Source organism: Paenibacillus sp. FSL R5-192, assembly GCF_000517845.1.
Classification (GTDB): domain Bacteria; phylum Bacillota; class Bacilli; order Paenibacillales; family Paenibacillaceae; genus Paenibacillus; species Paenibacillus amylolyticus.
Genome location: NZ_ASPR01000003.1, coordinates 1 through 57,671 on the forward strand (window position 1 = coordinate 1; position 57,671 = coordinate 57,671).

Genomic DNA, 57,671 nt, shown 5'->3' on the forward strand with positions numbered 1-57,671 from the left:
CAAACTTTCGCGTTCATTCTGCAAGCAGAATGTTTACTCACTCGTTGTTCAGTTTTCAAAGATCAAACTTATTTTGTTTTACTTTTTTTCGTCTCAACCAAGTTTCGGCGGCGACTTAAATAATGTAACACATTTCGTTTGTTTTCGTCAAGAACTTTTTTTAATTTCTTTTTTGAAGCTTTAGTTCTTCACTTTTCCTCTGAAGAATTTATCGTTTGTTGGCGATAATCTCGTTTGAGGAACGAAATATAATGTATCATATATCGTGAATGAGAGTCAACATCTTTTTATAAATTATTAAACAAACAAAAAAGGAAGGTTTCCCCTCCCTTATGTTATCAATATAATGTCAGGCCTCTGGAGAAGGTTATGCCTCAATCCAATACCGAATTTCCCGGCCCTCTCCTCCGATTGATGGCCATCCTGCCGATTCTTTTACAATAGAACGAAAGACCAGCTTACGTATTACCAAAGGCAGATCTTCTCGAACAAATCTTAACTGTGGATGATGAACAAGTTCATTCATGCTCCACGGCTCCTTGCGACTTCTTAACACACGCAGCAACAGTTCTGAGCACTCACTCATTTTGGACATTACGGAAAACTCACAGGCAAGCAGGACAAGCTCTACTCGTTGCTCCAGCGTCTCCGAGCTTACGGTAAGCTCTTGATAAAGTTTCCATAAAGCGCGATCCAGATTCTGCACATGTGTCCAGACGGCATGATCCGGGTATATCCCCTGTTCAATCAATACAATTCTTGCCCAGTTCCCCAGAGCCTCTAATACATTGTAGTAGGCGTCTACAACATGACCTTCCTGAATATGACGTTTGGCCTCCACATACATTCTCAAGAAACTGGTGAATTCATGAAGCAGCTTCTGCTCACGCAATTCTGCCCCAAAGGTAGACAGTTCTTCTCGCAAATCACTTAAGGCGCTGTCCGCTTCCCAGATAATCTCACCTTCAATCAGACACTGGGTGAGATTATTATGATTCCCGGTTACTACACTACTCTTTAATTCATGACGGCTCGCATAGATCATCTGATAACGAAGATCACCATATCTGTAATGTCCGACCGTCGACTTCAATTGATCATCATTATGAACAACAAGTACTAATAATTCGAAATCTTGAATTAGGGAGCCGTGGAATCGCTCTCCCGGGTGGGAATAAGCGATAGCCCCAACTGCCCCTGTCTCTTCCGACTGTTCGGACAAAAAAGCAAGGTTCTTTAATTCCACGATTCCCTCCATACATTTCATGGCAGATAAGCGCCAAGTCAGTTATAATGTAATTCTACATCCAGACTGAAGTTTCCTTCTTTTCCAGGTCCAATACTACTCATACGATAGGAGCATTTTTCATGATTTTTAAATCAGCAAAAATTAATGCTTTTCGCACTTGGGGATTACTACTGACCATGCTAGGTATGGGCCTAATGATACTGGGAACAGCCGGGATTGTTTTCTGGGGACATGCAGGCAAGGTATTCGCAGCTGTAGGACTCGTCATCGGACTGATTGCCATGATGGCCAGTCTAGCCATTTATTTCTGGGCGGGTATGCTCTCCACCAGTGCAGTACAAGTCGACTGTCCGGAATGCGGGAAGTTAACCAAAATGCTTGGCAAAACGGATCGTTGTATGTTCTGTCATACCATCCTCACCCTGGACCCTAATAAAGCCAACATGACCAGTCAACAACTGAAAGCGCCTTCTACACAAGCTCCCCCCACCGATGGTTAGCACAAAATGGTCTCCAACCGTTAAATGTCTTTTACCTTAATTTCATTGAAGAACAAAAAAAAGGCCCGGTATGTTTACCGGACCTTTTTGGACTTGGCTTATAAGTGAGCCCTGATTGCGGTTATCAATAGCTAAAATATGAAGTTAAGTTATAAGTTCTACGACCAATAAAACGGTATACTGTACGTATGATGGTATCCAATGAGAAACTTTGAACTTAGTGAAAATAAATTGGAGCAAGCAGACACTCTGAGTTCGAGTAAATTATTTCTGGTACCCAGCCTGCTTCAATACCTCCCATGCAGAAGCATTAGCAAAACTTCGATTCCATGCTGCTACTCCGCCCAGCTTCAGCGAAGCAATCAAATCCACACGCGCCTGAAGGGACACGGCATCTTCGATCCATATTTTCTTGGTAGCTCCGTCTTCCTTATATTCTACATAGTTCTGTCCACTTGCCTGATCCAGTTCAGGTTTGAGTTTCTTCTCTTGGATCAGCTCCACAATGGCATTCATGCCCACCGCTTTGGAAGACACTTTAACCTCACCCTGATCATTCGTCTCTTCCGTCCATATCCGGGTATAGAGCGGAACCGCCATGATCAACTTGTTAGAAGGGACTTCATCCTCCTCAAGTATGCGTCTCATGGAAGCCTCGGTCCAAGGCAGAGATGCTACCGAACCTGCCTTGGGACTGGCCGCCCAATGTTCATCATAAGCCATCACAATAACATAGTCTGCAAAAGAACCTAATGCACGGCGATCCAGAAAGGCAGACCACATCTCACTGTTTGATTTTGGTGTTACATCGATTGATAACATCAATCCATGTATACGAGCCATCGCCTTGATCTCGCGCACAAACTGCGTAATATTCGGCCCGTCATCGGTATACACGTTCTCAAAATCGATGTTGATACCATCCAGTTGATACGTCTGTGCATACTCTAACATCTGCTCAATAATATGAGTGCGTGTCTCGTAAGAAGCTACCGCTTCTTTGGTAACGTCCGGATCAAAGCTGTTATCCATGAGTCCCCATACTTCCATACCCGAACGGTGAGCCCAGTTCACATAAGCTTGGTTTCCCTTGCTTTTCACAGTGCCCTGTCCATCCGTAATATGAAACCATGTGGGGCTGACCACATTCACACCTGGCATTTTACCGATAGAGCCCACATCAGGCTGACGATTGTACACGGCTTCCCAAACCAAATTTACCGGTTTATTCTGCCACTTCTTCTCTGCTGCAGTCAGCGTATACTTGGGCAAGTCCACCTTCTTTTTCTCGGTGAGGACAATATAATCATTATCTACATATCCGGCATATCCATTATCGAGTTGAACAAAACTCTGTTTATCACCCGTCTGCCATACACGTACCCGTGCATCCTTTTCCATGTCGGCAATGATTGGTGAGGATTCTCCACCACGTTTATATAACGGCACCGTTTTGTCGGCTTTGGATGATAACGTATCAATCTCTGCATACTGTATCATGTCTCCACCACGCATCAGCAGCACAGCACCTGTTACTGAATCTTCCTGTACGGTTATGCCATATACTTCTTTCAAAGGTTTGAGCGGAATATAGGCTTCTCCGTCCTTAACCTCAGGCTTAACTGTCATAGGATAATCTTTGTGATTAAGTTCTGCTTGTGTGCTTCCATCTTTCATATGAAGGACTCGCTGAGGAGAGGCAATAATGATATCTCCCGATTCTGATTCATAACGTATGCCTGCATCAATCGCTTCTTGCAGCACATCTACAGGCAACTTGAGTTGATCTCCTGTACCCAGAGCGTCTCCATCCATCAGTTGCCCATCCACAAAAATAGGCTGGCTTCTTCCTACCCAGTCGGGGTCTTCATGGGTCTGGTTCAACCATACATTTGTTATAAGCCAGTAAGCCCCCCCGGCGATCAGACAAGCCCCGAGAAAACCGGGCCAAAATGAACGTCGCTTCTGACGTGTATATCTGCTTTTTCTACCCAAACGTCTACCTCCGTTAATTATGCTGATCATAAGGATGTGCGCATAAGTTGTTATAAAGATGAGCATTTTGCATAAATGCTAAAAAAAAACGTGAAGAATCCATACTGAATTCTGCACGTTAATATTGTAATTCAACTCTCTTAATCCCTGCAACTTTTGCAAACGCCATATACTTCCAATCGGTGACCGTGTACTTCGAATCCTGTACTAGACTCCGCCTGAAGCTCTACACTTTTGAGTGAAGGATAGCTGAAGTCTTCAATCTTGCCGCATTGATCACAGATAACATGATAATGATCCGTCACATTGGCATCGAAGCGACTTGAATTATCTCCGTATGTCAATTCCCGGACCATGCCAGCTTCCAGAAACATCTTCAAATTATTATATACCGTTGCCACGCTCATACTGGGAAATTGGGGTTCAAGGGCTCGGTAAATTTCATCGGCTGTCGGATGCCCCATGGATTCCATCAGATAGTTCAATATGGCATGACGCTGGGGTGTAATACGGACACCGGTCGTTTTCAGATGCTCCAACGCATGTTGGACACGTGTTGCCATAAAACCCACCGCCTTACCTTTCATTCTCTGGTGAAGAGTAAGTTACTGTCTCCTCGCTCAGAGTTGATTCCCGGCCATTAAGAACGACAATCCATCTTTCATGCCGTGTAATCTTGCCAGTGTACATTTATTGTACGGCGATTACAAGTTTATTGTCAACGCGGCAGTCAAGGAACCTCTGTAGAATCCTCCTGGGAATTTGGTCCGTCCTCGGTAGTCTGTTCCAGATTCTCAGCCGTATCTTCAGAATCAGGTGTAACTGTTTCAGGCGTAGATACAGCCGGGTTACTCTGAATGGTGAGATCACTGTTGCCTTCAATTTTCACCCTGTACTCGCCCTCACCGAGCTGGCCTTCTATGGTTTTATTCTGTACTTTGAACGGCAGATCCGTACTTAGATCTCCATAACTGCTGGAACCCGCAAGACTGTAGTCTCCACGATCAGGAAGTAATACGTTAATGGCTCCCACCGCACTGTACACATCCCAGTCCCCTCCGACTTTGGTAGATACGATGTTAATACTGCCATTAAGTGATTGGGCTTTGATTCCCAGATTGGCTCCATCCAGCGTAATATTGCCGTTGCGTGTCTCTGCGATGAATTCACCAACGGAGTCCGCAATACTGATACTTCCCACTTGTGTAGCAAGATCTACATCGCCGGAAATACCGCGAGCCTTCATATCTCCACGGTTACTGTCCAGATCGACATTACCAATGGCGTTGGCTACAATGACATCCCCGTTCAACGTTTTCCCGGAGATATCTCCAACAGCATTGGTAATCCGGATACGTCCGTTACCCGTTTCAGCCAGTATGGTACTAATGGCTTCCGGACGGTTTAATAATATGGCTCCATTGGAAGTTCGAATATCCAGATTAAAACGACGATCATCCGGGATCGTAATGGTAAGATTCATCCGTGGCTGCGTTTTTTCATTGTCTCCATACGTCTTGCCTGTAGCTTTGATATAAATCACTTTTGTACCATCGGCCTCTACAAAAGAGGCTGCTGCAACGGCCTTTGCCTGTACTTCCGTCGTCTGATCTACCCAGATCACCGTCCGTACTTCAATCTCATCCGTATCTCCGCGTTGTACCGAGATATCTCCGTTAACACCTTCGACCACCAGATCTGACGTATCCATGCGAACAGGTACACGAATCGTGCCCTTATCCTCCATATATCCTGCCGCTTGACTATAGTCCATGGATGCCGCTCCGAGATTTAGACTCACTCTATTCCATAAGTGCATGTAGTGATCCTGCTCGGTGACGATAAATACGGAAGCTGCCAAAATCAGTGAGGTTAGAATGCCTTTGGCATCGGGTCTGAAGCGTACTTTGATTTGCTCATCAGGATTGCTCGGGTTATCCGATTGCACCTTGTTTCTTCTGCGTGTCCACAGGAACAGCACAATATATTCAACACCCAAAACAACGAGCAAAAATGGCCACCAGTCCACCATCTCATATACGTAGTCAGTTCCCCACCGTTTATCCAAAATCAACAGCACACCGACCGCTATGATTAAGGCGGCAGCCGTATAGCGGCCAACCCGGACTTTACGGTTCATCACGTTCCCTCCTTGTATCGTTTCCACTACATTTTTTTCTTGTTCAACATCACCCAGAACTCACGACCAAACAGAAGCAAACCGCCTACGATCATGAGAACCGCAAATGAATATCCGCCGTACATGGCGAGAAGCTCTTGAAACCAACGTGGTTTGCGGAAAAAAAGTACCATTAAAGATCCTCCCACAATGAGAAGTAATCCAAACGATATGCCTCTCTCCCAGACCATCATTGCATCTCGTGTAGAACGTTCATTGGTTATCGGCTTGTCCGAAGTTGCCTGGGTTACGGCTCTACGTCTGCGCATCATGACCCAATCTGCAGATTGCAACACATCATATACATTGTAAAAGTAAATAACCGGAATACACAAAGCCAGCAAGATGAGCAATGGCACATTGATCTGTATACCAATGGATGAGAAGTACAACACTGCTGACAGATCAAGCAAAACAAGCAGCATAAAGGTCAAACCCCTCATGTACAATCTCAGATAAATATGACCCAGACCAGGAATAATGGCACTCAGTAATCCCGCAATAAACTTGTGAGTCCGATTTCTGACCGGTTTGGTCTGAACTGTACGAGTCTTTTGGTTCAATTGACGTCTCCGTTTCATAACATACTCCTCTCTTCTGATCTGACCTTCCGCTCTTCATGCATTTGGTTAGATAGTACCCTAAAGAGCAAGGAGAGTAACTGGAAGAAATATGGATATGACCAAAAACCCTCCGGCACTACTGGCCTGGGGAGGGTTGTAATTCATTATTCGATCGACACCTTGGTAACGTGTTCCCATTGTCTTAACTTGGATACCAAGCCTACCGTTTGGAAATCATGCGGTACCTGAACATGTAACACAATCTCAATTTTACGTTCAACCGACACCATCTCTGCATAAGCCAAGTCTTGTTCATTCACGGTAATTTTACGAATTTTGATCTTCTCCTGCTCCATACATGAAGACAGTTGTTCGAGAAAACCGGGTTCTGACAAGGTATGAAGTGTAACTACATGCAGTTTGTTCCCTCGTAGATACCTTAGCTCTAATTTGTTAAATACCCAGAGATTAAGCAATACCAGAACGGTGGATACGATAGAGGCAAAAAAGAATCCCGCACCTGCTGCGAGCCCAATGGCTGCAACAACCCAGATTGAAGCTGCTGTAGTCAGTCCGGTAATGGATTTTCCCGTGAAGAGAATTGTCCCTGCTCCCAGGAATCCGACACCAGTAATTACAGCAGTAGCCAGACGCGCTGGATCAATCCTTACGTTTAATTCATTAGCAAAATCTTTAAAGCCATAAACAGACAACATCATAATCAGTGCAGAGCCAAGACATACCAGGATATGGGTACGCAAACCGGCAGCATGATTGGACCGTTCCCGCTCCAGGCCTACGAGCCCTCCAAGCAGCATAGCCAGCAATAATCGTAATAAAATGTGCCACTCATCAATGAACCAGGGATCGCCCAAAGTCGGTATTCCTCCTCAAGTTGTTAATATTATTAAAGTTTATTCTTGTGAAAAGTCGTTAATTCCACTCCAGGTGCAATCTGTGTGACCTCCACGGGATTAAAACCAAATTTGGTGTACAGATTCACTGCGGGCTGATTCAACGTTCCTGTGGAGACGATATAACGCGGAAGATCCGCATGCTGTTCCAACACATACGTCATCAAAGATGCCGCAATTCCCTTGCGAAAGTGATCCGGGTGCACCATCATTCGTGTAATGGTCAGTGTATTCTCCTCTTCCTCCGCTACAGCGACAGCCCCGATAAGCTCTCCGTCATCATGGATACAGCCATAAAAACTCTCTCCACAATCCCGAAGTGTCTCCATCGTATCCATCAAAGGAGGAATCTCCTGAAATCCGATGATTTCGGCTTCCAATCGATAAGCTACATGTTGTAGTCTCCATAACTGTCCCAACGTCTCCAGATCACTCAGTGACAATGGTTGAATGTTCATATCCGTTCCCCCGTCCGAAATACATTTGTATCTATCAATACCAAAAAGAGGCTGTCACAGGGACGAGCCTCTTTCTGTCCGGCCTCACCGGAAGGATTAGCGGTTCAGTACATCTGCAAGCAGTTGGTTGGCTAGAGCGGGATTCGCCTTGCCTTTACTTTCTTTCATAACCTGACCAACAAGGAAGCCAATGGCTTTTTGTTTACCAGCTTTATAGTCTTCCACGGATTGAGGATTATTCGCCACAACCTGCTCAACGATGGCAAGAATGGCACCTTCATCACTAATCTGCACAAGACCCTTCTCTTCAACGATCTGCTGTGGAAGCTTGCCGCTCTCCAGCATTTCCTTGAATACCGTTTTGGCGATTTTGCTGTTGATTGTGCCCTTCTCAAGCAGGCCAATCATCTCACCCAAGCCTTGACCTGTCAGTGGAACTTGAGTCACTTCAAGGTTGCTCGTATTCAGGTAACCCAGCAAGTCGCCCATGATCCAGTTGGATACGGACTTCGCATCCTGAGTGTATTTCAGACTATCTTCAAAAAGATCTGCCACAGCTTTGGAGGAGGTAATAACCTCTGCATCATAACTAGGCAATCCATAATCAGCCGTGTAACGCGCCTTGCGCTCGTCTGGAAGCTCCGGTATGGTAGCTCTGATCCGCTCTTTCCAGGCTTCGTCAATATGCAAATTCACCAGATCCGGGTCCGGGAAATAACGATAGTCATGCGCCTGTTCCTTACCACGCATCGACAGTGTTTTCCCTTGAGCTTCGTCCCAGCGACGCGTCTCCTGAACCACTTCACCGCCATCATCCAGAATCTCAGCCTGACGGTATTGTTCATATTCCAGACCACGCTGAACACCACGGAAGGAGTTCATGTTCTTCAGCTCGGCTCTTGTTCCCAGCTTCTCCTGTCCATGTGGACGCAAACTGATGTTGGCGTCACAACGCAGTGATCCTTCTTCCATCTTCACGTCCGACACATCACAGTACTGCATGATTGCACGCATTTTTTCAAGATACGCACGTGCCTCTTCCGGAGAAGAAATCTCAGGTTCGGATACAATCTCAACGAGTGGAGTACCGACACGGTTAAAGTCCACCAAAGACGCGTATCCGCCATCGATATGTGTAAGCTTCCCTGCATCTTCTTCCAAGTGAAGACGTGTAATGCCGATTCGTTTCGTTTCACCATTCACTTCGATATCAATCCAGCCATTCTCACCGATAGGTTGATCGAATTGCGAGATCTGATAGGCTTTGGGTGAATCGGGGTAAAAGTAGTTTTTACGGTCAAACTTGCTGACATCAGCAATCGTACAATTCAGGGCCATCGCTGCCTTCATGGCATAGTCTACCGCCTGACGATTCAGTACAGGCAGTACGCCCGGATGTCCGAGACAGACCGGGCAGGTATGCGTATTCGGCGGAGCTCCAAAAGCTGTGGAGCAGCCACAGAAAATTTTGGAGTTGGTATGCAACTCCACGTGGACTTCAAGTCCAACGACCGTTTCATATTTAGATGCGGACATTTCTATATTCCTCCGTTCCGGGCAGTCTACAGCTGCGGACGCTGCTTATGGAATTCTGTATTTTGTTCAAACGCATGCGCTACACGCAATACGGTTGTTTCATCAAAGGCTTTACCGATAATCTGCAGACCAACAGGCAATCCATCCGAGAATCCACATGGAATGCTAACAGCAGGTACACCAGCAAGGTTAACCGGAATAGTCAAAATATCGTTCAGATACATCGTAAGTGGATCATCCACCTGTGAACCCAGTTTGAACGCCGTAGTTGGTGCAGTTGGTCCGATAATCACATCATATTTGGCAAATACATTGTCGAAATCCTGTTTGATCAATGTACGTACCTTCTGTGCTTTCAGATAATAGGCATCATAGTAACCCGAGCTGAGTGCATACGTTCCGAGCATGATACGTCGTTTCACTTCCGGACCAAAGCCTTGACTGCGGGACTGATGGTACAGATCCAGCAAGTTATCCGGATTGTCAGCACGCACGCCATAACGTACACCATCAAATCGAGCCAAGTTGGAAGAAGCCTCTGAAGATGCCAGCAGGTAATACGTAGCCACCGCATATTCGGTATGCGGAAGGGATACTTCTTCCCATGTTGCCCCGAGCCCTTCAAGAACTTTCAATGCAGACAAAACCGTCTCTTTCACTTGTGGATCTACGCCTTCACCGATGTATTCCTTCGGAACAGCAATGCGAAGCCCTTTGACGTCACCTGTCAGTCCGCTCAAATAATCCGGGATTTCTACTTTTGCAGATGTCGAATCTTTGGCGTCATAACCAGCAATAGCTTGCAATACATAAGCAGAATCTTCAACATTTTTCGTCAAAGGACCAATCTGATCCAGGGATGATGCAAATGCAACCAATCCAAAGCGGGAAACAAGTCCGTACGTCGGCTTCAATCCAACAACACCGCAATACGAAGCAGGCTGTCTGATGGAGCCACCTGTATCTGATCCAAGCGTGAAGTATGCTTCTCCCGCAGCTACAGCTGCTGCCGAACCACCGCTGGAACCTCCTGGAACACGATCAAGTGCCCATGGATTACGTACAGGGGAGAAACTTGAATTCTCATTGGAGCCGCCCATGGCGAATTCGTCCATGTTGAGTTTACCAATAGTTACGGTGTCCGCAGCTTTCAATTTCTCGACAACTGTCGCGTCATACACCGGGTCGAAATTACGAAGGAATTGGCTACCACACGTCGTGCGCAGTCCGTTCGTAACGATGTTATCCTTAATGCCTACAGGCAGACCAAAAAGCAAACCTTTCTCCTCGCCGCTAACCAGACGGTCATCCAGTTGACGTGCACGAGCGCGTGCTTGTTCTTCATCCAGTGCCAAATATGCCTTAACTTTATCGTCATGCGCGCCAATGTTCTGATACGCCTGATCCACCAAATCGCTGACCGACAGCTCTTTGGCATGCAGCTTGTTATGTAACTCAGGCAACGATTGTTCAAATAAACTCACAGTTTTTGTCCTCCTTCCGGTTATCCGTTATTCCATTACTGCAGGCACTTTAAACTGCCCGTCTTCTTCTTCCGGTGCATTGCGCATCACCTGTTCAATCGACAGGCTTTCTTTGGTCTCATCTTCACGCATAACATTGCTTACGTGCAGAACGTGAGTGGTGGGCTCGATGTCTTCTGTATCCAGCTCATTCAGCTTTTCTGCATATTTTAAAATCGCGTTCAGCTGACCTGTCAGGGTCTGTTCTTCTTCAGCAGTCAAGTTGAGCCGGGCCAGCTTGGCCACATGCTGAACGTCATTATTCGAAATACTCATTAGCGGATGCCTCCTTCATTCGTTCTGATTCCCGAAACGACCTGAAACGAATCGCTCGTTTAACGGGCTAAAGTCTCAAGATAACTTTTTTCATTATAGGTGAGATAGTTCGACAATTCAATGCAAATGACCTGACAGGCTTCCGGGAAGCTAAAATCAAACTTATAAAATAAAAAAGAGCCGGCATCAGCCGACTCTTAAAATTCTAAATCCATGCACGCAGATTAACCTGCTTTATAAAATCCGCCTGTGACATAACATCGTTCGCGGTTTCCTCTTCCTCTTCCACAGCTTGAAAATCTCCGTTCATCAGATGATGAAACAGCTTCTCATTGTGTGTCGCAAGGGCGTAATCTATCAACGCTTCTCGCTCGACCCGCTCAGCTTCCTGCTTCAGCAGAACCTCTTCCAGATCGACGTCGCCGGATGGAACAAAAAAGTTCCGGTTCACCTGCGGCACTCGAAGCACGTAATCGAACGCATTGTCCGGATTCCGGTCATAAGCGATGATGAAACCATATTCCCCCACAGGAAGATTCTGCTCAAACGCATCCGCGACGATGACAACCTTCTCTCCTAATCGCAGCATCGTCTAACCTCCTGGTAGTCTATCATTAATATTTATTTGTATAGTCTACTAGAAAAGAATAACGATGTCTAGGAATACTAGAATTAAACAACATATTTGTGCAAAATCTTTTTTCCATTTTTAAAATGATGTTATTTCTGTTTCCGTACACCTGGCTTGCGCTGTGATCGAATCACGACAAACCAATATATTATAAGCGGCGTGGGAAATCCTGTGATTCCCCATAATCCCCATAACCAAGGGAAACGTCCACGTCTGCGTGCGTCCTGAAAGATCCATGTGCCCTGAACCAGAAGAAAAATGCCAAGCAATGTAAGCCACAGTGGAGAAATCTCATCCAATGAATAATGTATTTTATTCATGACGAACCTCCTTCCGGCGCCGTCCGGCCCAGATCACAGCCAAAATCACCGCGACAGCTGTACCAAGTGCCTGGATTCCCAGATAAAGAGCTGGAGCAGATACGAAAAATAATGCCCCGAAGGTAATGGCAAGTAATCCAACCAACCAGAAACATATCATCTCAATCCAATTGGCTCGACGTCTAATCTGTCTCCGTTCCCTGACTTGGGCTTCAAGTGCACCCAAAGAAGGAATACTTGTCGGATCAAATGCATCATCCAGCACTTTCATGTGTTGCTGCAATCGTTCCACAACTTCTTGTTCTTGTGCATCGTCTGATCTGCTCATCCTTATTCCAGCTCCTTTCTTAACTGACGGAGACCATAAGCTGTGCGTGACTTCACCGTTCCCGCAGGAATATCCAGCATTTCCCCGATCTCGTCATACCCGTATCCATAATAATGCTTCAGTAACACTGCAACACGATGTTCGGGTGTCAGTCTTGTCATCGCATCCATGACATCTGTCCATTCTTCATTCCGAATCTCAAGCTGCCAGCGGAATCGACGTACAGCCTGATCCCGAATGAGAGCAAGCCAGTTCTGTTCTCTCTTCTTACGTCTTGTCTTATCGATATAGATGCGGGTCGCAATGGTGATCATCCATGATGAAAAGGCAGACGTGCCATCATATCGATGGATATTTTCCATACAACGAATCATCGTATCTTGCACCGTCTCTTCTGCGAGGTTAGCGTCCATTGTCACTTTCACAAGATACTTATACACAAACGTGTAGTGACGTTGCAACAACGCTGCGAGTGCGCTATCGTCTCCCGATACTGCTCTGCGTACCTCTTCCAGCTCAGCTACCTTTATCATGAAATCACCTGCTTCCCGTTCAATCTGGAGTTAATACGACAGGCTCTGCAAAAACGTTCAATGAAATCAAAAAAAAAATTAAACCCGACAATTTCCCGGGCAATCAGACTTGATTCCGGTAATCTTGCAGCTTGTCGAACCACGGTTGGTTGCGGGCTCCGTTTCTTAAAACACGGCTTGTCCATATATTCTGCTGAGACTTCACCACTTCATTGGTCACGCTAGGGTTATGTATTAAAGCTCGCTCAGTACCTGTTTCTCTTTTCCCACTTTCCAATATGCGACGGTTTTCTTCAATGATCGGATACTCGACACGCTGATTCAACGGAATAACTCTTGTTTTCTCCACTTTGATATTCCCCACTCTCATGATCTATATAAGTTGAACTAAAGATTATTTACACTGACACTACGATGACAGAATAACCTTCCAATCGCTGTTATCCCCAGATTTTTTGATTCCCTTTTCTTAAAGTGAAAATCCGGTGATAGCGTATGCTTCCGATGCAGCTTTCTTTCAGAAAGCTTTTAGGCGAAGTGTATGCTTTCGGAGTAGCTTTCTTTCAGAAAGCTCGTAGCTTCGCTTTTTCAGTTTTTTTCTGTCCTCTCCGTTATTGTGTAAATGATTAGTTCAACTTATATACTATTTTTCTTAAACTCATCATTTCTAAATCAATCTGTACTTGCTATTGGTCTAAAACTGGCTTGCGATGAAGCGCATCTTGCATCTCTATGTAGCGTAAAAAAGGGCTAATTCTGTGATAAAAAGGGGCTGAAAACAAAAAAAGAACGCAAACCGGGTATAGACCACAGTCTGCGTGCTTCGCGAGGTTGGGTGTTTCTTGGTAATGCTTCAGTTAGATGATGCCTTAACGCTTGTAACAACTAATTGCTATTCTAATGAAAAAGTTGTCACTTGTCCAGACTTTCTTCACATATCATGTCGGATTATCTTGCGGACACGTAAGGATTGTTCTGTTTCTCATAACCAATGGTCGTTTTGGGACCATGACCTGGATATACTTTCACTTCATCAGCAAAGGTGTAAAGCTTGTTCTGGATTGAATCAATCAGATCCCGTTCACGCCCTCCTGTCAGGTCCGTTCTTCCCACACCCATGCGGAACAGCACATCACCGGCAAACAGGTCGTTATCACAAAGCAAACTTACACTGCCTGGTGAATGTCCAGGTGTATGGAACACTTTAAACGTATGACCAATCAGATTCAGCTTCTGCCCTTCGTCCATGGCATATTCAGCAGGATCTGTCGAAAGCGGTGGTGTCGCCTGTGGCCAATTCAAAGATCCATTTAATTTCGGGGTGGTCAGCCAGTCACTCTCCAAGTCATGAAGATAAACGGGACATCCCTTCAATTTACGGATCTCATCTACCCCGCCCATATGATCAAAGTGAGCATGAGTGAGGAGAATGGCTTCGATCTCCAAGTCTTGGATCGCCTTAAGCAGCGGCCCTGGATTCATGCCTGGATCGATAATGACGGCTTTGCCCGGATCATCTCCTTGTAGAAGATACGCGTTGGTCTGAAGCGGGCCTAGTGTAAACGTACGAATGTTAAGCATATCGGCTTAGTAACCCGAAATCAGTTCACGCAGCTCACGGATAATGGCCGCATGTGACTCCGTTCCTTCCCCATAACGTTTACCAATCTCTTGACGCGCTACAGCCAAATTTTCTTGATAATCTGCTGCTTCACGATCCGGATTAAGGCGTTTGAATTCAATCATGACTTCCTGTACATGCTGCGGACGAGGTCCCCACTGACCTAACACATGACCACCTGTATCTGCAAAAATAACGACTGGCACGGAACGGCCACCCATCGTCAGGAACTCATCCATCACTTCCGGATGGTTCTCCATAATCAGAACTTCTGTTGGAATTCCTGAGATTTCAAGCGCCTGGAACACAACCGGAATATTACGGACAACATCCCCGCACCAGTCAGCAGCCAGAATTAACACACGCAGATCATCGCGATGGTTCAGGCTCTCAAAGAACTCACGATCCTCTTCGTTCGACCAAGTAAAGCTATCATAGTTGGCCTGGAATTCACTTTGGTTCTTGGTCATACTCTCGATAAAATCTTTCGGTGGAAGACCTTTACCGAATTTGTGAGACAAGTTGGGTTTACCCATGACTAGACACTTCCTTTCTTTTTACGAACATTCATCCATTTAATAAGTACATAAACGATCATAAGGGCGAGAGCGACAAGCAAAATAGGCATAACATATGGTGCCGCTTTCTCATCAATATGCTTCCATTGATCTCCAAGAATCATCCCTAAATATATAAACAATGCAGTCCAAGGTATAACAGCGAGTGTAGTAAGCAAGATGAATTTGCCTGTGTGCATTTTCGTGATGCCAGCCGGGATGGAGATTGCATGTCTTACCACCGGAACAAAACGAGCCGTGAAAATGACACCTGTACCATACTTGCGGAACCACTCCTCGGAATGGTCGATGTGTTTTTTCTGGATGAGTATGTATTTACCGTAGCGTTCAAGTACAGGTCTGCCGCCATAACGGCCAATCCAGTAAATAAATAACTGGGCAATCACACCGCCCACCGTACCAAAAATCATAGCACCGAAGAAGTTGATATTACCTTGTGAAACGAGAAAACCTCCATACGCCAGCACAATTTCGCTTGGGATAACTTCCAACATTAATCCAAGCATGATTCCAAAGTACCCAAGACTTTGAATCCAATCGAACAATTGGCCAACAAGGTTATGAATAAAGTCCATCTCAACCCTCTTTCTCCATCCTGATTGGCGGTGCCCCTCCGCACCATGGATGTTCGTCCCTATTTTATCACAGGGCTGTGGACGTTGCTACTTCACGAGGTTGGGATAGTGTCCCGTTCGCAGCAGTCCGCATATGGTATGGGGAGAGGAGCGTGAGAAGATGTCACACAAGTCAATACCCGGTTCTCCGCCGGTCAAACATACGCAATCTGGTCAAAACCTTCCTTCCGCCAGAGGAATTCGCAGAGCATGCAGCAAGGAATTGTACCGGACAGCCAAAAGGCTAAAAGTATATGTCTCTCCCGAACGGATGAAACAGGCGGAAGAATATTATTACGGTAAAGTGATCACAAATCTGCTCTGGATTGGGGAGAATCGCGATAACCGCAAGAAATTATGTGAGTGGTGGAACAAGGATGTCAGTGCAGAGATCGCCGCGATGTGGGAAGTAGACGTTGAACCATTAAAAGATGCGTTTCAGCACGCATTTGGCGGTTATCGTCTGTAGATTATGGAGGAATGAGGCAGATAGCTGTGTCTTCAAACCTACTGAAAGACGCAGCAAAGCTGAAGCGAATCTTAAGCGAATCTGAACATGTTAAGAACGGGTGAGGGCACGGGCACTGTGTCCTTAACGTGTGATGTTAATGCCCCCTTCACGTACGAGCAAGCGATAGAGACCACATAAATGCGAATTGCTCACTTATGATGTAAAGCTTCGCTCTGGCCGGAGTTCAGGGTCGTCCTCTGGCTTGCGGATCGAGCAGAGCATGGAGCCGACCACCATGGGGAGCATGAACATAAGCTGGGATTATATTTTCATGCTAATGCTCATAACTCATACTCATACTCATGCCCATGAGCGGTAACGAATCTGAGGCGTCTTATTCAAGGATTTGAAGCACTCTTAGAAATCTAAGGAATCTGAGACACGTTATATCGGAATTTTTGGACTTTTATAGGGTTTTTGTTAGGGAATTTCCGGAAATAACGTGTCTGATGTTCCTTACAATTTAAAAGGAGGAGCTAAAGGCCAAATAAGACGTCCTGTGTTCCTTAGAAAAGCGCATACCCATCCGCGAGGAGCAGCCAGCTTGGACTCCAAGACTTTTTAAACGCTGACATCCATCATCATATAGCTTGGGTAAACGTCAAGATCCAGCAGTGATTCAAGGGCTCCGCTTGGTCAACTCTGGAGTGAACGGAGGAGAAGAACCCGAAGCAAGCCTGCGCAGGTTCTCTCCATAGCCTGGAGCATGTTCTTCCAGTACAAAACGACGATCATTGCGAACGTTTCCTGCTTCCACTTCCTCAGCCAACAGTTGATACCGTTCATACATCTGTACACCAGCGGCGGCAGTCTGTCGGGCTCGATCCGTGAATCCTGCCTTCCATTCCCGCCGCGTTGCCTGCTCCATCCAATACAAAGCCGTGGATTGGCCAATGCCATCATACCGATTCAATGTGATCGCTTGTTCAAAATATTCTCCAGCTTGCTGTCCTTCGTCGAATTGGGCTGCCAATCGTCCCAGTTCGATGTAAATCTGAGGGTGCATCGGGGAATGGGACAAGCTGTTTAAAAGGAGTGTTTCTGCTTCTCGTCCCGGGAGCGTTCGCGCAAAGGATATCACGATATCCGCCCGATTCGGGTTAGACTGAAGAGCAGCCATAAGATGCACCTTCTGTGCTGGAGTGCCATCCGGTTCAGACATCGCCTGACGGTACTGCACTTCTGCTACGGCATATCGAGAGGTCAACCAGACTGTTCCACCAATCCAGAAAAGGATGATCATCACTGTGGATACCCTTATTAGCCGAGCAGTTACTCGCTGAAAAATATGAAAGAAGGAACGCATCGGGACAGCTGATGGGTGGGATTGGGTTGATAAATATCGCAAGAAAAGAGATCTGGATTTAGATCTCAATTTAGATCCCGATTTGGATCTGACAGGAGTGTATTTCACAGTTACGCTGGATCGCTGGACCCCCTCTGTTTCCGTCTTCAATGCGACTGCCCAGGCACCGAGCCAGATGAAGAGCATCCAAAATAGTGTAAAGCTCCAGTCAAAGTCCATCGCCCCATGCAGGCCAAAAACAAAAACGGAGGGAAAGAGCTGCGGTGCAAAATGAAAGATGCTTCGCAGGGTGAGGAGAAACCACCCTGCGACAAGCACGATGCCGATCATGCCCGTGTCCAGGGCGAGATCGAGCAGGCCGTTGTGGACCTCGCCTCCGACATAAGGCGAGGATTGAATGGCGCGGAACATGTTGCGCCATGTATCTCCCCCGTGGCCGAGCCATGCGGCCTCGGTCCACAGCTGGAGGGCGTCCCGCCACATCTGTAGGCGGGACACCCCAGTGCCGACACCCGCCGCGAGGCGATCGGCGGTGGAGGCCACGGCCATCAGTGCGGCGGCGGCTCCCGCCAGCACGATGGCCGTCAGGGCAGCGGCGCGCGGAGCCTTGGCGGCGTCGCTGTGCCATAGACGGCACAGCAGCAGCGTGCCGAGCAGCGCAGCTGCCCATGCCCCGGCCAGTACCAGCAGGCCGGGCACGGGTGCAGGCGCCAGCTGGGCAGCAGCCAGCTGGCGGTATAGCCAGGCTGCGCACGCCAGTGGCGCGGCCATGGCCAGCAGCAGCGGCAGGCGGGCACCGCGCCGCTGCAAAGCAAAGGCGGCGACCGCGGCGCAGCCGGTCGCCAGCCAAGCGCCGCGCGACTCGCTCAGCAGGAGCGCGGCTTGCGCAGGCATGAGCGGCAGCACTGCCGCGATGAGTCGCCCGGCCGGCACAGGCCGGGCTATGACTCGCGCGGAGGCTGTCAGCCGCTCCAATGCGTACATGCCAACAATGGCACCGTACGCATTCGGGTACTGCAATAATCCGCCGAGCCTTGCTCCGGCGGAGCTGATCTCGGGGTCAGCAGTCCGCATCACCCCGAAGGGCAGCGGCAATATCCCGCACACGGCAAAGATGCCGCTTAGCACAAGCAAGCCGCCTGCCATCTGCCAACCGCAGGCTAACCAACGCGCACCATTCGTGCGCGCAGCCAGTATTGCGGTGAGCAGAGTAAACATCCCAAGCAGGCTCCACCGCAGCATCTCATCCATGCTGCCCTGTTTACTCACCGAGCCTGCCCACGCATGTACCCCAAAACATGTCATCATCCCCAGCGGCCACAACACCCGCAATATTCCCGGGATTCGAATCATTCGCCAAACCATTCGTTCATTGTTCCCTAGCCAATGTACCGGTGACAGAGGTACTTGTTTTCTTCCTTGCTCCTGCTCTTTCTCTAGTCGAATACCTACAAGGAAAAGCAAAAACATAATCAATATGCTTCCTCCTGCGATCAGAATGACCGGATACAGATCAGCCGAATAGTACAGTCCCCGACTTAGACATCCTGCAAGCAGCAAGACAATGGAGAGTATGCCCAACCCAACAGTCCACCCAGATCCTGAATAACGTTTACACCTCAAACTTTGGGGAAAATCCCCTGATGCATCGGTCTGAATAGCTCCATTTGGATTATTTTTATCATCTTTTTTATACGTATCATCTTTGTTGTATGTATCTTCCCTATTATATGTACTATCTTTACTACCCTTATTGTCCCCATTACATAAGTCCCTGTTATCTACAGATTCTGTACCATTTGCATGGTGAGACCCTTCAAACGCCTGTTCCATCACTTCCTCATTCGCCGCATACCCTCGTCTATACCTTACAACTCCCTTATGCATTGTCCTATTCTTCATCCTTATACACCCTCCTTCCTTCCAGCACTCCATATGCATAACAAAAAGACAGAAGATCCCGATAACGGGTCCTTCTGCCTGATATACATCTGAAAGTTATAATGTTGATTGCTACGAAGTATGTGCATAGAATATCATTTTACATTCAGGGACCCTAATTGCAGTATGTCCCTGGATTGGCGTTGGCACACTCAGCAAAGGTCGCAATTTGCGGAATCTTGAACGGTTTCTTTGCTCGATTTTGATTTCCCGTTGGCCTGCTTGCCATCGCCAGGAAGCAAATCGGCACAAGCCCGCTCCAAATATGGATCAGCATGAATGAAATCACGGAAAGCTGTGTATTCATTCCACATCTCCGTCACTTCGCCAGCCTGACCGCGAACAGCACGAATCAATATGTTTTTAGGCGTATTCTCCATATCGATGAATTCAAGCAATTGTGTCTTGTATCCCATCAGATCAAGCAACTTGGCACGAATCCCATCCGTAGCCAGTGCGGAAAAACGTTCCTTGAGGATGCCATGGGACAACAACGGATTCATCACGGAAGCCTCTACTTGGTCAAACAGTTCATGCTGACAGCAAGGAACAGACAGAATAACAGAAGCCCCCCAACGAACTGCCTTCTCCAAAGCAGCATCGGTAGCTGTATCACAGGCATGCAGCGTGACAACCATATCCACTTCATTCAATTCATCGTAGTCCGCGATGTCTCCAACCAGAAACTTCAGATCGCCATAATGCAATCGATTAGCCAGATCATTACAGTGTTCAATTACATCTGCCTTCAAGTCCAACCCAATAATCTTGAGTGAACGCCGTTGTTGTACAGACAGATAATGATATAACGCAAATGTCAGATAAGACTTGCCACAACCAAAGTCAACGATGGTCAGTGGACGTCCTTCCGGCAGATGTGGTATGACATCCTGCACCATTTCGAGGAAACGGTTGATCTGTCTGAACTTGTCATACTTGCGGGCCAGCACACGACCTTCTTCGTTCATAATACCAAGTTCAACGAGGAACGATACGGGTACGCCTTCTTCTAATACATATTGCTTCTTGCGATTATGCGACAGATCCACCGCAGTTTTGGAAGCAGATTTGGTCAGAATGGATACTTTATATTTTTTGCTGATCAAAATTTGATAGTCTGCCTCGGTCGTACAGAGCAGCCCTTGACGAAACGTCTCTTCGCATAACAAAGTCATGCGCTCAGCCGCTTCAGCCGGAGTCAAATTCTCGTGCAGCACTTTGTTGTTATAATGAAATGCAAATTGATAATGCAGCTGATTCTTCAGTGTCACCGGCTTGACTTGCACTTTGGTATACGAGACATTGTCCCGTCTGCGCAGCTGGCTCCAGGTCGCTGTAATCAGCGAATTCTGTTCAAAGATGTCTTGTATAAGCTTTCGCAATGAATCCACGGGGTACATCTCACTTTCGATTTGGTTTGGTCAACCGTTACCATACCACAATTCCGTTCCCTCTCCAAGTAAAGGCATGTAACAGGCCTTGATCCAATCCATATTTTATGAGTTCATCTCTTTACGACTTAGTTCAGCTAGTCCCTCTTCAACTTCGTTCCGTGGCAGACCGCCCTGCTCCAGTTGTTCATCCGTGAGTGGGCTCAACCTTTCATAGAATGCCTGTACATCATCTCGGTAGCTCACCGGGAATTCAGCACCAAGCTGTAACAGCCTGTACCAACTGTTCTCTGCCTGGTCGTAATGTCCTTGTTGTTCACGATACAGGGCAAGCTGTCTTTCAGTTCGAGCAGGAAGTTCATATTCTTTCGTAAGCCCCAACACACCCTCCACCCGTTCCGGTGCGTCCAACAACTTGGGATTAGCGCCATGATTCAATGCATACAGGTAGAAATGAAGTGATCTCATCAATCGAATGACAGCCTCATCCTCTGCGTCCATTCTCTCCTGATCATCGATACCTTCCACTTTGGCCTTCTCTTGATAGATGTAAGCCTCTTCTTCAATCAGCCTCGCGGCTTGCTGCAGATTATCTACCTCAATCATTCCGCGAAAACGGAACATTTCAATAACATCCTCTGCTGGCAATGAGTTCAGTAGAGATAAGTTCAACCCAAACTGCCTGCGCATCAGCTCATCCAGTTCAGACAATGCCTCGGTGTGCTTACGCTGCTGTTTGAGCGTGAACACTTTGCCTATTGCTTCAGTCATTTCCTCCATCATACGGAGCAGATAATCTTTTCTGAACATGCTGTATGCCCCCTCATCATTCGACCCTATACATTCAATCGTTCTCATATCGTTCCTTTATATTTATTTTAATTCATGCCATGACAAAAAGCCAAAAACAAGACACACGTGTCTTTGCTCTGGCCATGAACACACTAAACCCCTGCCTATCCCAAAGGGACGTGGCAGGGGCTCGGTTGAAATGGAACTGGGTACTCCTCCTCCACAAGAGGTTGAATCATCCAGGAACCAAACTATATTCTAATTATATCAACATAAATCACTTCATCAATTACTTCGATAATCCAGCCATAAATTGTTTAATGACCTGAATTAATTCTTCAGGAGCTTCATACATGCTCATATGACCTGCACCCGCAATCACGGCTTGCACGATATGTGGCTTGTCACTTGTAAATGTGCGTTCTGGCGGGATAACAGCATCCTTCTCTCCCGCAACCAGCAATACAGGTAAAGGTGTAGCCGATAACACATCGCGGCGATCCGGGCGTTCTCGCATAGCAAGTGCAGCACCAACAGCACCTTGAGGAGCAGTCTGGTATCCAATTTCCTTCACACGTGTTACATGCTTAGATAGCGATTCCACATGTTCCGGTGCAAACAGTCCGGGAACCAGTCCATCTACAAAATTCACGATACCTTCGGTCTGAATGGTGGATACAGCGCGCAGGCGTTTTTCCTTGGCTTCTTCACTGTCCGGATAGGCTGTCGAATGAATCAGACCAAATGCATTCAAACGCTCCGGGTGACGTTGTGCAATCGAGAGCGCAATGTATCCCCCCATCGAGTGTCCCAGAAGGACCGCTTTTTCCACATTCAACTCATCCATCAACTGTAATACATCGTTGCCCATCTGTTCGATGGTATAACTTCCTACAGGTGCATCTGTTTTTCCGTGTCCACGCAGATCAGGTACGATACAGCGATAACTGCGTGCCAGTTCAGGTACGACCTCATCCCAATACGATGAACTGCCACAGTATCCGTGGAGCAAAATGAGTGCTTCTCCCTTACCTTGTTCGGCATAACAAATCGTCGTTCCATCACACATCACTTTTTCCATATGAATCCCTCTCTCTGCGCGAATTAAATAATTCAGGTTGTATATTATTAAGCCTACATATCATGAATGAAACGTTTGTCTACATTTCCATGCTTCAATTGCGGCGTCTGCAATCGTTCGGGACATCCCCATGACCAAGTGAAGCGAGGTCATCTGCAAAATGGAATAGGGCCTTGGTCCATTCGCATTAACCACAGCTGCTACACTGTATTGTCCAACAGGGGGTAGCTTGCCTCCGACCGATTGGGCCGGAATGAGTGGGTTATTCGAGAGATAGTATGTACCTACCGCCTGCTTTGGACCCAGACATGCATCAATCGCTATGATGGCATGGTGTGCAGGAATAAGTGCCAATTTCTTTTCCAGCGTATCTGCATCACAAGGGGAAGACAGCGTGCCAATCACGTTCTCCATTCCGCTCTCTTGCAGTAAACTTCCTGTCAGTGGACCCAGAGCATCCCCGGTGGAACGATCAGTACCGATGCAGACAAACGTGATTTCAGCTGGAGAATGAAGTTGAACGATGTTTTTGAAAAATAAGACCAGATTCTCTGCAGGCACGCCTTTGCGGACTTCCCTTCCTTGATGGCGAACCATTTCTCGCTTATACGCTGCCAAGCTGTATTCCCTCCAGTGCACTCAGGTTTCCGTTAAATCCTGTTGTTGTATCCATCATTGTAACCGATGCTTGGTTTCCTCGCAAAAGCATTAGCCTGAGCGCTTCCAATCATGATACAATAACAAGAGTTTCCGATACGGAAGGGATGAACTTAACGATGGATTTAACACAAGCAACAGCAGCCAATATGGAATATATGATTGAAGCGATCAAAACCAAACTTCGTATGGCAAGCGGTGCCGCCATGCAAGCTTCTTCATTCCCACTTGAGAAATATGAAGATCTGTTTGACCTGTATGAAATGATTTTGAGCAAGGAACATCTCAGTATCTCTGAAGTGGAAGCTGTCGCTTCGGAACTGGGTAATCTTCGTAAATCTTAAGCCAAAAAAGGACCTGTTTTCCACATCACCGTGGGAACAGGTCCTTTTTCGCATGTTTATCCTTAAGGCAGGTCAACCAAAACAAATTCGGCAGGTTCACTGTCTGTACTCGTGATTTGCAGATCACAGCTTTTGCGAATTCGTGCGGCATCCCCCGGCTTGAGGTTGAAGTTACCATCCGAACAATGAATCTCCACATGTCCACTGATCAGGAAAAGATGTGTCCGTCGATCTTCGTGTTGCGGGTACATCAACTTTTTCCCGGACTCCAAATGGGACAGATAACAGGTTACATCCTGGGAAATAGGCAATGCGCCTTCGCTTCCCTCGCCCCCTTGCCCGGATACAATCGGACATAGACGATTCAAATGCTCCTGCGGCTCTATTCTCCGATTCGTATAGGAAGGTTTCAGCATACGCTCCGATGGCAAAAACCACATCTGGAGGAAACGTACCGGTTCATCCGCTGACGGATTGGTCTCGGAGTGTTCCACTCCCGTACCCGCACTCATCACCTGGACCGTTCCCGGTTCAAGCAATTGTTCTGTTCCCATACTATCCGTATGTTTGAGTGTACCTGATATGACATAACTGACGAGTTCAAGATCATGATGTGGATGTTTCTTAAAGCCTTCTTGCGGCATCAGCGTGTTTTCATTATGAGCCAACAGACAGCCAAAATGGGCATTGCTTGGATCATCATAATCCGCAAAGGAAAAGCTGAATTCACTGTGTATCCAACCTCGATCCGACGTGTGCCTTTCTTCCGATGTCACCACTTTAATCATGTTCATCCACCTCCAAGGGTTTAGAGCTGCCACATTACCGCGGCAGTCCATGCGTGTATATGAATTGTATAGATGAATACCAGTTGGTATGTCATCTTTACCCGGGGTCCGGCAACTCTAATCACGCCCCTTCTTAAGGTTATACGCTATCTTCAAGTGAGTGAAGAATGAACTCACTATCTGCATGACCTACAAGGGTACCCGCATCATTTCGGATGTCCGAAGGGAACACTTCAGCCAATCGTGCAATGGTTCTCTCATTGGAATAACCAATCTGTCTTAGGATGGATTGAGTGATGAAAGCCCACTCTTCCTCGGAACCATCAAGCACCTTGAAGGTGATTCCCAGTCTTTCTTTTTTCAGGCCAAAACCGAATACCCCCTTGAATCCACCCTTCGCTACAATGTTATTGTCTTCCAGCAGCACTGAATCTACACGCTCCGTGCCACCTACCATCAACGGATGTTCATTCATAGCTGATGTTATGGTCTCTACAGCTGTTCTTGTGGAAGGATCAGCGATAAGATCCGGACAAGCGAGCTTCAGATAAGCGTTCGACAATGCCGACAACGGCAAAGAAAATACCGGAAAGCCGCAGCCATCCGTCCCAAGCTTAATCTCTTTTTCCTCAATACCTGCCAGGTCGGCAAAGGTTTCAAGAATTTCTCGTTGTACCGGATGTTCCGGTTCAGCGTAACTGCCCAGATCAACCTGCTTCATCTGACTGTACCCCAGAATTCCCAGATGTTTTCCGGAGCAGTTGTGCAAGATGCGTCGTTTCTCTCCTTGTGCACGTAACCATTGATTACGGCTTTCTTCATTAAGCGGATAGCTTGGTGCACAGATCAGGCATTCTTCTCCCAATCCAATTTTACCGGATAACTGCTCCAGCACCCGAATGTGTTCCGGTTCCGAACGATGCGAAGAGGACATGATGGCAATCTCCTGTGCTGATAGGCCATAGTGACTGGCAATTCCTGCCCGAATACCTGGAATGGCTTGAAAAGGTTTGGCAGATGAGCGAGTGAACGCTCTAAAATGAGGGTCACCAGCCGAGTATACGATTCGGCCATACTCATCCGTAATACTTATGTGTCCGTAATGGGCGCATTCCATAACGCCTGCACGGTATTCTTTAATTAACAAGGCACTCTCCATGCGAGTTCTCTCCTTTGTGCTCCCGATTTCATCTCTGCTTTGCGTCACGACGCCGCATGGGATATCTTAAATAGTATAGTACAAAATCGACGTTTTTACAGTTTTTTCGACAGGCGTTTCGGGTATAGCTTTATCATCTATGTTCATCTACTACAATAACTGAAGGAGAAACTCATTATGCCGCGCAAAACGTATTCACCAGCCTCATTCAGTTCAAATTCCGGTACGTTATTACGTCCACTCTTCAACTGGGGGTTGGCTGGTCTGGCCCTCAGCGCATCGGTCGTATTTATCCTGGCAGGTCTGGGTGCCTGGTTGGGTGCTGATGTTATTATTCGTCTGGATGATCAAATTCAGCAATTATTTTATCTGAATTCAGATTCACGTCTTCATCTATTCCCTTACACTGCATTCATAACCGCACTGGGCTCATTCAAAATCTCTGCTGTGGCTGCAGGAGGTTTTGCTCTTCTTTTCTTCATTCAACGCAGTCCAAGGTTTGTTGTATATGGATATGCGCTCACGGGAAGTTTTGCCATGATGTGGATTCTGAACACCTTATTGAAGGAATTTTTCAGACGAAGCAGACCTGAACTGGATCATCTGCTGGTCGTTCACGGGTACAGCTTTCCAAGCGGACATGCCATGATCTCCATGGGCTTTTACGGCATGCTCTTTGTAATCTGGGCCATTGAACGACAGCGACATAACTCTTCCGGTGTGTGGCTTCCTGTTCTATGTGGTATTAGTTTTATTTTCTTGATTGGCCTCAGCCGGATCATGTTGGGCGTTCATTATCCTACAGATGTATTTACTGGATTTACTGCTGGATTGGCATGGATCTTCTGCATGGTTAAAGGCATTAAACAAAGCCACTAAAGAATCAATTCCTCTGATTTCCAGTTCATTCATCCTCATCTTTATTGTTTCACAGGGTTGCACGGGGTTTATATACGAAGTAAGCAAACGCGAACAGACAACATCCTACATCAAGTTTAAAGGAGGCGGTTGTTATGTGGGGCATCATTATCAGCATTGTGATGGCTGTCATCATCGGTTTGATCGGAGATGCACTTGCCGGTCACAACATGCCTGGAGGCATAATCGGTGCAATGATTGCCGGATTTGCCGGAGCCTGGCTGGGAGCACTCTTGCTTGGTAACTGGGGACCAGTTATCGGTAACTTTGCCATTATCCCTGCCATCATTGGTACAGCGCTCTTTGTTTTCTTGCTGGGGCTTGTGTCCAGACTGCTAAGACAGGCTGCCTGATTCGGGCAACAAGGTGTTCGTTGTTTCGTATTTGTTTCTTAATTTGAAGAAGGAGTGATTAGACATGAATAAAGCAGAAGAGCAATATCCTGTACAGACGGGTTCGACTTTCGCAAAAGGTATTTTCATCGGGGGTTTGCTGGGAGCTGCAGCAGCACTACTCTTTGCGCCTAAACCGGGACGTGAATTGCGTGGTGACCTTTCCGAGAAAGTGGGCATCGTTACTGACCGCACCAAAGAAGTGGCAACTGTTGTAGGTGACAAAGCCTCTGAACTGGCTAAAACGGTCTCTTCCAAAACTTCCGACATTGCAAAAACGGTAAATCAAGGCCGCAATGATGTAATGGACTCTGTGAGAAAAGCGTCCGCTGATGTGGCTAACGAAGCATCCCGTGCATCTGATGAAGTGGCTGCCGCTTCCGTTGAAGCGAAGGAAGATGCACGTAAAGAACTTAACTCGACTAGCCTGTAAGGCGATACAGATCGAGTGACTAATAGCCAGCTGCACTCCAGCTGGCTATTTTTTATCCAATGAGAGTTGAGGAGGACAAATAATATGAGTAAAGTTACAATCAACGGTAATACTCCAATTACGGGAGGAACACCGGCACAGCAGTATGATACAAGCGAGCACCCTTTTGAATTGCGTCATGAGGTAAAGCGATTGAACACCCGTCTGGACCAGATTGCGGACAGTCTGGAGAGAGCACAGATCAAGGATATTATTGAGAATTACAGCAGTCCCAAAAAGCGGATTATTACCAATTTTACAGCGGGCATGGCACGAGGTCTCGGTCTGACTGTGGGTACCTTTGTTGTTCTCGGTTTGCTGGCATTCATTCTCAGCCAATTCGTGAATATGCCAATTGTGGGCCAATATATCGCTGACTTGCTTGGTTATATTGAAGATTACAAAAACTAAGAGGACTAACCAACAGTAGGCTATCCCTTACGTTTTTCCGTTGCTCCTTTTTTCTCTGTCTCTTCAGCTGAAGGCTGTGAGGATTTCACTTTGAGCAGATCTCCTGTCCAGCCTTTCATCATCAGCCATACATACATGCTGATCATGCTTAAGATAATGACAACAAGGACCAGTACAACTCCCCATGATTTGTCGATAAAGGGCAGGTTCTCAAAGTTCATCCCCCATATCGCGCCAGCTGCCGTGGCAGGTATGAACACAGCAGTAACAATGGTCAGCGTCTTCATGATCTCATTGCCACGTACACCGGAGATCGCATTATCAATGGAGATTAACGTATCGATCTCTTTCTCGTAGTGACTAAACAAACGTTCCATTCGCTCTACTCGATGTTGGAGCTGCTGGAAATATCGATTTTCGTTGATTTCACTGAGATAAGCCTCATGGGCAGCAGCCATCAGTTCCGAATAGGGGATAAACAGATTGCTCCAGTATAACAGTTCAAATCGGGCGGCCAAAATCTGGTCCATTAAAGTTCGGGCATTGCGGGATTCCATCTTCCGTTCCAGATCACGCAGGTTCATCTCAAAATGATCCATCCCCACATGGTAGTAATGCAGTATAGCTCGAAAAAGTACAAACATCCCGTCCCTGGCTTCACTACATTGCTGTAACATATGGGCACGTTCATCCGTCTTCATAATGCCTCGTGTATTGTCATCCATATTCAAGGTAACCAGGTTATTGCGATCGACATAGAAAAACATCTGATTATCTTGACGTTTGTCATCTCTCTCATTCTTGACTGCATACAACAATGAACCAAATATGACTGGTTCTGTACCATTCACGAAACGGACGGACAAATAATTCGATTCCACTTCCGGAATCTTATGAAGCCAATACCGCATATCCGGAAACGCCTCTGTCAGCTCCCCCAACGCATCGTTCATGCTATCGGTGTCAGGCGCAACCCAATCCCACCATTGCCAATGGCCCGAGCAAGATAACTTGTCGCGGCGAGCTTCCAACTTGATTTGGTTCACAATCACAATATCCACTCCTGCACTCATGTTCTTCATTGCATACCCATCTTTTTGATCCCAAAAAGGACACGTATGCATTTCAGCGCATTGACGTGTCCTTCTTTATGCCGTACTCAACAACATTAGGGTTCCATTTTTCATAACATTGAAGCATTAGACATGATCTGTTTCAGTTTCTCTGTAGCTCGCTTCTGAATCCGAGATACACTCATCTGTGAAACACCAAGCTTCTGGGCAATTGCCCGCTGAGATTGGCCATCCTGGAATGCTAGAATAAGTACCTGCTGTTCTTGTTCCTTCAATTGTCCCAATGCCTGTTGCAAGTCCATCCGTTTTTCGACCGAATCATAGTCATTCACATCTGCACTGATCAGTTCTCCCAATGTTGCTGCACTGTCATCCTGAGATAAAGGAGAATCCAGTGATACATAGTGGTAACATTCCCGACCAGCCAGAACTTCAATTGTCTCTTCTGCAGTCAGATCAAGGTATTCAGCAATTTCGTTCACACCGGGTGAGCGCTCCAGCTTAACGGTTAACTCATCGATGGCATGTTGCACAAGGGCTCCCTTTTCCTTAATCCTCCGGGGCACCTGAATATACCAGGATTTATCACGCAAGTAGTTCTTCATATGACCGATCATGCTCTTCATGGCATAAGGTTCAAACGGAATACCTAGGTTGATATCGTATTGCTTAAGCAAACGAATCAAAGCCATCTGCCCGGTCTGATACAAGTCTTCGTATAGATCGGGGCGATTCCGAGCGATTTTACCTGCTGCCATCTTGACCATTGGTTCATATTTACGGATGAGAACTGTTGCAATTTCATTATCTAGGGTCTGCTGGTATTCCCAGATCAAACCTATAGCTTCAGACATGGACTCTGGGGGAGTCACTTTTTCATTCATACTTTCTCCTCACTTCTTGCAAGACGTTTTACGAGTACTACTTTCGTACCTTTGCCCGTCTCACTTTCCACACTGACATCGTCCATCAAGGCTTGCATCAGGTAGAACCCAAGTCCGCCAATCTGTGCTTCCGTCAGTTCTTTGTCGTGTAGACCGGCACGTGACACAGCAGGGTTCATGTTCTCGAAGCTGGCACCTTCGTCCTTGACAATAATGGACAATGTTTCGCCATCCACTTCGAATACAACTTCAACCATGCCGCCTTCGTGTGAGTAGGCATACAATACAGAGTTGTTACAGGCCTCGGATACAGCAACTTTCATATCCTCAATGTCTTCGTAGGAAAATCCCATTTTGGATGCTACTCCATAGAGATTGAGTCTTACAATATCAACGTAATCAGCTGTCGCAGGTAAATTAAGGGTGACTCTTTGAACTTCTGCATTCATTCCTTTTTCGATCCTTTCCTATTGGGAATTCTTCTGTGTGACAAAGAATTTGGCGATGCCCGTCATGTCAAAAAGTTTCTGAATCTGCGCAGGAACTTCCTGTACTTCAAAGCGAGCTTCCATTCCATGTCTGGCCTTCAGAACAGATAACAGGATACCAATCCCTGTACTATCGATATACTTCAATTCTTTCATGTTAATCACAAGATCCTGTTCCTTGTTATCCACGAGCGGCTCCATCACCAAGCGGAAGTCAGGAGCAACCGACAAATCCAGTTCGCCAGTCAGATACACCGTACACACGCCGTCCTGAGTTTCAGTTCTTGCATTGAATTTTTCATTTTTATTTGTATTCATTAGACATCTCTCTCCTGATCAATGGTTTCCTTACCTAATAACCCAACTTCAGCACGAGTGAATCAGAAAGAAGTTTGGAAAATGTTTCAATTGGCCTGATTCATGGCTGAAGGGCCTGGGTCTAACATTTGTCGTTGTTTCTGAAACTGGGCTATTTTCTGTTTTACATTGCCCATTTTCACCGGTTTACTAATATAATCATCCATGCCGGCAGCAATACAGCGTTGCTGAATACCTTCCATCACGTTAGCAGTCATGGCTATAATGATTGGCTGATTAGACTGGGACAGACTCTCTCGAATCCGCCGTGTACATTCCAAACCGTCCATCACAGGCATCTGCAGATCCATAAACACATAGTCATAGGGATAACGGCTGCCGTTTACCATATCGAGTGCGCTCTGTCCATCTTCAGCAATGTCTGAGAGCAACCCCAGCTTACCAAGCATAATCGCCATCAACTTCTGGTTGATCGGATGATCATCCACAATTAATACCGTAGGATATTTATTCTCATTTTTCACATCCGTTGGTTTCTCTTCCCCGTTCCCCTGGACCAGTTCAGTTTCTACATAACGTTTCGCCTGAATTGTAAATACAAACGTTGCTCCCCGTTGCTCTGTTGTATCCAGATAGATCTGTCCACCCATCATTTCAACCAGAGTCTTGCATATTGCCAGTCCTAAGCCAGTTCCACCGTATTTACGTGTCATGGATGTATCCAGCTGGGAAAACGGCTGGAACAGGCGATCAACTTTGTCTGAAGCGATACCTATCCCGGTGTCTTTAACGGCAAACTCCAATGCCATTTCTCCATCCTCTTCTTCCTTAACTGACACGATCAGATAAACTCCACCCTGATCGGTAAATTTGATCGCATTGGCAATAAGATTCAAGAGAACCTGACGGAGCCTTGCCATATCTCCATAGATTAATTCAGGCACAGAATCTTCCAGGAAATAATCCAGTTCCAGATTCTTTTTGCCTGCTTCTGCAGCAAACAATCCCAACACTTCCCGAATACAGGAGACAATCTCAAAAGGATGCTCTTCCAGTTCCATTTTGCCGGATTCCATCTTGGTAAAATCAAGAATGTCATTGATAACCGTGACGAGTGCATCTGCACTGCGACGAACGATGTCTGCATATTCCTTCTGATCTTCCCTCAGTTCCGTCTCCATCAGCAGATCAACCATACCGATAACTCCGTTCATCGGTGTACGAATCTCATGACTCATCATTGCCAGGAACTCTGTCTTTGCATTGGCTGCAATTTCTGCTTCTTCCTTGGCCTGAATGAGTTGTTGGTTCATCTTCTCCAGTTCCTGTGTCTTCTGGTGAAGAAGCATGGTCTGTGTCTTCAAACGTTTATTGGTGATAAACATCTCCACAAAGCCCTCGATTTTGGATTTCAAAATCTGAGGAATAAATGGCTTAACCATGTAATCAATGGCCCCGGCTGAATATCCGGCAAACAAGTGCTCCGCTTCTCTGCTATTGGCAGAGATGAATATAATCGGCACATCCTTGGACTTGTCCCGTGCCTTAATTAACTTTGCTGTCTCAATTCCGTCCATTCCAGGCATCTGCACATCGAGAACGATAACCGCAAATTCGTCTTTTAGCAGACAGCGGAGTGCCTCTTCTCCGGAAGTTGCCTTAACGAGTTTATATTGTTCCGATTCCAGAACTGCTTCAAGAGCAAGCAAGTTCTCAGGGCGGTCATCTACCAATAATATGTGGATTGGTTCATTGAGCCCCATGGCTAACCCTAACCCCCTATTTGATCTTCCGGTATATTTTTTCGGTCCGGTCTAACGGCTCATAGGTATCACTGAACTCTGTAAAATGTATCGATTCTTTCGACCCCAGAACCAGAATACCAAAGTGGCTCAAGCTCTCATGAAACAGCCCATGCACATGGTTCCGCAGTTCATCATTAAAATAAATCATGACATTACGGCAAAAGATAACATTAAACTCGTTAAATGACCGGTCTGTTGCCAGGTTGTGCTCGGCGAAAATGATGTTCTTCCTTAGAAAAGGATGAAATATCACCGAATTGTATTTCGCTGTATAGTACTCGGAGAAGGCTCTGGTACCCCCTGCCTCCAAATAATTTGTAGTAAATAGTTTCATTTTCTCAATACCATATACGCCTTCTTTGGCCTGTTGCAAAGAGCGATCATTCATATCCGTTGCGTAGATTCTTGCCTTGTCATACAGTCCTTCCTCATGCAACATGATGGCCATGGAATAAACTTCCTCTCCTGTAGAACATCCCGCATGCCATATTCGGATATACGGGTAGGTTCTCAGGATAGGAATAATCTGTTCCCGAAACATTCGGAAAAGCGAAGGATCTCGAAACATTTCCGTTACAGGGATGGATAAGTTCTGTACAAAACGTTCAAACGCGGAACGGTCATGAAGAACACGCTCCTGCAAGCCGGATATGCTCTTAACACCTTCAGCATGTGCATGATGCCAGATTCTTCGTTTCAGGGATGGCAGTGCATAGTTTCTAAAATCATATCCATATAAACGGTGCATGCCTTCCAACAGCAACTCAATCTCGATCAGCTCGCGTTCTTCATCTTGCGGCATACGGACCAAATCTGCCCCCGTCTCGGTAGGTTCCCACGGTGTCATAAGTTCTCTCCACTTCTTCATTTGTTACTTGCGTATTCGTCGTATTGTCTTTCATTACCCAAACAATGAGCATACGAATAATGAACTTACGAATACAGCCATACGCGCATTAAGGATAACAATTGATCTGTCTGGATCGGTTTTTTCACATAATCAGATGCTCCGGCCTCAATACATTTGCCGCGATCCTCTTTCATGGCTTTGGCCGTAAGCGCAATAATCGGCAACTTTTCAAACTGCGGGATCTGTCTGATTCGTGTCATCGCTTCATAACCGTCCATCTCTGGCATCATCATATCCATCAGTACCAGATCAAATTCCGGATTTTTGTCTAAAATCTCCAAAGCCTCTCGGCCGTTCTCAGCAAACGTCACATCCATCCGATAGCCTTCAAGAACACTCGAAAGGGCAAATACGTTACGAATATCGTCATCTACAAGCAATATTTTCTTGCCTTCAAACAACGTTTCTTTGTTGTGTAGTTTCTGTAAGATTCGACGCTTGTCTTCCGGCAAATTGGCTTCTACCCGATGCAGGAACAAAGTGGTCTCATCCAGCAGACGTTCCGGTGACTTCACATCTTTGATAATGATGGATTCCGCATATTTGCGCAGCTTCATTTCTTCCTTGGAATCCAGTTCTTTGCCTGTATAAATTATAATCGGCAGATCGTTCAGATATTCATCATCGCGAATCTGGTCGAGCAACTCAAACCCGGTCATATCCGTTAACATCAGATCCAGTACCATACAGTCATAACGCTGGCTGTGTAATTCATTTAACGCCTCACTACCTGTCGACACAGCAGTGATTGCAACATCATCATGACCAATCAATTCAATAATGGCTTTACGCTGAATTTCATCATCTTCGACGATCAACAATCGTTTCAATTGATTCTCAGTATATGATTTGATATGTGAGAATGCTTTATCCAGTGAATCCTTGCTCGAAGGTTTTTTCAGATACGCAATGGCGCCCATCATCAGACCTTGCTTCATATCATCAATGACTGAAATCACATGAACCGGAATGTGGCGTGTTGCCGAACTGCTCTTCAGCTCGCCCAGAATGGTCCAACCATCCATCACCGGCAATTGAATATCCAGGATAATGGCATCCGGCAAATATTGACGTGCCATTTCAAGTCCTTTATCCCCTTGAAGGGCAACAAGTGCTTTGAAGCCTCTTCCTCTCGCCATATCCGTCAAAATATGTGCAAAGTTCACGTCATCCTCAATGATGAGCAGGATTTTGTCACCTTCCATCAGATTCTCCCGATCATCTTCGATCTGCGTGACATCTGGAGTATGGGAAGGAGAAAGATCTGTACCCACGCTACGCTCCGGATCAGGAGAGAGAATGGACTGATGACTTGAAAGCATGGTCCGTGCTTCGATGGACTTTTCATAAAGATCCTCTGAGGAAACAGCCGCTTCTCTTGAAGCACCTTCCTCCGCCAAGGCTTCCTCTTCATGATTATCCGGCAGGTATAAGGTAAAGCAGCTACCTTCTCCCTCGGATGATTCCACCTGTATTGCACCACCAAGCAAACGTGCCAGTTCCCTGCTAATGGACAATCCCAGACCAGTTCCACCGTATTTCCGACTTGTGGTCCCGTCTACTTGCTGGAACGCTTCAAAGATCAGATCCGTCTTGTCCGATGGAATACCAATGCCGGTGTCTTTTACACTGAATCCGAGATATTCCTGATTGGTGTTCATATAACCCGGCAGTTCTTCCGGTTTCATCCGTCGTCCAATTAGACTAACCGAACCTCGATTGGTGAACTTAAATGCGTTCGACAACAAATTCCGTAAAATCTGTTTGACGCGATGGCTGTCGGTGTACACCCATTCCGGTAGATCGCTGTCGAAATCAATATTCAAGTTCAGTTCCTTTTTGTTCGCCATCGGTCCAAAGTTCTGCTGAACAAAGCTGGTCAGCTCTTCCATTCGTACGGTCTCATAATTGATATCCATCTTACCTGCGTCCACCTTGGACAGATCCAGAATCTCATCAATCATCTTCAGCAGATCCGCGCCCGACATGTAGATGGTTTGCGCATATTCCTGCTGTTTGTCAGTCAGATTTCCACCTTTGTTCTCCGACAATAACTGGGACAATATGAGCAGACTGTTCAATGGTGTACGGAGTTCATGTGACATATTCGCTAAAAATTCGGACTTGTACTTGCTTGTCATCGACAGCTGTGTAGCTTGCTGTTCCAACTGTGTCTTCGTTTTCTCAATTTCGTCATTTTTCTCTTCAACTTCACGCACCTGCTCTTCAAGCGCCCGCGTCTTGGCAATGAGTTCCGTATTAAAATGTTCCAGTTCTTCCTGCTGACGCTGTAGCAACTCCTCAGATCGTTTAAGCGCCTCTGTCTGCTCCTCCAGATTCTCATTGGAACGACGAAGTTCTTCTTGCTGTGTCTGCAATTCTTCCGATTGAACCTGCAGTTCCTCAGTCAGTGCCTGGGATTCACGTAGCAGCTCCTCCACACGCAAACGACGTCGAACGTTGTTCAAAATTACGCCCAGGTTCATAATCAGTTGTGTGAATAACTGCTTGTGCAGTTCATTGAAACCTTCAAAGGAAGCCACTTCAACTACACCAATCAGTTCATCTTCAAACACGACAGGATAGATCATGATACCCGCAGCACGTGTTGAGCCTGAAGCTGAACCAATATGCACGTAATCTTCGGGCGTATTTTCCAGAATAATCGGTGTCATATCCAGCGCGGCTTGACCAATCAGGCCTTCCCCGATGCGATACATTTCCTTACCAACATCTTCGTTCTCTTCAAATGCGTATGCACCGTAACGTCTCAGTTCGTCGGGATGTTTCTCCTCATCGATCAGATAGACGACACCCAACTGAGCACCAAGCACAGGTGTGAACTCACTGATAAACATCTGTGAAATTTGGCGAATGGAGCCAATCCCCCGAAGCAGCTCCGGGACTCTTGCGATGTTCGAACTCATCCAGTTTTGATCCTGCTGAGCCTGCACATAAGCCCTCTCGATCTCCAGTTTTTCTTCCAGATCACTGGATACATCTTTGAACACACTGGCAATCTGACCAATCTCATCGGTTGATTTGACCTGTATGCGCCGAATGGTTCGGTAACGCCCTTTACCAAAGCTGGTAATCATCATAGATACAGTGTTCAGACCCCGTGTAATACTCGGCAGCACCCACAGAATGACACCCAATGCAAGCAACAACCCGGCAATCATGATACTTATCGTGATCTGTACTGCTCTCGTATACGCTTCGTTAGCGTTCTTGATCTCAGCATCAATCTCTTGGTCCTGATAACGTGAAAGAGCATTCAAACTATCCACAGTTTCTTTTTGCACCGCGAGTCCTGTTGAATTGCGGTAGTTATTCGCATCTTCTACCCGGTTTTGGGACATCAGGTTGATCTGTCTCGTTGCATAAGATGTATAAGCGGTCCACGCCGTATTCACACGATCCACCAGTTGATGTTCAGGTGCACTGTCTGCCCGGTTTCTCACTTCTGCGAGGTAACCATCCCCCCGATCCTTCATCTCCTTCAGGTCACCCTCAGCAGCATTAATCGAATTGTTCGGATTCAATAACAAGTTAGCCAGCACTTTGGCAATATCATTGACCTCTCCACGTGCAGCAGAAGTGAACCTTACTTTGAGATAACGTTCCTGATACATCTGATCAATCTGTTGATTACTGCTGTTTAACCGTTCATAACTCACAAACGTGAGCACGATCAAAATGGCCATCAGAGCGGTAAAACCAATCAGCAGTTTATTCCTGATCTTCATTCATCCCCCGCCCCTTTATTCAAAGTAATCCAGACCAGACATTTATCATCATCCCGCTCTTGGGGAATTTCGTCGTCAAAAAACATGGCCTGCATAGCAGCTTCATTCCACTGATGTGAGCCAGTCAGTTTTTCGATCAGGAATTCATGTTGTTCTTCCTGCCCGCCCTGAACAGCTTCCAATAATCCATCCGTATAGAGTGCAATATGCCCGTCACCCTCATAATGGATCGTTTGTGGTTCAATATCCATCTTGTCAAATAAACCAACAGGACAGCAGACGCTGTCAAATGTGGTGACACTGCCGTCGTTTCGGAAAAATAAAGCAGGTGGATGCCCCGCATTAACATAATCAATACGTTTCATCCGTGTATCAACGACCAAATAAATTGCCGTGAAATAATACTGCACCAATTGTTTTTCCAGATGGAGCTGGTTAAAACGACGGTTCAACTCCTGAATGACCTTCTCTGGATCCACATAAGTGGTAACCGTATCTTTTAACACAGAAGCGATAAACATGGTAAACAGGGATGAAGATATCCCGTGTCCCATCATGTCGAGCAGCAGTACTCCGTAACGGCCTTCCCCAAGGGGGTACCAAGAATACAGATCACCCGCAAGCTCAAAGGATGGTTTATAGATGGCATGCACTTGGAACAACGGGTCCCTAATTGCCGGACTTAATACAGCATTTTGGACCATCGCTGCCAACTTGAGCTCATCCTGAATACGTTGATCACGCTCTTTATGCCAATCCTTCTCCTGTTTCAAACGAAGTGCGAGTCGAATTCTGGCCATCAGTTCGACTTTATTAATCGGCTTGGTCACATAATCAGATGCACCAGCATCCAATGCTTCGGCAAGTTTCTTGGAGTCTCCGATGGCAGTCACCATAATAATCGGTATATCCTTCAGATTCTCAAATTTCTGCACAATACTGCAGGCTTCGATACCGTCCATCTCAGGCATCATCATATCTAGCAAAATCAGGTCAATATCCGACGGTCTTGGACGAAGTTCGTTGCTTTCCTCCCCAATTCCTAACACTTCAAACATTTCCATGGCGGAACTCGCCGTTACAATGTCACGATAGTTTTCTTTTTTCAGAATTTCTCGAATGATAATGACATTCGTCGGATTGTCGTCAACAATAAGTATTCTCATTGATATCTCCTTATCTGTGGCGTCCGGGTTTGTCGATTCTTATTAGGTTAAAACAAACGTTGATTATACAAATTTTGCATACAAAACGGCAGTAGACATAATAATTCCTAGTATAACTATAATCGTAAAAACAAAAAACTTCTATCAGTAAATGGCACCATCGTAGGGGAATATCCCCGCGACTCACCCTGTTTTTGCAGCGTCCTGATCCCGCTTCCAAACTTGCAAAAACATAGATAAGGAATGGGGTTTTCCCCATTCCTTATCTATGTTTTTGATTAAGCATTTTACATAAATGATTCAGAAGCTTGTCCATGTTCAGCAAACTTCAACTTATCGAGTTAATCTTTCTTTTTAGCAATAACGAGTACTTTACCTTTGTCGAGTTCACTCTCGTAGAAATCCGCTTCGGCTTCGGTAAAGCCCATCGAAACAATTTTGGCCCGGAGTTCATCACCACGTGAGCGGAACAGATTCGCCAAGGAATCAAATACGCCCTCTTCCTTTATGCCAATTTCTTTGGCATCTGCTGTATCGGCAATTCGATCTGTACGATCCTTCTCATGGGCGAGAACAAAGATTTGATCAGCAAGGTATCCGGTAATCTGCAATTCTTTCACCGCTTCTACCGCCTGGACTCCGTTTTCTACCACTTTTGCATAAGCTTGCTCATTGGTTGAATTCATCGTTTCCACTCTCCTCTGATTTAATCTTCTGTATCGAGCTACTTAGTATATAACCATACTATATGGGTTTGAAACGATTTGGTAATAACCAATCCTAGGAAACTGTGTCATCAAAAAGATCAATGCCTTCAATCTGATGAGAGCCTGACTTCATATATACCTTCAGAGCCTGGTCTCCACGGAGAAACACTTCTCCGTCCTCTGCCACATAATAAGGTTTCCCTAGAGCATGATGGATCGCTTCAATATTCATCTCAATTCTCTTTCCGTTTAACATGATGTGATTCTCAGATGCATCGATATGCACATATTGAATGACATCCGTATCTTCACACAAGCCAACCTTCACATCATGAAAGTGATATTCAGGACACCCCAGATAAGGATCTTCCTGCTTATACCCCGGCTGGCCCTTCTTGGCCAACAAATCATCCATGGTGTCATCCAGAGAAATGCCATTCAGAGTCCGAAAATGCTGGAAAGTCTCGGATCGATCAACAGCCAGAGTTACCTCTGACGCCTTCTCTTCCATTGCCGTCCATTGCATATCGTGAGCAGCGGGTACCGCTGCCGGTTGAACGGAAAAGGGAGAAATTACGCTAAACATCACAAGCAGTAGTTTCATCATGATTCTCACCCTTTCATCAGGTTCATCACCGCTCTGAAGGCTTCTTCATGGGTTACAAAGCGGTCATGTTACTTGCGCATCCGTTGCCATACATTCGCTGCAACATCAATATACTTCATCCAGTTTTTCCCGCCCTTAGCTTCACCATTATATGTAGCTTCATAGGATTGCAGGGTACGATCCGTTGATGTAGCAGGCGGTGCAGTTACATGAACCGCTTCAGCATGCTTGGTCTGTTCAGCGTTGTTACGTTTGGTCTGAAATTTCGCCATCAGCGTTGTGGAGACTTGTTTGGCTGCTGCCGTCACTTCATTCAACACTTCTCCCAGATTCTCAACAGATTCCATAACAGGATCAATTTTTTTCATTTTGTGTTGTACATCCACCGTAATATCATTGGCATGTCTTACCGTCTGCTTCACTTCATAACTAAGTTCGTCAATGGTTTTCTGTACCTCCTGCAATGTCTGTGAGACATTGTCCAAAGAACCCTGAGCGGATTTCAAGGTACGAATTAAAAAGAATACCAGTACTGCAAATGCCACTGCAATCAGGGCCACGCTAATTTGATAGATCATAGAAGAACCTCTCTTTCCATATGTGCATCAGTTTGTTATTGCTATAGTTACCCGGCGATTTCCCGGACGAAACAATATTATATATCCCTTCATATATGCCTTCGCTTGGAAAAAAAACCAATGTTTCAAGCGGTTAGCACTCGGTTAAAGTTAGACTACACAAGGCGGTGAGGTGAACACAACTCACTCCACAATCAATTATACGAAAGGATGAATACTTATGTTGAAATGGTCTGTATTATTTCTAATTATTGCACTGGTAGCAGGTATTTTTGGATTCTTCGGTATTGTTGAAGCAGCTGCTTCAATCGCGAAAGTACTCTTCTTCATCTTTGTTGTACTGTTCGTAATCTCCCTGATTACGGGACGTAGCCGAATGCGATAACCTCAGGCTCTGATATGACTGAGTGTTTACTAAACGATTACATACAAAAGCCGATCGTGCTCCCAAGCCGATTGGCTTTTGTGCGTTCAGGCATAGGTCAACTTTTCTATATTATGTATTGCACTCCCTTCTGCTTTATTCCAATCCGCTCTCGTATGAATCCCAAAAAAAACAGGACCTTTTTGAGATAGCCAACCCGGTTTTATCCCACTGAAGTATGATATTTACAGGCTTGCTATATACCCACATATGAGCCAGTTGACACTGGAGAATGCAAGAAAATATTGTTATAATTTGTGATTCATAAGGGTGCTTGCTTGGTTACTTGTAATCAGGACAACATTTTACATACCTACCGAGGAGGAAAAACAAAATGAAAAAAATCGTAAGTTTTGCCGCTGCTTTAACGTTGATGGGTTCGATGGCTGCCGCTGCGGGTGCGGAGGAAGCGGTTACTGGAACGGTAAATCCGGAAACAGGAACTGAGGCTACAACAACACCAACGACCACAACAACTCCGGCTGTTGAAGTGAACAAACCTGCTGTAGAAACAGTAGAAGGTACTGCTGAGACTGTAACAGGTACAACAGTAGACACTACAGGTGCAGAAGGTACTTCAACTACAACTGAAACGCCAGCTACGACTACAGATGACAAAATGTTTGAAGAGCCACTCGTAAAACCAGGTGATGAAGTACTGGCACCAACGATGTTGCTGAACCTTCTGGAGCGCACTTGGTTCTATGATGCACCTAACGGTAAACCAATCGGTGCATTAGGCTCCCAAGTCATCGATACAACAGGTGAAGTGGTTGATGGATTCGATGGCGGCGAGTGGGTACAAGTATACACTTGGAAAGGCAAAGCGTGGATCCACGTTGCCATTCAATAACATCGTATAATCGTTCTAACGATAAGTAAAGAGGACAGCACGCACAATCGCGGCTGTCCTCTTTTCATTTTCCAAGATGTTCACTCCCTGTTCAAGGGTTCCTTGTGACTTCTTCCGTCTTTGGTTCCACATGTACATGTACATGCATGATGTTATGCGATCGCTTCAACCGCTCTTCAACACGGTCACAGATCTGATGGCCTTCAATCAAGCTTAGGCCTCCGTCCACTTCAATGACTACATCCACAAGTACATGACTGCCGTGCACACGTGCCTTCACATCCTTGATCATCTCAACACCGGGAACGCGTGCTACGGAGGATCTGAGATCCGTCAGTTCCTTCTGGTCAAATCCATCGGTAAGACGATGTGTAGAATCCCGAAAAATCTCCCAAGCCGTTTTGCAGATCAACAGACCTACAGCAATGGCAGCTACTTTATCCAGCCATGGAAGTCCAAACTGCGCACCTATAATTCCAATTGCAGCACCTATGCTGACCCAGGCATCGGAACGATTATCTTTCGCCGCAGCCATCAGAGCCTGACTATTAATTTGTTTTGCCAGACGGTGATTGTAACGGTACACGCCTAACATCACCACAGCACAGACTACAGCCACCGCTGCCGCCCACAGGTTTGGAGCAACAAAGGCTCCTTCATACCAGGAGCGAACGGCTTCAACCAATACTTGCAGCCCAACCATAGCCATAATAAATGAAGCTACCAAAGCAGCAACCGTCTCCGCTCTAAAATGACCATAGGCATGATCCGAATCAGGTGGTTTCTGGGAGATCCGAAGCCCAATCAGTACAGCAATGGATGCTACAATATCTGTAAGGTTATTAAAACCATCGGCCAGCAAGGCGCTGGAAGCAAATAAATATCCACAGATCAGCTTAAAAGCGGACAAGACGAGATAGGCTACGATACTAACCCAAGCCCCTCGCTCCCCTTTTCGAATTTCTTCATAAGCGTTCAAACCGGGCGACACCCCTTTAACGTTTCGTATTACGGTTTTTCCATGTTACCAAATGCGGAGCGTGTGGGTCTACAGAAACAGTGTTGCCAGGTTGCATTGCTGTAGGCAAGCCGAAACAAAGTTGCCAGACGGCAGGGCTGTAGTTATTGAGAAAAAATGTTGGCCTGGGTAAAACCAAAGGTTTTGAGCATTTTATCAGGTTGCCCTTGTGGGGCTTTTATAAAACGTATAAAATAGGTACATCCCGTCCAATCTGGACGGCTCACTGTAAGACCGGGAGGGAAATAACGATGAGCGAAAATAACGAACCGAAAAAGGTCAGTTTGCAGGATGCTATACGCCAAAAACTGGCGCAAAAGAAAGAACAAGCAAATTCTGGTAACCAATCCAGCGCCTACTTTGAAGGCGGACCTAAAGCGATGAAGAGTCAAAACAACAAAAAGCCTAACAACCAACGTCGCCGTACTGGTGGATCTTAGGTCTTAAAGCCGCCGAGAAACCATTGAATTACAAAAAGAACCGCAAGCCCTCTTCACAGAGGCTTGCGGTTCTTTGGTGTTCCTATAATCATGTGCCGCAGATGATCCTTAGATTAAGCTTCTACCGGATACATTTTATTGCGCAGTTCTTTGATTTCATCACTTTCCAGATATTCGTCATAGCTCATTTGGCGATCGATGATGCCTGTTGGCGTAATTTCGATAATCCGGTTAGCAATCGTTTGGATGAACTGATGGTCATGGGATGTAAACAGCATTGTGCCGTCAAAGTCAATCATACCGTTATTCAGTGCTGTGATGGATTCAAGATCCAAGTGGTTCGTTGGCTCATCCAGAATCAGTGCGTTTGCACCTGTCTGCATCATTTTTGCCAGCATACAACGAACCTTCTCCCCCCCGGAGAGTACGCTAGCCTTCTTCTGGGACTCCTCACCGGAGAACAGCATACGGCCCAAGAATCCACGCAGATACGTTTCATCCTGATCTTTCGAATACTGACGGAGCCAATCCACGAGAGTCATGTCTACACCGTCAAAATACTGAGAGTTGTCTTTCGGGAAATAAGCCTGAGTCGTCGTTATACCCCAAGTATATTCGCCGCTATCTGCTTCGGTTTCACCCATGAGAATATCAAATAACAGTGATTTGGCATTTCCGTTCGGGCCAACAAATGCAATTTTGTCACCTTTGTTCACCACAAAGCTCACATCATTCAACATTTTCACACCATCGATGGATTTGTCAATACGATCTACCGTCAGCAATTGTTTACCTGCTTCACGTTCAGGCTTGAAGTTGATAAACGGGTATTTACGGTTGGATGGACGAAGGTCATCCAATGTGATTTTGTCGAGTGTTTTCTTCCGGGAAGTCGCCTGTTTGGACTTCGAAGCGTTCGCAGAGAAACGTTGAATAAAGGCTTGCAACTCTTTAATCTTCTCTTCTTTTTTCTTGTTGGCATCCCGCTGCAGAGCAAGTGCCAATTGGCTGGACTCATACCAGAAGTCATAGTTACCTACGTACATCTGGATTTTACCGAAGTCAATATCTGCGATATGCGTACATACCTTGTTCAGGAAGTGACGGTCATGGGATACCACAATAACGGTACCTTCATAATCCATCAGGAAGTTCTCCAGCCATTGAATGGATTCGAGATCCAAGTGGTTGGTAGGCTCATCGAGCAACAGGTTGTTTGGACGGCCAAACAACGCTTGTGCCAGCAATACACGGACTTTTTCGTTTCCGCTCAGCTCTATCATTTTTTTGTCATGCATGTCACGAACAATGCCAAGACCGATCAGGAGCGCCGCTGCATCTGGTTCAGCATCCCAGCCGTTTTGCTCAGCGAATTCCCCTTCAAGCTCACCTGCACGCAAACCGTCTTCTTCTGTGAAGTCTGCCTTCGCATACAAAGCATCCTTCTCTTTCATGATGGAATACAGACGAGCGTGACCCATAATGACCGTTTCGAGAACCGGATACTCATCATATTCAAAGTGGTTTTGCTTCAAAACGGCCATACGTTCGCCCGGGGTGATGTGCACCTCTCCCGAGTTGGCTTCAATCTCACCAGACAAAATTTTCAAGAATGTTGATTTGCCGGCTCCGTTGGCGCCGATCAGGCCGTAACAGTTCCCTGGCGTGAATTTGATATTTACATCTTCAAAAAGTGCACGTTTTCCGTAGCGGAGCGTGATGCCGCTTGTACTGATCATTAAGCATACCATCCTTTATTGGTTAATCTGCATACTGCATGAATAGCAAGTTGCGTAAATCATGGATTCAATATCCCGATGCCTATTCTGGCACCATATTATAACACAAAAAAGCGGCAAATTCGAAAATTGGCCGCTTTTTACTTATTAAAGATTTGGTAAATGTACTGTTCATGCAGGCATACCCCTACATTAACATATTTGGCTCACTTTTGTTAGCCCTGTTTACCTTCCTCGTGGTGAATGCGGAGTGTTTCGCCATGACCAAGCACCCGAATCCGCTCTTTACCAATGCCTAAACGTTCACGTTCAACTTCCAGCCGATCCAGCGCTTCCTTGGGTGTATCATCCGCCAGCTTGAATGTGCCGTAATGCATTGGCACCATGAGCTGTGAGCCGGATTCAACGAACCCCTGCAGCGCTTCTTCGGGTGTCACATGCTGAGAAGTCATGAACCATTCCGGATCGTAGGCACCGATGGGCATCAGGGTAACACCAATGTCAAAGCGCTCTCCAATCGTTTTGAAACCCTGGAAGTAACCTGTATCACCCACAAAATACAACACAGGCGGGCCGCCTGATGTTTTGGATGTTTCGTTCTTCCCTGATTCCGTGGATGATTCATCCTGAGTGCTCGTTGTTGCAGCACTTTCCGCTGCTGAAGTCGTTGCCGGATGGTTCGATTCCAATACATAACCGCCCCAATGGGAAGTATTGGTATCAAACAACGTTCGGCGCGTCCAGTGCTGTGCAGGGACAAAAGTTATTTTGACTCCGCCAAGTGTCATATGATCCCACCATTTCATCTCCTGGCATCGATGGAATCCTTTGCGAATCATCTTGCGCTTCAGACCATCGGGTACGATGAGCAAGGTCTTGGCTGTAATCAGCTTACGCAACGAAGCCAGATGCAGATGATCATAGTGGGAATGGGATATCAGAATGACATCCAAAGGTGGAATATCCTGAATCGGAATGCCGGGGGCACCGAGCCTTCGTTGAAATCCCATTTTTTCGGCCCACACCGGGTCAGTCACGATGTTCAATCCATAATATTGAATGAAAAACGTGGAGTGTCCAATCCAGGTAATACTTGTGTCATCCTGGTTGGCATGCAGATAATCCAGTTCAGGCGGGTGTTTGGGCACGGTGTAGGAGTAGTCCTTCACTTTGCTCCGCCGTTGCTCCCTCCATTGTTTGAATTCCTTCAGCGTTTTGTCCGTACTTACATTATCGATATTGTTATAACGGATTTTCGGCATGAAAGGGCCTTCCTCCCTTCCTCATTTCTTAACAAGAGATTACCCCAAACGGGAATGGACGTACCAACCAATCAATCCTTTGGGTTCTTATATACGGCCAGATATACAAACAGAAAGACAATAGCAGCCGCAATGATCAGTGGAGGGGCGTACATAATGGTGAATGTCTCAAAAAAGCTTAATCCGGTTATACCGGGTATGCCCGTGACTCCCTCAGTAGTGACCATGAACAGACTCATCCTTTCTTTTTACCAGAATTACCGCGCACATAATTGGCATCAAACAGGAACAGCTTCATAATCAGCACAAGCGAAGGAATGAGCACGAGTAACCCCAGACTAAACGCAGTAATGAGCGCAATCCCCATCGTGCGATTCGTAAAGCCGTCGTAAATATTGATGTAAGGATACAAAATGTACGGGAGGTGGGATCGCCCATAACCATACCAGGCAAAGGCAAACTGAAGCATGACAGCAACAAAGCACCAACCTAGATATTTACTTTTCCACACCAGCGACACGGCAATGACAAAACAAATAAACGAAGCGATGAACATCCACGAAATATTCACCATCTGCTCAAAGTGTTCGGGATTCTGTTTGTTAATCTGCAGAAAAGCCAGAAAGCTTGCAAAAATGGTAGGCAAACTCCAGAGCAGCGCGTACTCTCGAAGCACCTCGTATGCCGGCTCATCCCCTGCCCGTTTTGCATAATAGGAAAGAAACATCGCCGAGATGTAGAGCACACTAACAAGTGCAAGCAAAACAACCGACCAGGTATAGGGATTCGTCAAAAATTCACGCCAGCGAAAAAACACCTGATCGCCCACCTCTTCAATGATCCCGCCTTCGGATATCGCCAAAATGGTGGAGAATACTGCCGGAATCAGCAATCCCGTCGCTCCATACAATGCCATGTAGATCCGGCTGTTCTGCCCATGATTGCCATAGGTATTGTAGGCGTAATACACGCCCCGGATCGCAAGCAGTACAATGGCCAGGGAACCCGGCACCAGCAAGGCCGTCCCGTAATAAAAGGCGCTGTCCGGATAAAACCCGACCAGTCCGACCACAAAAAAGATCAAAAACACATTCGTCACTTCCCACACGGGAGACAGGTAGCGCTGAATGATGTTATGAATTTTGTTCTCATGCCCGGTCAAAATGCTATAAAAGCTGAAGAACCCGGCGCCAAAATCAATCGAAGCAACGATCAGGTAACCGAACAAAAACGTCCACAATATTGCGATGCCTGCAATTTCGAAACTCAATGCACGATCCCTCCTTCAAGCCCCAGAGACTCTAGTTCCTTCTCTGCTTCCTTGTTACGGAACAGCTTGCTAAGTACCCGAATGCACGAGAAACACAGGATCAGATACAGCAATATGAACAACACTAACATCCATCCTACCGAAGTTGACGTCGTGGCCGCTTCCGCCACCTTCATATATCCGCGTAAGATCCAAGGTTGCCTGCCAACTTCAGCGAACATCCACCCCAACTCGATCGCAATCATGGCCAGAGGCCCCAGCAAGACAATGCCAAGCAACAGGAATTTGGGGTATGGCTTACGCCCTGGCAACCAGCGCCGCAATACATATAACACAGGAATCATCAGGATGATTACTCCCGTTGTGACCTTCAGGTCGAACATATAATGAATGGACAGTGGTGGCCTCAGATCCGCCGGAAATTCTTCGAGACCTTTCACTTCCGTATCGGGACGATTCCCCGCCAAAATGCTAAGTGCATAAGGAATCTCAATCGCGTATTTCACTTCATTGTTCTCATCCAAAATCCCCCCGTAGACGAGCGGTGCCTCTTTCATCGTCTTGAAATGCCATTCTGCGGCAGCCAACTTCTCCGGCTGATATTTCGCAAGAAATTTACCGGAGGAATCGCCGATCATGACGGTACTGATGGCAAATACGAGCGCAGATACCGTCGTGAGTTTCAGTGCTTTTTTGTAATACACATGATCCCGTCCCCGAAGCAAACTGAAGGCGGCTATCCCCGCCAGAATACCTGCACTCAAGGTGTAGGATGAGGCGAGTACATGGGACACTTTGGTTGGCGTTGCCGGATTCAACATGGCAGCAATCGGATGAATGTCCTTCATGATGCCATTAATCAGGGTGAATCCCTGAGGCTGGTTCATGAAGGAGTTCACCGTTGTAATGAAGATCGCAGATGCAGATGAGCCGAGAGCTACCGGAATTAACAGCAGCATATGCGTATATTTCTTTTTGAAACGATCCCACGTATAGAGGTAAATCCCAAGAAAGATAGCCTCTATAAAAAAGGCAAACGTCTCCATGAACAGCGGCAGGGCGATTGCCTGACCCGCTACCCGCATAAACATCGGCCACAGCAGACTGAGCTGTAATCCGATCGAGGTGCCTGTAACGACGCCAACAGCAACGGTGATGACAAAACCTCGCGCCCACCGGCGTGCCAGCAAGGTGTAATGCATATCATTGGTTCGGAGTCCTCGCCACTCGGCCAAGGCAATCATAAGTGGAACACCTACACCGATAGAGGCAAAAATAATGTGTACAAACAGGGTAAGGCCGGTTAGTATCCGGCTGAGCAAAACAGGGTCCAGGGATGACATGGTTACACTCCTCTTTCACATAATCGTTATGTACGACAGCAGTTACTCTGCTTGAACGTGTATCTCAATAACTCATGATTCGGATGATGCTCTTCACAACGGCATACAGCACAACCACAGCTGCAACCAGACAGACGATAATGAGTGTTTTCTCTTGTTTACGGAACATATACCTGCCGTCCTCCTTTTGCATGGGATGCAAATTATGGCTCTATAGACAGTTTGCAAAAGAAGTTGTTTTTTTATCCGGGGAAATTGAAAAACAAAAAAAGCCTTTCCCCTTATCACGCTCACGCGCTGAAGGGCAAAGGCTCTATCCGTAGGTCTCGTACATAAACATTATTCATAAAAAAGTGGAATACATTTCTTCATTCTTCATTAAATTCAGACCAATACGTCCTGCTTGGGCAGTCGAACCTTGAAGGTACTTCCTTTGTGCGGTGCAGATATAAAGGTCAGCGTACCCTTGTGATCCTCTACAATTTTACGGGAAATGTACAACCCAATTCCTGTTCCACCAATCTGCCGATGATCCGAATTATCGACCCGATAGAATTTGTTGAACAGCATGTCCTTCTCTTGCTCCGCAATACCTATTCCGTAATCACGCACATCAAGACATAACCATTCCTCTTCTTCCCATAACGTAATATCAATACGATCGGCTCCCGGAGAATACTTGACTGCATTGCCCACCAGATTATGCAGAACCTGAACCATCCTGTTCTGGTCAGCATAAGCAAAGAAGTCTCCATTAAACGTATGCACGTAGATACGTTGGGCAGACTTCATATTCCACTGTTCGGCAACCCCTTCTACCAACTCCACCAGCGGTACATACGTCATATGGTAAGTCATGCCTTCGTTGTCGAGTCGCTGAATATCAAGTACATCATCAAGCAAACTGCTCAGCCGCTTGCCCTCCGAAGAGATGGTCTGCATGAATTCCCGCTGTTGAGCTGCCGGAAGGTCATACATCATCATTAATTCCACATATCCCATAATGGTGGCTACAGGCGTTCGAAGTTCATGAGATACCACACTGATCAGCTCATTTTTCATCCGATCCAGCCGTTCTTCTCCTGTCCGGTCACGGAACACCAGCAGAAACCCATGGTTTTTACCCGGGACATCCATCTGCTTCATGTACAAGGAAAAAACACTTTTATCCACATTATTGAATATAAATTCGGTCTCGATAAACGCCGTTTCTCCGTTCAGGAATGCTCTCGTCTGTTCCATCAGATTGAAGTTGTCTGTTAATACCATCGTATCAATCGCCTGCGCCAAATCCTCAATGGATCTGCCCATAAAATCACCCAAACCAAACATCTCTTCTACCCTTCGGTTGACGATGGTTATGGTCCCTGATCGATCAGACATCACGAGCCCTTCTCGTACGGATTCAATAAATTGCTCACTGATATCTCGCTGTTCCTGGATCGCAATCTTCTCATTGAACAACTCCGAGTTCAGCTTCTCCAGCGCAAGGGCATGACGTACACGATCTTCTTCTGCTCTGGTCCGCTCCGTAATATCCTTAATAAACAGGTTATATAATGTCTCATTTTTGCCCAACTGGATCTCAACAATCTTGTACTCAATCGGAAATACGGAACCATCCCGTCGGATACCTGAAATTTCTTCAACGATGGTGTATCTTTTACCTTCAACATATTCAAATCGCTCCAGCAAATTCTTGATCTCCTTGCAGCTGGCCCCTTGAAAAAGAGATGGCGCTTCCTTGTGCAGGATCACTTCTTCCCGACGCAATCCAAACATTCTTTCAGCCTCCGGATTAAACTCAACGATCAGCCCATTGGAGTCCACAGCGATAATCGCATCAATAGAGGATTCAATAATGGCACGTTTGACCTCTTCACTATTCTTGAGTTCCTTGGTACGCTCGATAACCCTGTCCTCCAGCGTTAACTTGTCGTGACGAATCTGTTCGAATTGTTCCAGCAGCACATCGGCCATTTTGCGCAAATTACCAATCAGGATCTGTACTTCGGTTACATGGCTGGTTGGCCACTCCATCTTCCCATTTCGAAACAGCAGTCTCGGAAGAGAGCCTGTCATTCGGGTCAGTCTTAACAGCGGGCTAACAACCTTACTGCTGAGAGGAGCCGCTACGATCATGGAAGCCACGATGATGATGAACAGGGATTGCAGCGTGGTCAGATAAATGGATTCGATTCGGGGGTAATACTCGGACGAGTCAGTCACAATGAATACCCGATAAGGAGTTAACCTTGTCATTTCTGCTTCATAGATAAAAGAGGCTTGTTTCCAATGATTCAATACATCGCTGTAATGGATATTTGCGGAACTTAACAGAATGAGGTTATCCCTCGACTTCAGAAGACGGAATCTGTCCATGTCCAGATACTCGCCCACCTGTAGTGTATTCAAACCAGAAGCAACGACTGTATCATTGCGATTCAGCAGAATCACATTCACACCCAGTAGATGATGATAACGCGCCATATTCTGATCCATATTCTCAGAGGTAACGTACTCTTCATCAAGATCCTGAACAACCGCAGTTGCTGCATATTTCATATCACGTAATATGGCATCATTCATTTGCCCCAATTGTCTGCGGCTATCTGCGGATAACAGTACGAGAGAAACAAATACCACAAAGGCGACTACGTATTTAAACGCAATTCTTGTTAGTGGAATGGTTCCCATGCGTTTTGATTTATGTTCACCCGTGGTGATCCAAAAATCAACTACAATTCCCGCAATCAGCGCATTCACCATACCAATCACAGCAATATACATATACTCATACTTCAAATCGTCTATATTTAAACCCAACATAAAATGCCCGGCATAGATAACAGGAAGTAACATCACTACCCAAAAGACAGCATTAGCCTTGATTAAGCTGCCATTCTTCCAGCGGATCTGCCAAACGAGCATCCAGATCAATTCCATGAAGTGGGCAAGCATGACAGTTAAATTGTGCGGCACAAAACCAACAAAGACGGTATTCAGCAGATGGATGACTGTAAGGGTGACAAATCCATAGATGGCCCCATACAAACGAAGAGCAACGAGTGCTGCCGCGCTACCAATCATAAACTGTACACCATAGAATAAAGTAAACGGAAAAATAGTGCTTAATGAGCCCAGAATGATCAGAATGCTGGTCCCAATCCAGGGTATTCTCAGCTTCAACACGACCCAATCTAGCATAAGTCTTACCTTTATACGATCCATAAGCAATTGCCCTCATGGACCATTTTTTCTTCTGTTTTCAACAACAACGTTGGTTCCCCCTATAAACTTAAGCGGATACAATATTACTTTTTTCCCCTTAACTCGTTCTGATCCATTATACTGTAATTAGTACTTGGTGTAGCTTTGGGAAATTCTGATTGATCGGCAACCAAACTACATTCATGCTAGAATATTGAAGTTCATTCAAAAAGCGTATTCTTTCTCTACATATACATCCTATATTTTGGGATAGAAACATTAAAAAATTTGCGGTATTTATTCGCAATTCACCTTGTTTTTTTAGCATTTTCTTAACATATTATTTTCACCAGGAGTGTGACCCTATGACTATCAAAGTACTTCTTATAGAAGATGAGAAAAATCTGGCCGACATGATTGCTTTCTTTCTTGAGGAGGAAGGATACATCACTGAACGGGTTCATCATGCCCGCGAGGCACTTCAACTGTTTCCACAATTCCAGCCGGATATTGTTGTAACGGATCTCATGCTTCCTGAAATGGATGGAAATGATCTCGTAGAAGCCTTTCGCCAGCACTCCACTGTGCCCATTCTGATGATCTCGGCAAGCACCATGCTGAATGATCGACTTCGTGCATTGCATAACGGTGCGGATGACTTTCTGTGCAAACCATTTAGTTTGAAAGAGTTGGATGCCCGGATTAAAGCACTCCTGCGAAGATCAATCATTTCCTATAAGGATAAACCGGTAAAAGAAGATAAGCAGGCAGAGGTTACTGGACATGTGAATGTGAATGAATACAGGAGAACTCTGTTTGTGGATGGCGTTGAAATCGAGGTCACTCATATTGAATTTGAGATTATGAAGGAATTGTACCGAAATCCGGGCAAAGTGTTCACCCGCAATGAATTGATGGATCGGATCAAAGGCTCCGAACGCGCCTATCTGGATCGCACTATTGATGTTCATATCTCAAGTCTGCGTAAAAAAATTGAGCCTGACCCCAAGAACCCACGTTATATTAAGACGGTTTGGGGAACAGGCTATAAATATGTGATCTAATACGATCGTAACGATTAAACAGTTAAACACTTTTGGCCATATCCCTCTTTTATCTCATGGATAAGATGGGTGGTATGGCTATTTTTGAGTTATGGATAGACGAAGAATGAAACCAATTTTCCATATCCTTGATTAGTTGATTCGGGTCTTGCTCATTCCAGAGAACCATCTTCATCTCACCCGTACCTGTAATTTCTTGCAGGTGACGCTTACGAATAAGGGATTGGAAATCCGTAATGACTAGTAACGGAAGTTGTGGCATAAAAGCCCGAATGGCATTTGCTGCTGACACCGCTTCTTCGGCAACCTGATAATCAACAATACAATAACGGGCATTTTCCCAACTTCCCCGATGTGTTTCTATCGCAGAACCAGATGTTGAGTCCTCAATCCAGTTCGTGAACAATTGAATAATATTCTCATATGCAATACGACGTTTTCCATCCGAGAGCACGGTAATGGGTTCCATAGGTATACCTCCAGTTGATTCTTATCTTTATTGTGCCAATTTTCGTTTAAAAATGTTTGTGCGTGAACATGAAAGAAGTGTTAACAAATTTCGCACTTCTTCACATTAAGTGTTAGACACGTCCACTTCACTTCTGGATGATTTCGCAGATTCCACACATTGATGTAAAATAGAGAAATACCCGTGTGATTTAATTTACGGGAAGTTAAAGATGAATCTGGTACTATAGGAGGTTACATTGATGAATATTGTTTCCATTGAACCAACACCGAGTCCAAATACGATGATGTTACATCTCGATGAACGTCTGGAGGACGGAATTCGCAAAACATATACACTGGACAACGAACGATCTGCTCCGGCGTTCATTCGCCAGATGCTTCATATTCCCGGTGTAAAGAGTGTGTTCCACACAACAGACTTTGTCGCACTTGATCGTAAAGGGAATGCCGACTGGTCCGTTATCTTGGGTGAAGTCCAAAATCGCCTTGGACAGCACGGCATCGATCTGGACTGGATTGAATCCGAAGATGGTTCAGGCGAGCACTTCGGAGAAGCACAGGTATTTGTACAATTCTTCCGAGGTGTACCGATGCAAATTAGGGTCAAGGCCGGGGTCAAGGAAGAACGAATTTCGTTGTCAGACCGCTTTGTCAAAGCCGTAACAGAAGTCGCCAGTGCAACGATGATCAAAGAACGTAAACTGAGTGATTACGGTGTTCGATATGGTGAATTGCCTGATATTGCACGTGAAGTCGAGCAGGAATTGGAAGCAGCTTACCCGCCGGAACGGCTGGAGCAAGTCATTAAACAGGCCATTGAACATGGTACCAAATCCGAAGAGTTCGTCGAGCGCCGCCGTGAATTGGATGGAGCCGAACTTGAAGAGGCTCTGCGAAACGAAGACTGGAATGTTCGCTATGCGGCATTTGACAGCATGGAGCCTACGGCAGAAAGACTGTCTCTCGTAGCCCATGCCTTGCATGACAACAAAATGCAGATACGTCGCTTGGCTGTCGTATACCTGGGTGACATTCGTACACCGGAAGCGATGGAATTGCTGTATGAAGCACTTCAGGACAGTTCTCCTGCGGTACGCCGGACTGCCGGGGATACCTTGTCGGATATCGGTGATCCTGCCGCCACTCCAGCCATGACAGCTACGTTATCCGATAAAAGTAAACTTGTACGCTGGCGTGCAGCACGTTTTCTCTATGAGGTCGGAACTGAAGAAGCAGAGCAAGCGTTGCGCGTTGCAGCCGATGATCCTGAATTTGAAGTCAGCCTGCAGGCCAAGATGGCTCTGGAGCGGATCGAATCAGGAGAACAGGCTGCTGGAACGGTATGGCAGCAGATGGCTGGCCGTAATAAAAAAGAGGAATAGTCGTCCCTCAGACCTCACATCCAACAATTGTTATTGCACTGGAAAACCATGCGCGTTATACTGATTGTCTGTTTACTAAACAGGACACACGGTGTTAAGTTGTGTTGTTCATAATTTCATAGACAATAGATACACCTCATCCATTGATGGTGAGGTAGAGGTCGCGGGTGCGATCAGTACGCTGATGGAGGCGCTAAGGAGCCGCTTATGAGATCAGCCGAAAGGTGTACCCGCCGAAGCTCGCTGGACGTTCCTTATACGGTCCGGTGAGCTGGGGCTGCTGTCGAAAGGCGCAGAACTGTCACGGAAGTACATTTCCTTTATATAAAGGTATGAATTCTTCTGTGTTGAGCTATCTTAATCATCTGGGACATGGTGCGGACATTGAAATATTAAAGACCGCAGGCTGATGCCTGTGGTCTTTTTGTTTTTATGAATTCAAGTATCGCAAACATCAGTATATCGAATGAAGGAGTGTTTCCATGCAAGACCGCAGTAACCCAACAACAACTGGACCTTCCCTGAAAAAAGGATTACGCGCACGCCATATGACGATGATCGCCCTCGGTGGCTCAATTGGTACCGGGCTGTTTCTCGCAAGTGGTACCGCCATCTCAACCGCAGGCCCTGGTGGAGCATTAATTGCCTATGTGGCCGTTGGCATCATGGTTTATTTCCTAATGACCAGCCTTGGTGAGCTTGCTACCTTTATGCCGGACTCCGGTTCATTTAATACGTATGCCGCACGTTTTGTCGATCCTGCTCTCGGGTTCGCCATGGGCTGGAACTTTTGGTACAACTGGGCGGTAACCATTGCAGCAGAGCTTGCTGCCGCTACTGTACTCATTAAATACTGGTTCCCCGACAGTTCATCCATGTTATGGAGCTTATTGTTCCTCGTGCTGATCTTTTCCTTGAACGTGTTGTCCGTTAAAGGTTATGGAGAGTCCGAGTACTGGTTCGCCATTATCAAAGTCGCTACTGTTATCATCTTCCTGGCCGTTGGTGTGCTCATGATCTTTGGTATTATGGGCGGAGAAGCGGTTGGTTTCAGCAACTTCACCATCGGTGATGCGCCCATCCATGGCGGATTCTTCGCCGTGTTAGGCGTATTCATGGCTGCGGGATTTTCATTCCAAGGTACCGAGCTTATCGGGGTAGCCGCTGGTGAAAGTGAAAACCCGCGCGAAAATGTACCTCGTGCAATTCGTCAGGTATTTTGGCGCATTCTGATTTTTTACATTTTGGCGATTACCGTGATCAGTCTGATCATCCCGTATACGCATCCGAACCTGCTCAAAGGTGATCTGGAGAATATCGGTGTCAGCCCGTTCACACTGGTGTTTGAGAAAGCAGGACTTGCTATTGCGGCATCCGTCATGAATGCCGTTATTCTGACTTCTGTACTCTCTGCCGGTAACTCAGGCATGTATGCTTCAAGCCGGGTTCTATATGCCCTTGCCCGTGATGGTAAAGCCCCTCGTTTCCTGGGCAAGCTGAACAAAAAAGGCATTCCAATGAATGCACTTTTGCTTACAACAGCCGTTGGTATGTTGGCATTCCTTGCCTCCCTGTTCGGTGATGGGATTGTGTACACCTGGTTGTTGAATGCATCCGGTATGTGTGGTTTTATCACTTGGCTGGGTATCGCTATCAGTCATTATCGCTTCCGTCGTGCATACGTTGCACAAGGCAGGGATCTGAGCGATCTGCCTTACCGTGCACGCTGGTTCCCGTTTGGGCCGATCTTTGCTTTTGTCCTGTGTATCATCGTGATCATCGGACAGAACTATCAGGCATTCACGGGTGATCAGATCGACTGGAGTGGAGCCATCGTTGCCTACTTGAGCGTCCCCCTGTTCCTGGTGTTGTGGCTCGGTTACAAATGGATCAAAAAGACCAAAGTGGTGCCGTTACAGGAATGTGATTTCACACCTACGGATTCACCAACTGGTAAGCACTAACGAAGCAATATTTACACTTGCCACTTCGATGACAGAATAACCTTCCGATCGCTGTTATCCCCAGATTTTTTGATTCACTTTTACAAAGGTGAAAATCTGGTGATAAAGGCGAACGCTTCGCTTCTTCACGTTATTTCTGTCCTCTACGTTCTCATGTAAATGGTTAGTTCAGCTTATACAGCTGATACGATTTAACTTCATATTAAAAAAACCTCCCCTTGGCGTTGCATTCTTCCTACTGTAGCGAAACGGGGAGGTTTTGTTTTGGATCGGCCTCCCCCTTCGAACATTTCTGTACGCCCTTTCGTCCCTGTCCATATTTTGTATAGGTCGGTAAGTAAAATAGAGAAAGGTATACTATTTTTCTTGGACAACGGGAGTTGATGTATAATGAAAAAATTCTCTATTCTGCTCGTTCTACTGGGCATCCTGATCATCAGCTTTCCTTTCCTGCGGGAAACGTATTATGACTGGCAGCAAACCCGTGTCATGAACGATCTGGAGCAATTGCAAAACGGCTTGTCTAAGCTTAATCACTCCTTCGAACAAGGCATACAGGATGCAGCTTCCGCCGAGCCGACTACTGACAATACAGGTACAGTTCAAGAGGCCTCATCGGATACGTTGGGGGTGTTATCGATTGACAAGATTGATGTCCGCTTACCGATTCTGGAGGGTGCAACGGAGGACAATATGAAGGTAGCTGCAACCCATCTTGTTGAAACCACCCGTATCGGGAACAAAGGTAATGCTGCCATAGCCGCTCATCGCGCCCACAAAAAAGGACGGCTGTTCAATCGTCTGGGAGAACTACAGATTGGTGATTCTATGGAAGTCACCCTGGCAGATCGAACGATTATTCAATACAAGGTAGATCAGATATCCGTTGTGGAGCCAACTGACTTATCTGTGCTGGAGGATCCCGGGCTTGGACAGGTCCTTACCTTGATTACCTGTGATCCACT

At 46.1% G+C, this 57,671-nt stretch carries 58 protein-coding genes and 1 riboswitch (1 of these 59 running past the window's edge); of the genes, 14 read left to right on the forward strand and 44 right to left on the reverse strand.

Translation table 11 applies throughout. From position 1 onward, the window contains the following. Positions 1-367: 367 nt before the first annotated feature. On the reverse strand, positions 368-1,246 hold the full coding sequence (locus tag C161_RS01840; RefSeq protein WP_036667991.1) for a nucleotidyltransferase-like protein: 879 nt from the start codon (positions 1,244-1,246) through the stop codon (positions 368-370). Positions 1,247-1,368: 122 nt separating this feature from the next. On the opposite strand from C161_RS01840, the gene C161_RS01845 reads away from it, so the two are divergent. Further along, positions 1,369-1,749 (forward strand): DUF2614 family zinc ribbon-containing protein, encoded by a 381-nt coding sequence (locus C161_RS01845; RefSeq protein ID WP_017692307.1) that lies wholly within the window; start codon positions 1,369-1,371, stop codon positions 1,747-1,749. 264 nt (positions 1,750-2,013) lie between these two features. Here the strand turns inward: C161_RS01845 and C161_RS01850 are convergent, their stop codons facing one another. The 17 genes from C161_RS01850 to C161_RS01930 all read right to left on the reverse strand — a co-directional run bounded on the left by C161_RS01850 (position 2,014) and on the right by C161_RS01930 (position 15,779). Next, positions 2,014-3,744, reverse strand: a complete 1,731-nt coding sequence (locus C161_RS01850; protein WP_036667993.1) for a glycosyl hydrolase family 18 protein — start codon at positions 3,742-3,744, stop codon at positions 2,014-2,016. Positions 3,745-3,884: 140 nt separating this feature from the next. Then, positions 3,885-4,307 carry a peroxide-responsive transcriptional repressor PerR gene (perR, locus tag C161_RS01855; RefSeq protein ID WP_026081471.1) on the reverse strand — a complete coding sequence of 141 codons (423 nt, stop codon included), beginning with the start codon at positions 4,305-4,307 and terminating at the stop codon, positions 3,885-3,887. 167 nt (positions 4,308-4,474) lie between these two features. Further along, positions 4,475-5,884 (reverse strand): DUF4097 family beta strand repeat-containing protein, encoded by a 1,410-nt coding sequence (locus C161_RS01860; protein WP_036667994.1) that lies wholly within the window; start codon positions 5,882-5,884, stop codon positions 4,475-4,477. A gap of 26 nt (positions 5,885-5,910) precedes the next feature. Further along, complete coding sequence (locus C161_RS01865; RefSeq protein WP_036667995.1) at positions 5,911-6,504, reverse strand: hypothetical protein; 594 nt, start codon at positions 6,502-6,504, stop codon at positions 5,911-5,913. A gap of 146 nt (positions 6,505-6,650) precedes the next feature. After that, entirely contained in the window at positions 6,651-7,361 is a 711-nt protein-coding gene (locus tag C161_RS01870) for an MgtC/SapB family protein (RefSeq protein ID WP_017692302.1), read from the reverse strand. A gap of 32 nt (positions 7,362-7,393) precedes the next feature. Then, the gene (locus C161_RS01875) at positions 7,394-7,858 is read right to left on the reverse strand and encodes a GNAT family N-acetyltransferase (protein WP_036607041.1); all 465 of its coding nucleotides are present in this window, start codon (positions 7,856-7,858) and stop codon (positions 7,394-7,396) included. Between the two features lie 96 nt (positions 7,859-7,954). Further along, complete coding sequence (gene gatB, locus C161_RS01880; RefSeq protein WP_036667996.1) at positions 7,955-9,394, reverse strand: Asp-tRNA(Asn)/Glu-tRNA(Gln) amidotransferase subunit GatB; 1,440 nt, start codon at positions 9,392-9,394, stop codon at positions 7,955-7,957. 26 nt (positions 9,395-9,420) lie between these two features. Continuing rightward, positions 9,421-10,878: an Asp-tRNA(Asn)/Glu-tRNA(Gln) amidotransferase subunit GatA gene (gene gatA, locus C161_RS01885; RefSeq protein ID WP_036667997.1), complete on the reverse strand. Its 1,458-nt coding sequence runs from the start codon at positions 10,876-10,878 to the stop codon at positions 9,421-9,423. Between the two features lie 27 nt (positions 10,879-10,905). Continuing rightward, positions 10,906-11,193: an Asp-tRNA(Asn)/Glu-tRNA(Gln) amidotransferase subunit GatC gene (gene gatC / locus C161_RS01890; RefSeq protein ID WP_036607033.1), complete on the reverse strand. Its 288-nt coding sequence runs from the start codon at positions 11,191-11,193 to the stop codon at positions 10,906-10,908. Between the two features lie 205 nt (positions 11,194-11,398). Then, positions 11,399-11,782 carry a hypothetical protein gene (locus tag C161_RS01895; protein ID WP_024631336.1) on the reverse strand — a complete coding sequence of 128 codons (384 nt, stop codon included), beginning with the start codon at positions 11,780-11,782 and terminating at the stop codon, positions 11,399-11,401. 131 nt (positions 11,783-11,913) lie between these two features. Then, positions 11,914-12,144, reverse strand: coding sequence for a hypothetical protein (locus C161_RS01900; RefSeq protein WP_051449535.1), 231 nt, complete (start codon positions 12,142-12,144; stop codon positions 11,914-11,916). Beyond that, the gene (locus tag C161_RS01905; RefSeq protein WP_036667998.1) at positions 12,137-12,472 is read right to left on the reverse strand and encodes a YxlC family protein; all 336 of its coding nucleotides are present in this window, start codon (positions 12,470-12,472) and stop codon (positions 12,137-12,139) included. Before C161_RS01905 ends, C161_RS01900 begins: the two co-directional genes overlap by 8 nt. Positions 12,473-12,474: 2 nt before the next feature. Continuing rightward, positions 12,475-13,005, reverse strand: coding sequence for an RNA polymerase sigma factor SigY (gene sigY / locus C161_RS01910; protein ID WP_036667999.1), 531 nt, complete (start codon positions 13,003-13,005; stop codon positions 12,475-12,477). A 103-nt stretch (positions 13,006-13,108) separates the two neighbouring features. Then, complete coding sequence (locus C161_RS01915; RefSeq protein WP_036668001.1) at positions 13,109-13,354, reverse strand: hypothetical protein; 246 nt, start codon at positions 13,352-13,354, stop codon at positions 13,109-13,111. Between the two features lie 599 nt (positions 13,355-13,953). Next, positions 13,954-14,586, reverse strand: a complete 633-nt coding sequence (locus tag C161_RS01920) for an MBL fold metallo-hydrolase (RefSeq protein ID WP_036607016.1) — start codon at positions 14,584-14,586, stop codon at positions 13,954-13,956. Between the two features lie 6 nt (positions 14,587-14,592). Beyond that, positions 14,593-15,162 carry a thioredoxin family protein gene (locus C161_RS01925; RefSeq protein ID WP_017692292.1) on the reverse strand — a complete coding sequence of 190 codons (570 nt, stop codon included), beginning with the start codon at positions 15,160-15,162 and terminating at the stop codon, positions 14,593-14,595. 2 nt (positions 15,163-15,164) lie between these two features. Continuing rightward, on the reverse strand, positions 15,165-15,779 hold the full coding sequence (locus tag C161_RS01930; RefSeq protein ID WP_036607012.1) for a DedA family protein: 615 nt from the start codon (positions 15,777-15,779) through the stop codon (positions 15,165-15,167). Between the two features lie 160 nt (positions 15,780-15,939). On the opposite strand from C161_RS01930, the gene C161_RS01935 reads away from it, so the two are divergent. Further along, positions 15,940-16,287 (forward strand): hypothetical protein, encoded by a 348-nt coding sequence (locus C161_RS01935; RefSeq protein ID WP_036607010.1) that lies wholly within the window; start codon positions 15,940-15,942, stop codon positions 16,285-16,287. Between the two features lie 661 nt (positions 16,288-16,948). Here the strand turns inward: C161_RS01935 and C161_RS31300 are convergent. The 5 genes from C161_RS31300 to yyaC all read right to left on the reverse strand — a co-directional run bounded on the left by C161_RS31300 (position 16,949) and on the right by yyaC (position 23,458). Continuing rightward, positions 16,949-19,537 carry an O-antigen ligase family protein gene (locus tag C161_RS31300; RefSeq protein WP_051449536.1) on the reverse strand — a complete coding sequence of 863 codons (2,589 nt, stop codon included), beginning with the start codon at positions 19,535-19,537 and terminating at the stop codon, positions 16,949-16,951. A gap of 191 nt (positions 19,538-19,728) precedes the next feature. Beyond that, the gene (locus tag C161_RS01945) at positions 19,729-20,976 is read right to left on the reverse strand and encodes a class I SAM-dependent methyltransferase (RefSeq protein ID WP_051447021.1); all 1,248 of its coding nucleotides are present in this window, start codon (positions 20,974-20,976) and stop codon (positions 19,729-19,731) included. 96 nt (positions 20,977-21,072) lie between these two features. Then, complete coding sequence (locus C161_RS01950; protein ID WP_036607006.1) at positions 21,073-21,777, reverse strand: DUF6483 family protein; 705 nt, start codon at positions 21,775-21,777, stop codon at positions 21,073-21,075. A 271-nt stretch (positions 21,778-22,048) separates the two neighbouring features. After that, positions 22,049-22,840: an alpha/beta fold hydrolase gene (locus C161_RS01955; RefSeq protein ID WP_036607004.1), complete on the reverse strand. Its 792-nt coding sequence runs from the start codon at positions 22,838-22,840 to the stop codon at positions 22,049-22,051. A gap of 60 nt (positions 22,841-22,900) precedes the next feature. Next, on the reverse strand, positions 22,901-23,458 hold the full coding sequence (yyaC, locus tag C161_RS01960; protein ID WP_081745863.1) for a spore protease YyaC: 558 nt from the start codon (positions 23,456-23,458) through the stop codon (positions 22,901-22,903). Positions 23,459-23,616: 158 nt separating this feature from the next. Between yyaC and C161_RS01965 the strand changes: the two genes are divergently transcribed. Then, the gene (locus C161_RS01965) at positions 23,617-23,841 is read left to right on the forward strand and encodes a DUF1128 domain-containing protein (protein ID WP_017692283.1); all 225 of its coding nucleotides are present in this window, start codon (positions 23,617-23,619) and stop codon (positions 23,839-23,841) included. A 62-nt stretch (positions 23,842-23,903) separates the two neighbouring features. Here the strand turns inward: C161_RS01965 and C161_RS01970 are convergent, their stop codons facing one another. Together C161_RS01970 and C161_RS01975 are read right to left on the reverse strand one after the other, a co-directional pair. Then, the gene (locus tag C161_RS01970) at positions 23,904-24,629 is read right to left on the reverse strand and encodes a pirin family protein (RefSeq protein ID WP_036607001.1); all 726 of its coding nucleotides are present in this window, start codon (positions 24,627-24,629) and stop codon (positions 23,904-23,906) included. A gap of 139 nt (positions 24,630-24,768) precedes the next feature. Beyond that, a complete protein-coding gene (locus tag C161_RS01975; RefSeq protein WP_036668003.1) occupies positions 24,769-25,788 on the reverse strand; it encodes an asparaginase in 1,020 nt (339 codons plus the stop codon). A gap of 177 nt (positions 25,789-25,965) precedes the next feature. Between C161_RS01975 and C161_RS31305 the strand changes: the two genes are divergently transcribed. The 4 genes from C161_RS31305 (at position 25,966) to C161_RS01995 (ending at position 27,981) form a co-directional block, all read left to right on the forward strand. Further along, positions 25,966-26,667 carry a phosphatase PAP2 family protein gene (locus C161_RS31305; RefSeq protein WP_051449537.1) on the forward strand — a complete coding sequence of 234 codons (702 nt, stop codon included), beginning with the start codon at positions 25,966-25,968 and terminating at the stop codon, positions 26,665-26,667. A 134-nt stretch (positions 26,668-26,801) separates the two neighbouring features. Next, positions 26,802-27,059: a GlsB/YeaQ/YmgE family stress response membrane protein gene (locus C161_RS01985; RefSeq protein WP_017692278.1), complete on the forward strand. Its 258-nt coding sequence runs from the start codon at positions 26,802-26,804 to the stop codon at positions 27,057-27,059. 64 nt (positions 27,060-27,123) lie between these two features. Further along, positions 27,124-27,531, forward strand: coding sequence for a YtxH domain-containing protein (locus C161_RS01990; protein ID WP_036606997.1), 408 nt, complete (start codon positions 27,124-27,126; stop codon positions 27,529-27,531). A gap of 84 nt (positions 27,532-27,615) precedes the next feature. Beyond that, entirely contained in the window at positions 27,616-27,981 is a 366-nt protein-coding gene (locus C161_RS01995) for a DUF5665 domain-containing protein (protein ID WP_017692276.1), read from the forward strand. 20 nt (positions 27,982-28,001) lie between these two features. Here the strand turns inward: C161_RS01995 and C161_RS02000 are convergent, their stop codons facing one another. The 11 genes from C161_RS02000 to C161_RS02050 all read right to left on the reverse strand — a co-directional run bounded on the left by C161_RS02000 (position 28,002) and on the right by C161_RS02050 (position 40,266). Next, positions 28,002-29,054 (reverse strand): magnesium transporter CorA family protein, encoded by a 1,053-nt coding sequence (locus C161_RS02000; RefSeq protein ID WP_081745867.1) that lies wholly within the window; start codon positions 29,052-29,054, stop codon positions 28,002-28,004. Between the two features lie 110 nt (positions 29,055-29,164). Continuing rightward, entirely contained in the window at positions 29,165-29,938 is a 774-nt protein-coding gene (locus C161_RS02005) for a sigma-70 family RNA polymerase sigma factor (RefSeq protein ID WP_036606995.1), read from the reverse strand. Further along, on the reverse strand, positions 29,935-30,387 hold the full coding sequence (gene rsbW / locus C161_RS02010) for an anti-sigma B factor RsbW (protein WP_036606993.1): 453 nt from the start codon (positions 30,385-30,387) through the stop codon (positions 29,935-29,937). The genes C161_RS02005 and rsbW overlap by 4 nt, the downstream gene beginning before the upstream one ends. Positions 30,388-30,405: 18 nt before the next feature. Continuing rightward, on the reverse strand, positions 30,406-30,744 hold the full coding sequence (locus C161_RS02015; RefSeq protein ID WP_036606989.1) for an STAS domain-containing protein: 339 nt from the start codon (positions 30,742-30,744) through the stop codon (positions 30,406-30,408). 86 nt (positions 30,745-30,830) lie between these two features. Continuing rightward, complete coding sequence (locus C161_RS02020) at positions 30,831-32,507, reverse strand: response regulator (RefSeq protein WP_036668004.1); 1,677 nt, start codon at positions 32,505-32,507, stop codon at positions 30,831-30,833. A gap of 16 nt (positions 32,508-32,523) precedes the next feature. After that, the gene (locus tag C161_RS02025; protein ID WP_036606984.1) at positions 32,524-33,396 is read right to left on the reverse strand and encodes a CheR family methyltransferase; all 873 of its coding nucleotides are present in this window, start codon (positions 33,394-33,396) and stop codon (positions 32,524-32,526) included. 86 nt (positions 33,397-33,482) lie between these two features. Further along, positions 33,483-37,208, reverse strand: coding sequence for a response regulator (locus C161_RS02030; protein WP_036606982.1), 3,726 nt, complete (start codon positions 37,206-37,208; stop codon positions 33,483-33,485). Beyond that, complete coding sequence (locus tag C161_RS02035; RefSeq protein WP_036606980.1) at positions 37,205-38,374, reverse strand: PP2C family protein-serine/threonine phosphatase; 1,170 nt, start codon at positions 38,372-38,374, stop codon at positions 37,205-37,207. Before C161_RS02035 ends, C161_RS02030 begins: the two co-directional genes overlap by 4 nt. 341 nt (positions 38,375-38,715) lie before the next feature. Beyond that, positions 38,716-39,060: a general stress protein gene (locus tag C161_RS02040; RefSeq protein WP_017692267.1), complete on the reverse strand. Its 345-nt coding sequence runs from the start codon at positions 39,058-39,060 to the stop codon at positions 38,716-38,718. A 94-nt stretch (positions 39,061-39,154) separates the two neighbouring features. Further along, the gene (locus C161_RS02045) at positions 39,155-39,688 is read right to left on the reverse strand and encodes a hypothetical protein (protein WP_036668006.1); all 534 of its coding nucleotides are present in this window, start codon (positions 39,686-39,688) and stop codon (positions 39,155-39,157) included. A 68-nt stretch (positions 39,689-39,756) separates the two neighbouring features. Continuing rightward, positions 39,757-40,266: a DUF948 domain-containing protein gene (locus tag C161_RS02050; protein WP_036668007.1), complete on the reverse strand. Its 510-nt coding sequence runs from the start codon at positions 40,264-40,266 to the stop codon at positions 39,757-39,759. A 220-nt stretch (positions 40,267-40,486) separates the two neighbouring features. Here C161_RS02050 and C161_RS31860 point away from each other — a divergent pair, with 220 nt between their 5' ends. Beyond that, positions 40,487-40,651, forward strand: a complete 165-nt coding sequence (locus C161_RS31860; RefSeq protein ID WP_017692264.1) for a DUF1328 domain-containing protein — start codon at positions 40,487-40,489, stop codon at positions 40,649-40,651. A 373-nt stretch (positions 40,652-41,024) separates the two neighbouring features. Further along, positions 41,025-41,543, forward strand: coding sequence for a hypothetical protein (locus tag C161_RS02060; protein ID WP_051449538.1), 519 nt, complete (start codon positions 41,025-41,027; stop codon positions 41,541-41,543). Between the two features lie 91 nt (positions 41,544-41,634). Here the strand turns inward: C161_RS02060 and C161_RS02065 are convergent, their stop codons facing one another. Then, a complete protein-coding gene (locus C161_RS02065; protein WP_036606974.1) occupies positions 41,635-42,522 on the reverse strand; it encodes a cation diffusion facilitator family transporter in 888 nt (295 codons plus the stop codon). Between the two features lie 290 nt (positions 42,523-42,812). Here C161_RS02065 and C161_RS02070 point away from each other — a divergent pair, with 290 nt between their 5' ends. Then, positions 42,813-43,001: a hypothetical protein gene (locus C161_RS02070; RefSeq protein ID WP_017692261.1), complete on the forward strand. Its 189-nt coding sequence runs from the start codon at positions 42,813-42,815 to the stop codon at positions 42,999-43,001. A 113-nt stretch (positions 43,002-43,114) separates the two neighbouring features. On the opposite strand, the gene C161_RS02075 is transcribed toward C161_RS02070, so the two are convergent. From C161_RS02075 to C161_RS31310, 6 genes are all read right to left on the reverse strand, one after another. Next, positions 43,115-44,740, reverse strand: coding sequence for an ABC-F family ATP-binding cassette domain-containing protein (locus tag C161_RS02075; protein ID WP_036668008.1), 1,626 nt, complete (start codon positions 44,738-44,740; stop codon positions 43,115-43,117). A gap of 215 nt (positions 44,741-44,955) precedes the next feature. After that, the gene (locus C161_RS02080) at positions 44,956-46,002 is read right to left on the reverse strand and encodes an MBL fold metallo-hydrolase (RefSeq protein WP_036668010.1); all 1,047 of its coding nucleotides are present in this window, start codon (positions 46,000-46,002) and stop codon (positions 44,956-44,958) included. A 71-nt stretch (positions 46,003-46,073) separates the two neighbouring features. Next, entirely contained in the window at positions 46,074-46,229 is a 156-nt protein-coding gene (gene cydS / locus C161_RS32700; protein WP_155985027.1) for a cytochrome bd oxidase small subunit CydS, read from the reverse strand. Positions 46,230-46,237: 8 nt separating this feature from the next. Further along, a complete protein-coding gene (locus C161_RS02085; protein WP_036668011.1) occupies positions 46,238-47,272 on the reverse strand; it encodes a cytochrome d ubiquinol oxidase subunit II in 1,035 nt (344 codons plus the stop codon). Continuing rightward, entirely contained in the window at positions 47,269-48,615 is a 1,347-nt protein-coding gene (locus C161_RS02090; RefSeq protein ID WP_036668012.1) for a cytochrome ubiquinol oxidase subunit I, read from the reverse strand. Before C161_RS02090 ends, C161_RS02085 begins: the two co-directional genes overlap by 4 nt. 384 nt (positions 48,616-48,999) lie before the next feature. Further along, positions 49,000-51,846: an ATP-binding protein gene (locus C161_RS31310; RefSeq protein ID WP_051449539.1), complete on the reverse strand. Its 2,847-nt coding sequence runs from the start codon at positions 51,844-51,846 to the stop codon at positions 49,000-49,002. A gap of 344 nt (positions 51,847-52,190) precedes the next feature. Between C161_RS31310 and C161_RS02100 the strand changes: the two genes are divergently transcribed. Continuing rightward, entirely contained in the window at positions 52,191-52,889 is a 699-nt protein-coding gene (locus C161_RS02100; protein ID WP_036668013.1) for a response regulator transcription factor, read from the forward strand. A 49-nt stretch (positions 52,890-52,938) separates the two neighbouring features. On the opposite strand, the gene C161_RS02105 is transcribed toward C161_RS02100, so the two are convergent. Next, positions 52,939-53,358 (reverse strand): hypothetical protein, encoded by a 420-nt coding sequence (locus tag C161_RS02105; RefSeq protein WP_036668014.1) that lies wholly within the window; start codon positions 53,356-53,358, stop codon positions 52,939-52,941. 241 nt (positions 53,359-53,599) lie between these two features. Here C161_RS02105 and C161_RS02110 point away from each other — a divergent pair, with 241 nt between their 5' ends. The 3 genes from C161_RS02110 to C161_RS02120 all read left to right on the forward strand — a co-directional run. Further along, entirely contained in the window at positions 53,600-54,742 is a 1,143-nt protein-coding gene (locus tag C161_RS02110; protein WP_036668016.1) for a virulence factor, read from the forward strand. 147 nt (positions 54,743-54,889) lie between these two features. Next, a riboswitch (Lysine riboswitch) is annotated at positions 54,890-55,105 on the forward strand. A gap of 119 nt (positions 55,106-55,224) precedes the next feature. Next, entirely contained in the window at positions 55,225-56,706 is a 1,482-nt protein-coding gene (locus C161_RS02115) for an amino acid permease (protein WP_036668017.1), read from the forward strand. A 390-nt stretch (positions 56,707-57,096) separates the two neighbouring features. Beyond that, on the forward strand, positions 57,097-57,671 hold the 5' portion of the coding sequence (locus C161_RS02120) for a class D sortase (protein WP_036668020.1). 67 nt of this gene lie beyond the right edge of the window; the window shows 575 of its 642 coding nt (coding positions 1-575); its start codon is at positions 57,097-57,099; its stop codon lies beyond the right edge, outside the window.

Coding starts and splice junctions, on each gene's coding strand:
- C161_RS01845 (WP_017692307.1), top strand. CDS start 1,369: ATGATTTTTAAATCAGCAAAAATTAATGCTTTTCGCACTTGGGGATTA.
- perR (WP_026081471.1), bottom strand. CDS start 4,307: ATGGCAACACGTGTCCAACATGCGTTGGAGCATCTGAAAACGACCGGT.
- C161_RS01860 (WP_036667994.1), bottom strand. CDS start 5,884: ATGAACCGTAAAGTCCGGGTTGGCCGCTATACGGCTGCCGCCTTAATC.
- C161_RS01865 (WP_036667995.1), bottom strand. CDS start 6,504: ATGAAACGGAGACGTCAATTGAACCAAAAGACTCGTACAGTTCAGACC.
- C161_RS01875 (WP_036607041.1), bottom strand. CDS start 7,858: ATGAACATTCAACCATTGTCACTGAGTGATCTGGAGACGTTGGGACAG.
- gatB (WP_036667996.1), bottom strand. CDS start 9,394: ATGTCCGCATCTAAATATGAAACGGTCGTTGGACTTGAAGTCCACGTG.
- gatC (WP_036607033.1), bottom strand. CDS start 11,193: ATGAGTATTTCGAATAATGACGTTCAGCATGTGGCCAAGCTGGCCCGG.
- C161_RS01895 (WP_024631336.1), bottom strand. CDS start 11,782: ATGCTGCGATTAGGAGAGAAGGTTGTCATCGTCGCGGATGCGTTTGAG.
- C161_RS01900 (WP_051449535.1), bottom strand. CDS start 12,144: ATGAATAAAATACATTATTCATTGGATGAGATTTCTCCACTGTGGCTT.
- C161_RS01905 (WP_036667998.1), bottom strand. CDS start 12,472: ATGAGCAGATCAGACGATGCACAAGAACAAGAAGTTGTGGAACGATTG.
- sigY (WP_036667999.1), bottom strand. CDS start 13,005: ATGATAAAGGTAGCTGAGCTGGAAGAGGTACGCAGAGCAGTATCGGGA.
- C161_RS01920 (WP_036607016.1), bottom strand. CDS start 14,586: ATGCTTAACATTCGTACGTTTACACTAGGCCCGCTTCAGACCAACGCG.
- C161_RS01925 (WP_017692292.1), bottom strand. CDS start 15,162: ATGGGTAAACCCAACTTGTCTCACAAATTCGGTAAAGGTCTTCCACCG.
- C161_RS01930 (WP_036607012.1), bottom strand. CDS start 15,779: ATGGACTTTATTCATAACCTTGTTGGCCAATTGTTCGATTGGATTCAA.
- C161_RS01935 (WP_036607010.1), top strand. CDS start 15,940: ATGTCACACAAGTCAATACCCGGTTCTCCGCCGGTCAAACATACGCAA.
- C161_RS31300 (WP_051449536.1), bottom strand. CDS start 19,537: ATGAAGAATAGGACAATGCATAAGGGAGTTGTAAGGTATAGACGAGGG.
- C161_RS01945 (WP_051447021.1), bottom strand. CDS start 20,976: ATGTACCCCGTGGATTCATTGCGAAAGCTTATACAAGACATCTTTGAA.
- C161_RS01950 (WP_036607006.1), bottom strand. CDS start 21,777: ATGTTCAGAAAAGATTATCTGCTCCGTATGATGGAGGAAATGACTGAA.
- C161_RS01955 (WP_036607004.1), bottom strand. CDS start 22,840: ATGGAAAAAGTGATGTGTGATGGAACGACGATTTGTTATGCCGAACAA.
- C161_RS01965 (WP_017692283.1), top strand. CDS start 23,617: ATGGATTTAACACAAGCAACAGCAGCCAATATGGAATATATGATTGAA.
- C161_RS01970 (WP_036607001.1), bottom strand. CDS start 24,629: ATGATTAAAGTGGTGACATCGGAAGAAAGGCACACGTCGGATCGAGGT.
- C161_RS01975 (WP_036668003.1), bottom strand. CDS start 25,788: ATGGAGAGTGCCTTGTTAATTAAAGAATACCGTGCAGGCGTTATGGAA.
- C161_RS31305 (WP_051449537.1), top strand. CDS start 25,966: ATGCCGCGCAAAACGTATTCACCAGCCTCATTCAGTTCAAATTCCGGT.
- C161_RS01985 (WP_017692278.1), top strand. CDS start 26,802: ATGTGGGGCATCATTATCAGCATTGTGATGGCTGTCATCATCGGTTTG.
- C161_RS01990 (WP_036606997.1), top strand. CDS start 27,124: ATGAATAAAGCAGAAGAGCAATATCCTGTACAGACGGGTTCGACTTTC.
- C161_RS01995 (WP_017692276.1), top strand. CDS start 27,616: ATGAGTAAAGTTACAATCAACGGTAATACTCCAATTACGGGAGGAACA.
- C161_RS02000 (WP_081745867.1), bottom strand. CDS start 29,054: ATGAGTGCAGGAGTGGATATTGTGATTGTGAACCAAATCAAGTTGGAA.
- C161_RS02005 (WP_036606995.1), bottom strand. CDS start 29,938: ATGAATGAAAAAGTGACTCCCCCAGAGTCCATGTCTGAAGCTATAGGT.
- rsbW (WP_036606993.1), bottom strand. CDS start 30,387: ATGAATGCAGAAGTTCAAAGAGTCACCCTTAATTTACCTGCGACAGCT.
- C161_RS02015 (WP_036606989.1), bottom strand. CDS start 30,744: ATGAATACAAATAAAAATGAAAAATTCAATGCAAGAACTGAAACTCAG.
- C161_RS02020 (WP_036668004.1), bottom strand. CDS start 32,507: ATGGGGCTCAATGAACCAATCCACATATTATTGGTAGATGACCGCCCT.
- C161_RS02025 (WP_036606984.1), bottom strand. CDS start 33,396: ATGACACCGTGGGAACCTACCGAGACGGGGGCAGATTTGGTCCGTATG.
- C161_RS02030 (WP_036606982.1), bottom strand. CDS start 37,208: ATGAAGATCAGGAATAAACTGCTGATTGGTTTTACCGCTCTGATGGCC.
- C161_RS02035 (WP_036606980.1), bottom strand. CDS start 38,374: ATGAGAATACTTATTGTTGACGACAATCCGACGAATGTCATTATCATT.
- C161_RS02040 (WP_017692267.1), bottom strand. CDS start 39,060: ATGAATTCAACCAATGAGCAAGCTTATGCAAAAGTGGTAGAAAACGGA.
- C161_RS02045 (WP_036668006.1), bottom strand. CDS start 39,688: ATGATGAAACTACTGCTTGTGATGTTTAGCGTAATTTCTCCCTTTTCC.
- C161_RS02050 (WP_036668007.1), bottom strand. CDS start 40,266: ATGATCTATCAAATTAGCGTGGCCCTGATTGCAGTGGCATTTGCAGTA.
- C161_RS31860 (WP_017692264.1), top strand. CDS start 40,487: ATGTTGAAATGGTCTGTATTATTTCTAATTATTGCACTGGTAGCAGGT.
- C161_RS02060 (WP_051449538.1), top strand. CDS start 41,025: ATGAAAAAAATCGTAAGTTTTGCCGCTGCTTTAACGTTGATGGGTTCG.
- C161_RS02070 (WP_017692261.1), top strand. CDS start 42,813: ATGAGCGAAAATAACGAACCGAAAAAGGTCAGTTTGCAGGATGCTATA.
- C161_RS02075 (WP_036668008.1), bottom strand. CDS start 44,740: ATGATCAGTACAAGCGGCATCACGCTCCGCTACGGAAAACGTGCACTT.
- C161_RS02080 (WP_036668010.1), bottom strand. CDS start 46,002: ATGCCGAAAATCCGTTATAACAATATCGATAATGTAAGTACGGACAAA.
- cydS (WP_155985027.1), bottom strand. CDS start 46,229: ATGGTCACTACTGAGGGAGTCACGGGCATACCCGGTATAACCGGATTA.
- C161_RS02090 (WP_036668012.1), bottom strand. CDS start 48,615: ATGTCATCCCTGGACCCTGTTTTGCTCAGCCGGATACTAACCGGCCTT.
- C161_RS31310 (WP_051449539.1), bottom strand. CDS start 51,846: ATGGATCGTATAAAGGTAAGACTTATGCTAGATTGGGTCGTGTTGAAG.
- C161_RS02100 (WP_036668013.1), top strand. CDS start 52,191: ATGACTATCAAAGTACTTCTTATAGAAGATGAGAAAAATCTGGCCGAC.
- C161_RS02105 (WP_036668014.1), bottom strand. CDS start 53,358: ATGGAACCCATTACCGTGCTCTCGGATGGAAAACGTCGTATTGCATAT.
- C161_RS02110 (WP_036668016.1), top strand. CDS start 53,600: ATGAATATTGTTTCCATTGAACCAACACCGAGTCCAAATACGATGATG.
- C161_RS02115 (WP_036668017.1), top strand. CDS start 55,225: ATGCAAGACCGCAGTAACCCAACAACAACTGGACCTTCCCTGAAAAAA.